This is a genomic window from Pseudomonas sp. SG-MS2 (genome assembly GCF_009933855.1).
Classification (GTDB): domain Bacteria; phylum Pseudomonadota; class Gammaproteobacteria; order Pseudomonadales; family Pseudomonadaceae; genus Aquipseudomonas; species Aquipseudomonas putida_E.
In genome coordinates this window covers 1-44,227 of record NZ_MOMO01000068.1, presented here as the reverse complement: position 1 = coordinate 44,227, position 44,227 = coordinate 1, and the positions used below count along the sequence as shown (strand labels likewise).

Annotated in this window: 41 protein-coding genes; 15 read left to right on the top strand and 26 right to left on the bottom strand. The window is 61.7% G+C overall.

The genetic code is table 11. The features are described 5' to 3' along the window. The 6 genes from prpD to BLX42_RS05530 form a co-directional block, all read right to left on the bottom strand. The coding region (prpD, locus tag BLX42_RS05555) for a 2-methylcitrate dehydratase (RefSeq protein ID WP_161871309.1) at positions 1 to 1,416 on the bottom strand (1,416 nt) is incomplete at its 3' end. Between the two features lie 138 nt (positions 1,417 to 1,554). Beyond that, positions 1,555 to 2,745: a 2-methylaconitate cis-trans isomerase PrpF gene (gene prpF / locus BLX42_RS05550; RefSeq protein ID WP_161871310.1), complete on the bottom strand. Its 1,191-nt coding sequence runs from the start codon at positions 2,743 to 2,745 to the stop codon at positions 1,555 to 1,557. Between the two features lie 140 nt (positions 2,746 to 2,885). Beyond that, positions 2,886 to 5,474 carry a Fe/S-dependent 2-methylisocitrate dehydratase AcnD gene (gene acnD, locus BLX42_RS05545; RefSeq protein WP_046787310.1) on the bottom strand — a complete coding sequence of 863 codons (2,589 nt, stop codon included), beginning with the start codon at positions 5,472 to 5,474 and terminating at the stop codon, positions 2,886 to 2,888. Positions 5,475 to 5,573: 99 nt separating this feature from the next. Next, on the bottom strand, positions 5,574 to 6,701 hold the full coding sequence (gene prpC / locus BLX42_RS05540; RefSeq protein ID WP_125923215.1) for a 2-methylcitrate synthase: 1,128 nt from the start codon (positions 6,699 to 6,701) through the stop codon (positions 5,574 to 5,576). Positions 6,702 to 6,785: 84 nt separating this feature from the next. Further along, positions 6,786 to 7,676, bottom strand: a complete 891-nt coding sequence (gene prpB / locus BLX42_RS05535) for a methylisocitrate lyase (RefSeq protein WP_012313676.1) — start codon at positions 7,674 to 7,676, stop codon at positions 6,786 to 6,788. Positions 7,677 to 7,684: 8 nt separating this feature from the next. Continuing rightward, complete coding sequence (locus BLX42_RS05530; RefSeq protein ID WP_046787312.1) at positions 7,685 to 8,389, bottom strand: GntR family transcriptional regulator; 705 nt, start codon at positions 8,387 to 8,389, stop codon at positions 7,685 to 7,687. Between the two features lie 294 nt (positions 8,390 to 8,683). On the opposite strand from BLX42_RS05530, the gene BLX42_RS05525 reads away from it, so the two are divergent. The 5 genes from BLX42_RS05525 (at position 8,684) to BLX42_RS05505 (ending at position 14,069) form a co-directional block, all read left to right on the top strand. Next, positions 8,684 to 9,220: an ATP-dependent zinc protease gene (locus BLX42_RS05525; protein WP_046787313.1), complete on the top strand. Its 537-nt coding sequence runs from the start codon at positions 8,684 to 8,686 to the stop codon at positions 9,218 to 9,220. 5 nt (positions 9,221 to 9,225) lie between these two features. Next, a complete protein-coding gene (locus BLX42_RS05520; RefSeq protein WP_012313673.1) occupies positions 9,226 to 10,761 on the top strand; it encodes an inactive transglutaminase family protein in 1,536 nt (511 codons plus the stop codon). Then, positions 10,761 to 11,741, top strand: a complete 981-nt coding sequence (locus BLX42_RS05515; RefSeq protein ID WP_115275358.1) for an alpha-L-glutamate ligase-like protein — start codon at positions 10,761 to 10,763, stop codon at positions 11,739 to 11,741. The genes BLX42_RS05520 and BLX42_RS05515 overlap by 1 nt, the downstream gene beginning before the upstream one ends. 130 nt (positions 11,742 to 11,871) lie before the next feature. Beyond that, a complete protein-coding gene (pabB, locus tag BLX42_RS05510) occupies positions 11,872 to 13,215 on the top strand; it encodes an aminodeoxychorismate synthase component I (protein ID WP_161871308.1) in 1,344 nt (447 codons plus the stop codon). Positions 13,216 to 13,334: 119 nt separating this feature from the next. Beyond that, positions 13,335 to 14,069, top strand: coding sequence for a phosphoadenylyl-sulfate reductase (locus BLX42_RS05505; RefSeq protein WP_046787316.1), 735 nt, complete (start codon positions 13,335 to 13,337; stop codon positions 14,067 to 14,069). Positions 14,070 to 14,169: 100 nt separating this feature from the next. On the opposite strand, the gene cysB is transcribed toward BLX42_RS05505, so the two are convergent. The 3 genes from cysB to BLX42_RS05490 all read right to left on the bottom strand — a co-directional run bounded on the left by cysB (position 14,170) and on the right by BLX42_RS05490 (position 16,823). Then, complete coding sequence (cysB, locus tag BLX42_RS05500; protein WP_046787317.1) at positions 14,170 to 15,144, bottom strand: HTH-type transcriptional regulator CysB; 975 nt, start codon at positions 15,142 to 15,144, stop codon at positions 14,170 to 14,172. A gap of 129 nt (positions 15,145 to 15,273) precedes the next feature. Further along, positions 15,274 to 15,771 (bottom strand): universal stress protein, encoded by a 498-nt coding sequence (locus BLX42_RS05495; protein WP_012313668.1) that lies wholly within the window; start codon positions 15,769 to 15,771, stop codon positions 15,274 to 15,276. A 104-nt stretch (positions 15,772 to 15,875) separates the two neighbouring features. Further along, entirely contained in the window at positions 15,876 to 16,823 is a 948-nt protein-coding gene (locus BLX42_RS05490; protein WP_161871307.1) for a putative 2-dehydropantoate 2-reductase, read from the bottom strand. Positions 16,824 to 17,056: 233 nt separating this feature from the next. On the opposite strand from BLX42_RS05490, the gene BLX42_RS05485 reads away from it, so the two are divergent. Further along, positions 17,057 to 18,133, top strand: coding sequence for a 3-deoxy-7-phosphoheptulonate synthase (locus tag BLX42_RS05485; protein ID WP_046787319.1), 1,077 nt, complete (start codon positions 17,057 to 17,059; stop codon positions 18,131 to 18,133). A 62-nt stretch (positions 18,134 to 18,195) separates the two neighbouring features. Here the strand turns inward: BLX42_RS05485 and BLX42_RS05480 are convergent, their stop codons facing one another. Further along, positions 18,196 to 18,477 carry a GNAT family N-acetyltransferase gene (locus BLX42_RS05480; protein ID WP_046787320.1) on the bottom strand — a complete coding sequence of 94 codons (282 nt, stop codon included), beginning with the start codon at positions 18,475 to 18,477 and terminating at the stop codon, positions 18,196 to 18,198. Positions 18,478 to 18,994: 517 nt separating this feature from the next. Between BLX42_RS05480 and BLX42_RS05475 the strand changes: the two genes are divergently transcribed. Then, positions 18,995 to 19,246, top strand: a complete 252-nt coding sequence (locus BLX42_RS05475) for an Lpp/OprI family alanine-zipper lipoprotein (protein WP_003250288.1) — start codon at positions 18,995 to 18,997, stop codon at positions 19,244 to 19,246. Between the two features lie 139 nt (positions 19,247 to 19,385). Here BLX42_RS05475 and BLX42_RS05470 read toward each other — a convergent pair whose 3' ends face one another. The 3 genes from BLX42_RS05470 to BLX42_RS05460 form a co-directional block, all read right to left on the bottom strand. Further along, the gene (locus tag BLX42_RS05470) at positions 19,386 to 20,363 is read right to left on the bottom strand and encodes a L,D-transpeptidase family protein (protein WP_046787321.1); all 978 of its coding nucleotides are present in this window, start codon (positions 20,361 to 20,363) and stop codon (positions 19,386 to 19,388) included. A 131-nt stretch (positions 20,364 to 20,494) separates the two neighbouring features. Beyond that, positions 20,495 to 20,776, bottom strand: a complete 282-nt coding sequence (locus tag BLX42_RS05465) for a hypothetical protein (RefSeq protein WP_039601335.1) — start codon at positions 20,774 to 20,776, stop codon at positions 20,495 to 20,497. Between the two features lie 58 nt (positions 20,777 to 20,834). Then, on the bottom strand, positions 20,835 to 21,440 hold the full coding sequence (locus BLX42_RS05460; protein WP_046787322.1) for an arylesterase: 606 nt from the start codon (positions 21,438 to 21,440) through the stop codon (positions 20,835 to 20,837). A 10-nt stretch (positions 21,441 to 21,450) separates the two neighbouring features. Here BLX42_RS05460 and BLX42_RS05455 point away from each other — a divergent pair, with 10 nt between their 5' ends. The 4 genes from BLX42_RS05455 (at position 21,451) to greB (ending at position 26,096) form a co-directional block, all read left to right on the top strand. Then, on the top strand, positions 21,451 to 22,134 hold the full coding sequence (locus tag BLX42_RS05455) for an ABC transporter ATP-binding protein (RefSeq protein ID WP_161871306.1): 684 nt from the start codon (positions 21,451 to 21,453) through the stop codon (positions 22,132 to 22,134). After that, positions 22,134 to 24,641 carry an ABC transporter permease gene (locus tag BLX42_RS05450; protein ID WP_161871305.1) on the top strand — a complete coding sequence of 836 codons (2,508 nt, stop codon included), beginning with the start codon at positions 22,134 to 22,136 and terminating at the stop codon, positions 24,639 to 24,641. The genes BLX42_RS05455 and BLX42_RS05450 overlap by 1 nt, the downstream gene beginning before the upstream one ends. A gap of 107 nt (positions 24,642 to 24,748) precedes the next feature. After that, the gene (locus tag BLX42_RS05445; protein WP_161871304.1) at positions 24,749 to 25,477 is read left to right on the top strand and encodes a hypothetical protein; all 729 of its coding nucleotides are present in this window, start codon (positions 24,749 to 24,751) and stop codon (positions 25,475 to 25,477) included. Positions 25,478 to 25,592: 115 nt separating this feature from the next. Beyond that, positions 25,593 to 26,096 (top strand): transcription elongation factor GreB, encoded by a 504-nt coding sequence (greB, locus tag BLX42_RS05440; RefSeq protein WP_039601340.1) that lies wholly within the window; start codon positions 25,593 to 25,595, stop codon positions 26,094 to 26,096. Positions 26,097 to 26,215: 119 nt separating this feature from the next. Here greB and BLX42_RS05435 read toward each other — a convergent pair whose 3' ends face one another. From BLX42_RS05435 to BLX42_RS05425, 3 genes are all read right to left on the bottom strand, one after another. Then, a complete protein-coding gene (locus BLX42_RS05435) occupies positions 26,216 to 26,524 on the bottom strand; it encodes a hypothetical protein (protein ID WP_046787940.1) in 309 nt (102 codons plus the stop codon). Positions 26,525 to 26,738: 214 nt separating this feature from the next. Next, entirely contained in the window at positions 26,739 to 27,173 is a 435-nt protein-coding gene (locus BLX42_RS05430) for a DoxX family protein (protein WP_046787939.1), read from the bottom strand. 114 nt (positions 27,174 to 27,287) lie between these two features. Beyond that, complete coding sequence (locus tag BLX42_RS05425; protein WP_115275364.1) at positions 27,288 to 28,694, bottom strand: transglycosylase SLT domain-containing protein; 1,407 nt, start codon at positions 28,692 to 28,694, stop codon at positions 27,288 to 27,290. Positions 28,695 to 28,852: 158 nt separating this feature from the next. On the opposite strand from BLX42_RS05425, the gene BLX42_RS05420 reads away from it, so the two are divergent. The 3 genes from BLX42_RS05420 to BLX42_RS05410 all read left to right on the top strand — a co-directional run bounded on the left by BLX42_RS05420 (position 28,853) and on the right by BLX42_RS05410 (position 31,688). Further along, positions 28,853 to 29,650, top strand: a complete 798-nt coding sequence (locus tag BLX42_RS05420) for a TatD family hydrolase (protein WP_161871303.1) — start codon at positions 28,853 to 28,855, stop codon at positions 29,648 to 29,650. A 115-nt stretch (positions 29,651 to 29,765) separates the two neighbouring features. Then, entirely contained in the window at positions 29,766 to 31,244 is a 1,479-nt protein-coding gene (locus BLX42_RS05415) for a methyl-accepting chemotaxis protein (RefSeq protein ID WP_161871302.1), read from the top strand. A gap of 75 nt (positions 31,245 to 31,319) precedes the next feature. Next, a complete protein-coding gene (locus tag BLX42_RS05410) occupies positions 31,320 to 31,688 on the top strand; it encodes an Mpo1-like protein (RefSeq protein ID WP_161871301.1) in 369 nt (122 codons plus the stop codon). Between the two features lie 3 nt (positions 31,689 to 31,691). On the opposite strand, the gene BLX42_RS05405 is transcribed toward BLX42_RS05410, so the two are convergent. From BLX42_RS05405 to BLX42_RS05395, 3 genes are all read right to left on the bottom strand, one after another. Further along, complete coding sequence (locus tag BLX42_RS05405; protein ID WP_161871300.1) at positions 31,692 to 32,489, bottom strand: acyl-CoA thioesterase II; 798 nt, start codon at positions 32,487 to 32,489, stop codon at positions 31,692 to 31,694. A 76-nt stretch (positions 32,490 to 32,565) separates the two neighbouring features. Then, on the bottom strand, positions 32,566 to 33,345 hold the full coding sequence (locus BLX42_RS05400; RefSeq protein WP_046787933.1) for a CHAD domain-containing protein: 780 nt from the start codon (positions 33,343 to 33,345) through the stop codon (positions 32,566 to 32,568). A 14-nt stretch (positions 33,346 to 33,359) separates the two neighbouring features. Then, positions 33,360 to 33,638 (bottom strand): hypothetical protein, encoded by a 279-nt coding sequence (locus BLX42_RS05395; RefSeq protein ID WP_012313650.1) that lies wholly within the window; start codon positions 33,636 to 33,638, stop codon positions 33,360 to 33,362. A 153-nt stretch (positions 33,639 to 33,791) separates the two neighbouring features. Between BLX42_RS05395 and BLX42_RS05390 the strand changes: the two genes are divergently transcribed. Beyond that, complete coding sequence (locus BLX42_RS05390; protein WP_046787954.1) at positions 33,792 to 34,832, top strand: patatin-like phospholipase family protein; 1,041 nt, start codon at positions 33,792 to 33,794, stop codon at positions 34,830 to 34,832. A gap of 80 nt (positions 34,833 to 34,912) precedes the next feature. Here BLX42_RS05390 and BLX42_RS05385 read toward each other — a convergent pair whose 3' ends face one another. The 7 genes from BLX42_RS05385 to BLX42_RS05355 all read right to left on the bottom strand — a co-directional run bounded on the left by BLX42_RS05385 (position 34,913) and on the right by BLX42_RS05355 (position 43,930). Continuing rightward, a complete protein-coding gene (locus BLX42_RS05385; RefSeq protein WP_125923208.1) occupies positions 34,913 to 36,784 on the bottom strand; it encodes a SurA N-terminal domain-containing protein in 1,872 nt (623 codons plus the stop codon). A gap of 183 nt (positions 36,785 to 36,967) precedes the next feature. Next, complete coding sequence (locus tag BLX42_RS05380) at positions 36,968 to 37,240, bottom strand: HU family DNA-binding protein (protein ID WP_012313647.1); 273 nt, start codon at positions 37,238 to 37,240, stop codon at positions 36,968 to 36,970. Between the two features lie 152 nt (positions 37,241 to 37,392). After that, entirely contained in the window at positions 37,393 to 39,789 is a 2,397-nt protein-coding gene (gene lon, locus BLX42_RS05375; protein ID WP_046787930.1) for an endopeptidase La, read from the bottom strand. Positions 39,790 to 39,945: 156 nt separating this feature from the next. Further along, entirely contained in the window at positions 39,946 to 41,229 is a 1,284-nt protein-coding gene (gene clpX, locus BLX42_RS05370) for an ATP-dependent Clp protease ATP-binding subunit ClpX (protein ID WP_012313645.1), read from the bottom strand. A gap of 108 nt (positions 41,230 to 41,337) precedes the next feature. Then, the gene (gene clpP, locus BLX42_RS05365; protein ID WP_009683825.1) at positions 41,338 to 41,979 is read right to left on the bottom strand and encodes an ATP-dependent Clp endopeptidase proteolytic subunit ClpP; all 642 of its coding nucleotides are present in this window, start codon (positions 41,977 to 41,979) and stop codon (positions 41,338 to 41,340) included. 91 nt (positions 41,980 to 42,070) lie between these two features. Further along, positions 42,071 to 43,384 (bottom strand): trigger factor, encoded by a 1,314-nt coding sequence (gene tig / locus BLX42_RS05360; protein WP_046787929.1) that lies wholly within the window; start codon positions 43,382 to 43,384, stop codon positions 42,071 to 42,073. A gap of 246 nt (positions 43,385 to 43,630) precedes the next feature. After that, complete coding sequence (locus BLX42_RS05355) at positions 43,631 to 43,930, bottom strand: DUF6388 family protein (protein WP_046787928.1); 300 nt, start codon at positions 43,928 to 43,930, stop codon at positions 43,631 to 43,633. Positions 43,931 to 44,227: the final 297 nt, after the last annotated feature.

Sequence of the window (44,227 nt, the reverse complement as noted above, 5' to 3'; positions counted from 1 at the left end):
CTCGAAAATCTCCAGGCAACGCTGAGGCGCAAACCGCGTCGCCAGGTTGTCCCTGAACTTGGCCTCCAGCAAAGGGATGCCCTCGCCGCGCCGGCGCCGGTGCCCGACCGGGTACTCCACCACCACCTGCTCGGTACTGCTGCCATCCTTGAAGAACACCTGCAAGCCATTGGCGATCGAGCGTTTGTCCGGCTCCAGGTATTCACGGCTGAAACGAGGGTCCTCGACCACCTCCATCTTTTCGCGCAGACGGTCGATGCTCGGGTGGGCGGCGTGGAAGGCATCTTCGTAATGCTCGGCCACCAGATGGCCGAATATAAGCGGCACCGCCACCATGTACTGCAGGCAGTGGTCGCGGTCAGCAGCATTGGCCAGCGGGCCGACCTTGGAGATGATGCGAATGGCCGATTCCTGGGTGGTGATGACGATACGGTCGACTTCGTGCAGGCGGTTGCGCACTTGCGGGTGCAGGCTGACCGCGGCTTCGCAGGCGGTCTGGGCGTGGAACTCGGCCGGGAAACTGACCTTGAACAACACGTTCTCCATCACGTAGCTGGCCAACGCCTGCGGTACCCGCAGCGTCTGCTGGGCAGACGGCTTGAGCGCCAGGTCCTTGTTGGTATGGCTGAACGACACGTCATAAAAGCCCCACTGCGGCGCGGTCAGCACCCCGGGTACCCCCATCTCGCCACGCAGCGCGATATCGGCCAGGCGCACACCACGGCTCGAAGCATCGCCGGCGGCCCACGACTTGCGCGAGCCAGCGTTGGGTGCATGGCGGTAGGTGCGTAAAGCCTGGCCATCGACAAAGGCATGGGACAAGGCCGAGAGCAATTGTTCACGGTTGGCCCCCATCAGCTTGGCGCACACGGCCGTGGAGGCCACCTTGACCAACAGCACGTGGTCGAGGCCGACACGATTGAAGGCGTTTTCCAGCGCCAGCACACCCTGGATCTCATGGGCCATGACCATCGCCTCGAGCACTTCACGCATGAGCAGAGGGCCTTCACCTTTGGCTACCTGCTTTTGCGACAGGTGATCGGCCACCGCGAGGATCCCCCCAAGGTTATCGGAAGGGTGGGCCCACTCGGCGGCAAGCCAGGTGTCGTTGTAATCCAGCCAACGCACGGTGCAGCCGATATCCCAGGCGGCCTTGACCGGGTCCAGCCGGTAGCTGGTGCCGGGCACCCGGGCGCCATTGGGCACCACTGTACCCTCCACCAGCGGGCCGAGGTGCTTGGTGCACTCTGGAAAGCGCAGGGCCAACAGGCCGCAGCCCAAGGTGTCCATCAGGCAATTGCGCGCGGTGTCCAGCGCCTCGGGGGATTCGACGCGGTAGGTGAGAACGTAATCGGCAAGGGTTTGCAGCACCCCGTCGTAGTCAGGACGCTCGTTCAGGTCCACGTTGGCGCTCATTTGCAGCTCCTTTGATTGGGGCTGCTAAGCAGCCCATCGCCGGCAAGCCGGCTCCCACACGGTCAATGCAGGAACCGGATTGCCAGCGACGGGCCGCACAGCGGCCCTGCTGGTTCAAAGCCAAGCGCCAATGGTGCGTCAGAAGCTGTCGCCAGGCACCCTTACCCAGCCTTCCATCAACACCCGGGCACTACGACTCATGATTGCCTTGGTGACCGTCCACTCACCATCCACCTGGCTGGCCTGAGCCCCGACCCGCAAGGTGCCGGAGGGATGGCCGAAGCGCACGGCACTGCGCTCGCCCCCGCCAGCAGCGAGGTTGACCAACGTACCTGGAATGGCAGCAGCGGTACCGATGGCCACCGCAGCAGTACCCATCATCGCGTGGTGCAACTTGCCCATGGAAAGTGCACGCACCAGCAGGTCGATGTCAGCCGCCTCGACAGCCTTGCCACTGGACGCAGTGTAGGTGCTTGGCGGCGCAACGAAAGCCACCTTCGGCGTGTGCTGACGCCCGGCCGCCTGGTCGACATGCTCGATCAGCCCCATGCGCACGGCGCCATGGGCACGGATCGCCTCGAAACGCGTCAGCGCCTGGGCATCGCCGTTGATCGCATCCTGCAGCTCGGTACCGGCATAGCCGACATCGTCGGCATTGACGAAAATGGTCGGGATCCCCGCGTTGATCAAAGTGGCTTTGAAGGTACCGACACCGGGCACCTCCAGGTCATCCACCAGATTGCCGGTAGGGAACATCGCCCCGCCGCCTTCGCCCTCATCGGCCGCCGGCTCAAGGAACTCCAACTGCACCTCAGCCGCCGGGAACGTCACACCGTCGAGTTCGAAGTCGCCGGTTTCCTGCACTTCGCCCTCGGTGATCGGCACATGAGCGATGATGGTCTTGCCGATATTGACCTGCCAGATACGCACGGTGGCAACGCCATTGCGCGGGATGCGCGACGGCTCGACCAAGCCACTGCTGATGGCGAACGAGCCGACAGCAGCAGACAGGTTGCCGCAGTTGCCGCTCCAGTCGACGAAGGCCTTGTCGATGGCTACCTGGCCGAACAGGTAGTCGACGTCGTGCTCGGGCTTGGCGCTTTGCGACAGGATCACGGTTTTGCTGGTGCTTGAGGTGGCGCCGCCCATGCCGTCGATCTGCTTGGCGTAGGGGTCGGGGCTACCGATGACCCGCAGGAGCAGTGCGTCACGGGCCGGCCCTGGGACCTGGGCTCGTTCAGGGAGGTCTTGCAGGCGGAAGAACACGCCTTTGCTGGTGCCGCCGCGGATGTAGGTGGCGGGGATCTTGATTTGTGGTGCGTGTGCCATGGTTGTGCTGTCCTGATAGTCCGGCGAAATACCCTTGGGGCTGCTTTGCAGCCCTTCGCGACGCAAGGCCGCTCCTACAGCCCCCGGTAGGAGCGGCCTTGCGTCGCGAAAGGGCCGCAACGCGGCCCCGCTTTTCAAGCTCAGGCGGTGGCTTCGAGGAAATCCTGGGCAAAGCGCTGCAATACCCCGCCCGCCTCGTAGATCGACACCTCTTCGGCGGTATCGAGCCGGCAGGTCACCGGTACCTCGACCCGTTCGCCATTGCTGCGCGTGACCACCAGCGTCAGGGTTGCACGCGGCTTGCGCTCACCTGCCACGTCATAGGTCTCGCTGCCATCCAGGCCCAGGGTCTTGCGGTCGGTGCCCGGCAGGAATTCGAGCGGCAACACGCCCATGCCCACCAGGTTGGTGCGGTGAATGCGCTCGAAGCCTTCGGCCACGATCGCCTCGACGCCCGCCAGCCGCACGCCCTTGGCCGCCCAGTCGCGGGACGAGCCTTGCCCATAGTCGGCACCGGCAACGATGATCAGCGGCTGCTTGCGCTGCATGTAGGTTTCGATGGCTTCCCACATCCGGGTCACCTTGCCCTCCGGCTCCAGGCGCGCCAGCGAACCCTGCTGCACGCTGCCATCGGGTTTGCGCACCATCTCGTTGAACAGCTTGGGGTTGGCGAAGGTGGCACGCTGCGCCGTCAGGTGGTCGCCGCGGTGCGTGGCGTAGGAGTTGAAGTCCTCCTCCGGCAGGCCCATCTTGGCCAGGTATTCACCCGCCGCGCTGTCGAGCAGGATGGCATTGGAAGGTGACAGGTGGTCGGTGGTGATGTTGTCGGGCAGCACCGCCAACGGACGCATGCCGCGCAACGTGCGCTCACCGGCCAGGGCGCCTTCCCAGTAGGGCGGGCGGCGGATATAGGTACTCATCGGGCGCCACTCGTAAAGCGGCGCCACTTTCGGCCCACGGTCTTGCTCGATAGCGAACATCGGGATGTAGACCTTGCGGAACTGCTCCGGCTTGACCGCAGCGCGCACCACCGCGTCGATCTCTTCGTCGCTTGGCCAGATGTCCTTGAGGCGGATTTCCTGACCATCGACTACGCCCAGTACATCCTTCTCGATGTCGAAGCGGATAGTACCGGCAATGGCATAGGCCACCACCAGCGGCGGCGAAGCGAGAAATGCCTGCTTGGCGTACGGGTGGATGCGCCCATCGAAGTTGCGGTTGCCCGAGAGCACCGCCGTCGCGTAGAGGTCACGGTCGATGATTTCCTGCTGGATCACCGGGTCCAAAGCACCGGACATGCCGTTGCAGGTGGTGCAGGCGAAGGCGACGATACCGAAGCCCAGTTGCTCCAGCTCCTTCTCCAGCCCCGCTTCCTCCAGGTACAGCTGCACGGCCTTGGAGCCGGGCGCGAGCGACGACTTGACCCACGGCTTGCGCGCCAGGCCGAGCTTGTTGGCATTGCGCGCCAGCAGGCCAGCGGCGATCACGTTGCGCGGGTTGCTGGTGTTGGTGCAACTGGTAATCGCAGCGATGATCACTGCGCCGTCAGGCATCTGCCCCGGCACCTCATCCCAGGCGCCGGCGATGCCCTTGGCTGCCAACTCACTGGTGGCAACCCGGGCATGCGGGTTGGACGGTCCGGCCATGTTGCGCACCACGCTCGACAGGTCGAAGTTCAGCACGCGTTCGTATTCGGCCGTGGCCAACGCGTCAGCCCACAAGCCCGTGGCCTTGGCGTAGGTTTCCACCAGCTTAACCTGCTGATCTTCACGGCCGGTCAGCTTCAGGTAGTCGATGGTCTGCTGGTCGATCGCGAACATCGCAGCGGTTGCACCATATTCCGGCGCCATGTTGGAGATGGTCGCACGGTCACCGAGCGTCAGGGCGCGTGCACCTTCGCCGTAGAACTCGAGGTAGGCGCCAACGACTTTCTGCTTGCGCAGGAACTCGGTCAAGGCCAGCACCAGGTCGGTGGCGGTGATGTTGGGCGCCAGCTTGCCGCGCAGCTCCACGCCGACGATTTCCGGCAGGCGCATCCACGAGGCACGGCCCAGCATGACATTTTCAGCTTCCAGGCCGCCGACGCCGATGGCGATCACGCCCAGCGCGTCGACATGTGGAGTATGGCTGTCGGTGCCCACGCAGGTGTCCGGGTAGGCCACACCGCGATCGCTGTGGATCACCGGCGACATTTTCTCCAGATTGATCTGGTGCATGATGCCGTTACCGGGCTGGATCACATCGACGTTCTTGAACGCCTTCTTGGTCCAGTTGATGAAATGGAAGCGGTCTTCGTTGCGACGGTCTTCAATGGCGCGGTTCTTGTCAAAGGCCTGCGGGTCGAAGCCACCGCACTCGACGGCCAGCGAGTGATCGACGATCAGTTGCACCGGCACGACCGGGTTGACTGCCGCCGGGTCGCCACCTTTCTCGGCGATGGCGTCACGCAGGCCGGCGAGGTCGACCAGCGCGGTCTGGCCGAGGATGTCGTGGCACACCACGCGCGCCGGGAACCACGGGAAGTCGAGGTCGCGCTTGCGTTCGATCAGCTGGCCGAGCGAGGCGTTCAGGGTTGCAGGGTCGCAGCGGCGCACCAGGTTTTCGGCGAGCACGCGCGAGGTGTAAGGCAGGTTGTCGTAGGCACCGGGCTTGATGGCCTCGACCGCGGCACGGGCATCGAAATAGTCCAGGTCAGTGCCTGGCAGGGCTTTGCGGTATGCAGTGTTCATAGAATATCGGCTCGGTCACGGTACGGTCGTGGATGAACGCACAGGCCCTGCAATCACTGTGGGAGCAGCTCCCACAGGGTCGCTATAGGGCCTGTTGTTTCAGCGCTGCTCGATTGGCACGAACTGGCGCTGCTCGACGCCGACATACTCGGCGCTCGGGCGGATGATGCGGTTGTTGGCGCGCTGTTCGAACACGTGCGCTGCCCAGCCGGTCAGGCGCGAGCAGACAAAGATCGGGGTGAACAGCTTGGTCGGGATGCCCATGAAGTGATACGCCGAGGCATGGTAGAAATCGGCGTTGGGGAACAGACGCTTCTGCTCCCACATGGTCTTGTCGATGGCTTCTGAGACCGGGAACAGCACCTTGTCACCGACTGCGTCGGCCAGCTGCTTCGACCAACCCTTGATCACCTCGTTGCGCGGATCGGACTCTTTGTAGATGGCATGGCCAAAGCCCATGATCTTGTCCTTGCGCTCAAGCATGCGCAGCAACTCTGCGGTGGCTTCCTGCGGGTTCTGGAAGCGCTCGATCAGCTCCATCGCCGCCTCGTTGGCACCGCCGTGCAGTGGGCCGCGCAGCGAGCCGATGGCCGCGGTGATGCAGGAGTACAGGTCCGATAGCGTCGAGGCGCAGACCCGGGCGGTGAAGGTCGATGCGTTGAACTCGTGCTCTGCATACAGGATCAGCGAAACGTTCATTACCTTGACATGCAACTCGCTCGGCTTCTTGCCGTGCAGCAGGTGCAGGAAATGCCCGCCCAGGGTGTCTTCATCGCTGGTGCAGTCGATACGTACGCCATGGTGGGTGAAGCGGTACCAATAGCACATCACCGCCGGGAACAGCGCCAGCAGGCGGTCGGTCTTGTCGTGCTGGGCGTCGAAGGTCAACTCCGGCTCCAGCGTACCCAGCACCGAGCAGCCGGTGCGCATGACGTCCATCGGGTGCGCGTCGCGCGGGATGCGCTCGAGCACTTCTTTCAGCGCCTGCGGCAGGTCGCGCAGGCCCTTGAGCTTGTGTTTGTAATCGGCAAGTTCTGCCTTGCTGGGCAACTCGCCGTATAGCAGCAGGTAGGCCACTTCTTCGAATTCGGCGCCTGCTGCCAGGTCGCGCACATCATAACCCCGGTAAGTCAGGCCGGCGCCGGCCTGGCCGACGGTCGACAGAGCGGTCTGGCCGGCCACCTGGCCACGCAGGCCTGCGCCACTGAGTACTTTTGCTTCGGCCATGGTGTTTCTCCTTTCTTGAATTTGTTATGGATATCGTTCTGGCTAAATCAGGGTGCCTGTACCGGCCCTATCGCCGGCATTGGCTCAACCTTTTTTCTGCGCAAACAAGGCATCGAGGCTCTGCTCGAATGCGTGGTAGCCAATGGCATCGTAGAGCTCCATGCGGGTCTGCATGGTGTCGATCACATTCTTCTGCGTGCCGTCGCGACGCAGCGCGGTGTAGACATTCTCGGCCGCCTTGTTCATGGCGCGGAACGCCGACAGCGGGTAAAGCACCAACGACACGTCCACGCCAGCCAGCTCTTGGGTGGTGAACAGCGGCGTGGCACCGAACTCGGTGATGTTGGCCAGGATCGGCGCCTTCACCCGGTCGGCGAAGGTCTTGTACATCTGCAGTTCGGTAATGGCCTCAGGGAAAATCATGTCGGCGCCGGCCTCGATGCAGGCGGCGGCGCGGTCCAGCGCTGCGTTCAGGCCTTCCACAGCCAGGGCATCGGTACGTGCCATGATCACGAAGCTGTCATCGGTACGGGCATCGACCGCAGCCTTGATGCGGTCGACCATCTCCTGCTGGGAGACGATTTCCTTGTTCGGCCGGTGGCCGCAGCGCTTGGCGCCTACCTGGTCTTCGATATGGATGGCGGCGGCACCGAACTTGCTCATCGAACGCACCGTGCGCGCAACGTTGAAGGCCGAAGCACCGAAGCCGGTGTCGACATCTACCAGCAATGGCAGGTCGCAGACGTCGGTGATGCGCCGCACATCGGTCAGCACGTCATCAAGACCGGTTATGCCCAGGTCCGGCAAGCCCAGCGAACCGGCGGCGACACCGCCACCGGACAGGTAGATGGCCTTGAAGCCGGCGCGCTTGGCCAGCAGCGCATGGTTGGCGTTGATGGCGCCGACCACCTGCAGTGGATGTTCGGCGGCAACGGCATCGCGAAAACGCTGACCAGGGGTGCTCTTCACAGTCATTTCTCACCTCAAAGGCTATTGTTGTTGGCGTCCAGGTAGTGGCGCTCGATATTGCGTTTGGACGCGCCGATGTGGCGGCGCATCAGGAGTTCGGCCAGCTCGCCGTCACGATCGGCGATGGCATCGAGGATGCGGTGGTGTTCGGCGAAGGCCTGGCGCGGGCGGTTGGGCGTGGCGGAAAACTGGATGCGGTACATGCGCACCAGCTGGTACAGCTCGCCGCAGAGCATCTTGACCAGGGTCTGGTTGCCGCTGCCCTGGATGATCCGGTAATGGAAGTCGTAATCGCCTTCCTGCTGGTAGTAACCCACCCCCGCCTGGAACGCCGCGTCGCGTTCGTGGGTGTCCAGCACCCGGCGCAACTCGTCGATATCGCCTTGGCTCATGCGCTCGGCCGCCAGGCGGCAAGCCATGCCCTCCAGCGACTCACGGATTTCGTACAGCTCGATCAGCTCGGCATGGTTGAGCGACACCACGCGCGCACCTACATGTGGCACCCGCACCAGCAGGCGCTGGCCCTCCAGACGATGGATGGCCTCACGCAGCGGGCCACGGCTGATGCCATAGGTGCGCGCCAGCTCCGGCTCGGAGATTTTGCTGCCCGGGGCTATTTCCCCCTTGACGATCGCGGCCTGGATGCGCCGGAAGACATGCTCGGACAAGGTTTCCGTTTCATCCGGCGCTGAAGGGCTGGGGGTAATGAGGTCCAGCATATTGTTGACACCTTGATAAGCCATTGAGGAGAAACTAGCGAAACAAGCCCATTCAGTCAAAGAAAAAATGAACATTGTCGACAATTGTCTGAGCGCGAACTTAGTGAGTGATGGCGTTGTCAGATCGCGACGCGCTGGCGCCAAGGCATCGGCGTGATAGAATGCCGCGCCTCCAACGGAGTATGGATAGCGTTTCTGTCATCCATTCATGTTGTTGACAGACGAACCGAGGAAGCTTGCGCAGTACCTGCCAGTCGCCTTGCCCCGAACCTTGCACAGCACCGCGCCAGGACTATGAGACTTACACCCGTTTTATTGCTGTCATGCCTCACCCTGCTGCCGGCCCTTGGCCAGGCGGCGGGCAAGACCGTGTACGGTCTTAACGAATACGCCCGCCTCGGGGACCTCGACCTGGAAGTGGCCGCCAAACTCGACACCGGCGCCAAGACCGCATCCCTGAGTGCCCGCGACATCAAGCGCTTCAAGCGCGACGGCGAGAGCTGGGTGCGTTTCTACCTGGCGATAGATGCCGCCCATTCGCACCCCATCGAACGCCCGTTGGCGCGGGTCAGCAAGATCAAGCGCCGCGCAGGCGACTATGATGCCGAATCGGGCAAGGCCTATACCGCCCGCCCGGTCATCGAACTCGAAATCTGCATGGGCCAGGCCCTGCGCACCATCGAAGTCAACCTCACCGACCGCAGCGCGTTCCAGTTCCCGCTGCTGATCGGTTCCGAGGCGCTCAAGCACTTCGACGCGCTGGTCGACCCAAGCCTTAAATACGCGGCCGGCAAACCTGCCTGTGCCACCGACGCTCCCAAAGCAGAGTAATCCCGATGCGCTCTCTTACCCTCCATCTGAAAGTCCTGATCACCGTACTGGTGCTGTTGGGCGTGGCGGTCACGGCCTATCAGATCTTCTTCCTCGGCATCCCGGTGACCGAAGACGAAACCGACGACCTTTGGAACATCGACGCCAAGGTCGAGTTCGTCGCCAGCAGCAAGGACCCGGTCAAGGTACAAATGTTCGTACCGCCGCTGAACCGCGACTATGTCAGCCTCAACGAGAGCTTCATCTCCAACAACTACGGGGTCAGCGTCAACCGCGCCGATGGCAACCGCAAGGTAACCTGGTCGGCACGCCGCGCCAGCGGCAACCAGACCCTCTATTACCGCCTGGTGCTGACCAAGCGCTACAGCAGCGAAAAGGCCGCCATCAAAGGCCCGACCTTCCGTGACAGCCTTGCCGTAGAAGGCCCCGAGAAGATCGCCGCCGAAGCCCTGATGGCGCCGATCCGCCAGCACTCGGCGGACGTCGAGACCTTCGTCAGCGAAACCATCAAGCGGGTGAACAACCTCAACGACGACAACGTCAAGCTGCTGCTGGCCGGCGATACCTCGCCCATGAAGAAGGCCCAGGTCATCGACCTGCTGCTGTCGATCGCGCATGTACCGATGGAAAAGGTCCATACCATCCGCCTGGTGGCCGATACGCCGCAGTCCCCCGAGCTCTGGCTGCGCAGCTTCAACGGCAGCGACTGGCTGTACTTCAACCCGGACACCGGTGAGCAGGGCCTGCCCAGCGACCGCCTGCTGTGGTGGACCGGTGATGACAACCTGGTCACCGTCGATGGCGGCAAGAAAGCCAACGTCACTTTCAGCATGAACAACAGCGAGATGAACGCCATCCGCCTGGCCAAGCTGACCGACGAGAACACCGACGCCGACTTCCTCGAGTACTCGCTGTACGGCCTGCCGCTGCAGACCCAGCAGACCTTCATGATCATGGTGATGATCCCGATCGGCGTGCTGGTGATCCTGGTCCTGCGCAACCTGATCGGCATCCAGACCCTGGGCACGTTCACACCGGTACTGATCGCCCTGGCGTTCCGCGAGACCCAGCTGGGCTTCGGCATCGTGCTGTTCACCGTGATCACCGCATTGGGCCTGTCGCTGCGCTCCTACCTGGAGCACCTCAAGCTGCAGATGCTGCCGCGCCTCTCGGTGGTACTGACCTTCGTCGTGGTATTGATTGCCGCCATCAGCCTGTTCAGCCACAAGCTGGGGCTGGAACGCGGCCTGTCGGTAGCGCTGTTCCCGATGGTGATCCTGACCATGACCATCGAGCGCCTGTCGATCACCTGGGAAGAACGCGGCGGCGGTCATGCCATGAAAGTGGCGATCGGCACCCTGTTCGCAGCGTCGCTTGCCCACCTGCTGATGATGGTGCCGGAGCTGGTGTACTTCGTCTTCACCTTCCCGGCGGTACTGCTGATCCTGGTGGGCTTCATGCTGGCGATGGGTCGCTACCGCGGCTACCGCCTGACCGAGCTGGTGCGCTTCAAGGCATTCCTGAAGAAGGCTGACGCCTGATGTTTGGCCTGATCAAGACGTGGAAAGCCCTGGAGGCCCGGGGCATCATGGGTATCAACCGGCGCAATGCCGACTATGTGCTCAAGTACAACAAGCGCAACCTGTACCCGATCGTCGACGACAAGATCATCACCAAGGAGCGTGCGCTGGCAGCGGGCATTCACGTGCCTGAAATGTACGGCATCATCGAGACCGAGAAGCAGATCGACAAGCTTCACGAGATCATCGGCGGGCGCAACGACTTCGTCATCAAGCCGGCCCAGGGGGCCGGCGGTGACGGCATCCTGGTGATTGCCGACCGCTTCGAGGACCGCTACCGCACCGTTTCCGGCAAGATCATCAGCCATGAAGAGATCGAGCATCAGGTCTCCAGCATCCTGACCGGCCTGTACTCGCTCGGCGGGCACCGCGACCGCGCGCTGATCGAGTACCGGGTAACCCCCGACCAGATCTTCAAGAGCATCAGTTACGAAGGTGTGCCGGACATCCGCATCATCGTGCTGATGGGCTACCCGGTAATGGCCATGCTGCGCCTGCCGACCCGCCAGTCCGGCGGCAAGGCCAACCTGCACCAGGGCGCCATCGGCGTAGGTGTGGACCTGGCCACCGGAGTGACCCTGCGCGGTACCTGGCTGAACAACATCATCAGCAAGCACCCGGATACCACCAATGCGGTGGATGGCGTACAGCTGCCGAACTGGGACGGCTTCATGAAGCTGGCAGCCGGCTGCTATGAGCTGTGCGGCCTGGGCTACATCGGTGTGGACATGGTGCTGGACCAGGACAAGGGGCCGTTGATTCTCGAACTCAATGCCCGCCCTGGCCTGAACATCCAGATCGCCAACGACACCGGGCTGACCCAACGCACCCATGCCATCGAGGCGCACATCGAGGCGCTGGCCAAGGACGGTGTGACCGAGGATGCCGAACAGCGTGTCCGGGTCGCGCAAAGCCTGTTCGGGCACGTGCATCCGGGCTGATAGCTCTGCCCCATCGCCGGCAAGCCGGCGATGGCTTCAACCCACTGCCTGAAAGTCACACTGGCGCTAGGCGCATTTCCTGCGCAGGTCTACAATCGCCCTCCTCGCTTTTACATCGCCGTCCACACTGATGCCGACCTGTACGCTCTACCCCCTGCCCTATCAGCCCGACCCCGCCGCATACTTCGCCCGCCTGCGCCAGGCGCCCGGGGCGATCCTGCTCGACAGCGCCCGCCCAGGCGCCGAGCGCGGCCGCTTCGACCTGCTCAGCGCCTGGCCGCTGCAACACTTGCAGGTGCTGCCCGACGAAGATGGCCGGGCCTTCCTGCAACGGCTTCGCGCCAGCCTGAAACAACTGGGCCCTGCGCAGTTGCCAGGTGGTGTCGAGCTGCCATTTGCCGGCGGCCTGATCGGCTACCTCAGCTACGACTTCGGCCGACGCCTGGAGCACCTGCCCTGCCTCGCCACGGATGACCTCGGCCTGCCCGACGCCCAGCTTGGGTTGTATGGCTGGGCGCTGGTGACCGACCACCAGCATGGCACCAGCCAACTGGTGTTCCACCCCCAGCTGGCTGATGACGAGCGCGAGCGCCTCATCGCCTTGTTTGAAGACACCGACAACGCTGCAAGCGGCGATTTCCGCCTGCTCGCCGCCATGACGGGTGATTTGCAGCCAGGGCAATACGAGGCAGCATTCGATCAGGTACAGCGCTACATTCAGGCCGGCGATTGCTACCAGATCAACCTGACCCAACGCTTCCGCGCACCTTGCCAGGGCGACCCCTGGCGCGCCTACCAGGCCTTGCGCAAGGCCTGCCCGACGCCGTTCTCTGGCTACCAGCAACTGGCCGACGGCAGCGCACTGCTGAGCTTTTCTCCAGAACGCTTCATCCGCGTCAGCCAGGGGCAAGTGGAGACCCGCCCGATCAAGGGCACCCGCCCGCGCTCTGCCGACCCGGCAGAAGACGCCCGCAATGCCGAGGCGCTGCGCCAGAGCCCCAAGGACCGCTCGGAAAACCTGATGATCGTGGACCTGCTGCGTAACGACCTGGGCCGCACTTGCCAGATCGGTTCGGTGAAGGTGCCAGAGCTGTTCAGCCTGGAAAGCTACCCCAACGTGCACCATCTGGTCAGCAGCGTCACCGGGCAACTGGCCACCGACAAGGACGCCCTGGACCTGATCGGCGACAGCTTCCCAGGCGGTTCGATCACCGGCGCCCCCAAGATTCGCGCCATGCAGATCATCGACGAGCTGGAGCCCAGCCGCCGCGCGCTGTATTGCGGGTCCTTGCTGTACGTGGATGTGCGCGGTGAAATGGACAGTTCCATCGCCATTCGCAGCCTGCTGGTCAAGGATGGGCAGGTCAGCTGCTGGGGCGGCGGCGCGGTGGTGGCGGACTCCGACTGGCAATCGGAATACGAAGAATCGATCGCCAAGGTACGGGTATTGATGGAGACCTTGCAGAGCCTGTGACCCAGTGTTTGCCTGCGCCGGCCCAGGGCCGGTGCAGGCACAGCGTCTAGCCTGCCATTTTTTGTTACCATCACCTCATTACGAGCGCACAGCGCCACAGCCAAGATGGAAACCGCCTGATGAGCCAACCCTTCGACGTCGCCGCCCTGGCCGCGACCTACGCCAGCAAATCCCCGCAGGACATTCTCAAGCTCGCCTTCGAGCACTTTGGCGACGACCTGTGGATTTCTTTCAGCGGTGCCGAGGACGTGGTGCTGGTCGACATGGCCTGGAAGCTGAACAAGCAGGTCAAGGTGTTCAGCCTCGACACCGGCCGCCTGCACCCTGAGACTTACCGGTTCATCGACCAGGTGCGTGAGCAGTACAGCCTGCCGATCGAGATCCTCAGCCCGGACCGCGCCAAACTCGACCCGTTCGTTCAGGAAAAGGGCCTGTTCAGTTTCTACAAGGACGGCCATGGCGAGTGCTGTGGCATCCGCAAGATCGAGCCACTGCGGCGCAAGCTCGCCACTGTCAGCGCCTGGGCCACCGGCCAGCGCCGCGACCAGAGCCCAGGCACCCGCAGCCAGGTGGCAGCACTGGAAATCGACAGCGCGTTCTCCACAGCGGAACGCACCCTGTACAAATTCAACCCGCTGGCGCAGATGACCAGCGCGGAAGTCTGGGGCTACATCCGAATGCTCGAGCTACCGTACAACAGCCTCCACGAGCGCGGCTTCATCAGCATTGGTTGCGAGCCCTGCACCCGCCCGGTACTGCCGAACCAGCACGAACGTGAAGGCCGCTGGTGGTGGGAAGAGTCGACCCAGAAGGAATGCGGGCTGCACGCCGGCAACCTGATCAGCAAGGCCTGAAGGCAGCTGCAAGCCTCAAGCTATAAGCTGCAAGCCCCAAGAAGAAAGAGCAGCCCACATGGGCTGCTCTTTCTCGAAGCTTGCAGCTTGAAGCTGCTTTTCAGTGCACCGGCAACTCGACACCGGCAAACAGCTCTTCGAGTTCCTGCTTGTTGTGGCACTGGATCGCCTTGGCCATCACTTCACGCGTCAGGTGCGGCGCAAATTTCTCAATGAAATCGCACATGAAGCCGCGCAGGAAGGTGCCGCGGCGGAAACCGATCTTGGTGATGCTGGCCTCGAACAGCTCACTGGCATCAAGCGCCACCAGGTCGCTGTCCAGCTTGCTGTCCACCGCCATCTTGGCCACGATGCCCACGCCCAGCCCCAAGCGCACGTAAGTCTTGATCACGTCGGCGTCAGCAGCAGTGAACACCACCTTCGGCGTCAGGCCGCGGTGATTGAAGGCCTCATCCAGCTTGGAGCGGCCAGTGAACCCGAATACATAGGTGACGATCGGGTATTCGGCTACAGCTTCCAGCGTCAGCTTCGGCAATTTGGCCAGCGGGTGACCCTGCGGCACCACCACGCAGCGGTTCCACTTGTAGCACGGCATCATGATCAGGTCGCCGAACAGCTCCAGCGCCTCGGTGGCAATGGCAAAGTCGACGGTACCGTCCGCAGCCATCTCGGCAATCTGCATGGGTGAACCCTGATGCATATGCAGGGCGACTTCCGGGTACTGCTTGATGAAGCTGCTGATGACCGGCGGCAGCGCATAGCGAGCCTGGGTATGGGTGGTAGCGATGGACAGCGTACCCTTCTTCTCGTTGGAGAATTCCTGGGCGATCTGCTTGATGCTTTCGACCTTGCGCAGGATTTCACCAGCGGTGTTGATGATGCGCTCACCTGCCGGAGTGACACGGGTCAGATGCTTGCCGCTGCGGGCAAAGACTTCAACACCCAGTTCATCCTCGAGCAGGCGGATTTGTTTGCTGATCCCCGGCTGAGAGGTGTACAGACTCTGCGCCGTCGCGGAGACGTTGAGGTCGTGGTGCGCCACTTCCCAGATGTAGCGCAGTTGTTGAAGCTTCATAGGTTTCCCTCGAATCAGCGGTAAGTCAGCGGCAGCAGGCAGCGACGGGATATAACTATATTAGTGGTTCTCGAAATAAAACTAGAACTATTTTGTTACATGCCGCTCCGAAACTGCCCACCATCAGCTTCACGTTTTCCTACGGCCGAGATGCTGCGAAAGCGGCACCATGTACACCGGCACCGCAGACAACTGCAGCAAGCGCACAGCCGTTCGGCCAATCGGCACATCTACCCCAGCACCGGCGCTGTGGCTGCCGAAAATCAGCAAGTCCACGCTCAAACGTTGCGCCTGTTCCAGGATGACCTGCGCCGGATCACCCTGGCGCACCCGGACCGCCTTGATCACCGCCAGGTCCGCGTCCTCGCCCAGCTCCTCGCGAAAGTTCTCCAGCACACGCTGCTCGATGTTGGCCATCACCGTATTGACGCCCTCGCTATGCAACGCATCGAGCGTCTGCTCATCGAGGTAGCTTTGCAGGAGGGATTCGGCGAACTGCCCCATGGGTTCTACGGCATGAATCACATACAGTTCCGCGCCGAACGTGCGGGCCAGGGCCAAGGCATGCTGCATGACAAAAGGGGCGTAGACACCGAGGTCGGTGGCGTACAGCATGGAGCGGATCATTCGACCTCCTCGACTGCCGTGGCGGCAGAGCAAGCTTCAGCTTAGCAGCGCGCCGGGCGCTCGCTCGGCCGCCCGGCGCACTGCCAATGCGGGCTGTAGAGGTTTCAGCCGGCGCGATTGGCGCGATCGACGAAGGCCAGTGCCTGGTAGAGCATCTGCATGCGCGGCAGGCTGCACCCCGCAGCGCGCGCCCGGGCCAGAGGCTCGGCATAGATAGCCTGAAGCTCCAGCGGTCGCTGCTGGACGTGATCGTGGTACATGCTCGGCCAGTAGTCGGGCATCTGCTCGGTGACCCGGAACAAGTGCTCGGCATAACCGGCAGGCAGCTCGTGACCACAGGCGGCGGCCGCCTGGACCACCTCAGCCATCAACGCCCGAACCAGCTCACGGCTGTCGGCATCTGCCATCAGCGGTAAGGTACTGGCACCAAGCAACACCGAAAGGCCGTTGTAGGGGACATTCCACACCAGCTTCTGCCAGCGGGCCTGACCGAGGTCGTCCATGGCCTGGGAGTCGATACCCGCGGCGCGGAACAGCCTGGCGCCCTCCTCTACGATGCTCAGCCCCCCGTCGCTGGCGGGCCCGCTGTGATAGCCCAGGTTGACCGCACCCAGCGCCTGATGGCGTATCACACCAGGGCTCACGCGGTTGACACAGATAAAGCACAAGCCACCGAGCAGGTGCAGATTGCCGGGCAACGCTGGCCGCAACTGCTCCTCGACACCCAACCCGTTCTGCAGCAGCACCACCTTGGCATCGGGTGCCGATGCCTGCGCAATCAGCGGCGCCAATTCGCCATTGCTGGTCGCCTTTGCACCCACCAGCAACCAATCGCACGGCGGCATGTCGGCAGCGCTGGCATAAGCCTGCACCGGCATGCGCCAGTCGCCGTGCACGGCGCTTTCCAGCCTCAGGCCATGCCCCCGAACCTGCGCAAATTCACTGCGCAGCAAAAAATGCACGTCAAACCCGGCCCGCGCCAGCATCAGGCCATAAAAGCCGCCGATGGCACCACTGCCAATAATGCCAATGCGTGGTTTGCGAGGGTCCATGCTGATCTCCTGATAAATGTCGGTGTGCTTTTCTACACCTGTTGAGGCATTTTGCGCACCCAAATAGCAGGACAAGCCTGTTGCACCAGGGAAAAACCCTGCACAGGCGCGTTGTAGCCCATTGTCGCGCCCCCAGTAACGCGCTAAGGTTCGGCTCCCCGCTGCGAACATTCTTGCTGCTGGGCCGCACGGGGATTGCTGGCGGCCGGCACCGTGACCTGACGAGTAACACGATGGCTGATTTACCGATCGACGACCTTAACGTTGCCTCCAACGAGACCTTGATCACTCCCGATCAGCTCAAGAAGGAAATCCCCCTCAGCGCCAAAGCCTTGCAGACCGTTACTGCCGGCCGCGAAGTGGTGCGCAATATCCTCGACGGGAAAGACCATCGCCTGTTCGTAGTGGTTGGCCCGTGCTCGATCCACGACATCAAGGCCGCTCACGAATACGCTGAGCGCCTCAAGGTGCTGGCTGAGGAAGTTTCCGACACGCTGTATCTGGTAATGCGTGTTTACTTCGAGAAGCCGCGCACCACGGTCGGCTGGAAAGGCCTGATCAACGACCCTTATCTGGATGACTCGTTCAAGATCCAGGACGGCCTGCACATCGGCCGCCAACTGCTGCTGGACCTGGCCGAAATGGGCTTGCCAACCGCCACCGAAGCGCTCGACCCGATCTCGCCGCAGTACCTGCAAGACCTGATCAGTTGGTCGGCCATTGGCGCGCGCACCACCGAATCCCAGACCCACCGTGAAATGGCCTCGGGCCTGTCCTCGGCGGTCGGCTTCAAGAACGGCACCGATGGCGGCCTGACCGTGGCCATCAACGCCCTTCAGTCGGTATCCAAGCCGCACCGTTTCCTGGGCATCAACCAGGAAGGCGGCGTATCCATCGTCACTACCAAGGGCAACCCCTACGGCCACGTAGTGCTGCGTGGCGGCAACGGCAAGCCGAACTACGATTCGGTAAGTGTCGCCCTGTGCGAACAGGACCTGGCCAAGGCAAAGATCAAGGCCAACATCATGGTCGACTGCAGCCACGCCAACTCCAACAAGGACCCGGCCTTGCAGCCGCTGGTCATGGAGAACGTCGCCAACCAGATCCTCGAAGGCAACCAGTCGATCATTGGCTTGATGGTCGAAAGCCACCTGAACTGGGGCGCCCAGTCGATCCCGAAGAACCTGGAAGATCTGCAGTACGGCGTATCGGTCACCGACGCCTGCATCGACTGGTCTGCCACAGAGAACACCCTGCGCAGCATGCACGCCAAGCTCAAGGATGTACTGCCCAAGCGCAAGCGCGGCTGAGCTTGGCCACAAAATGAAACGCCGGGCTTAGCCCGGCGTTTTCGCATGTGCAGTCAGCAGGTTCAGGCTTTACTCGAATGACGCTGCTTGCGCTCCATGTAGCGTTCGACGTACGAGCAGGAAGGAATCACCGTGTAGCCCATCTGGTCCGCGTACTCCAAGGCCCTTTCGGTCAGTGCTGCAGCGATGCCGCGGCCGCGCAGGGCGTTGGGGACGAAAGTGCGATAGATATCCAGCGTCTGCTTGCCCAGATCCATGTACGTCAGGTAGGCACGATGACCGTCCACGTTGGTCTCGAACTGATGACCGGCCTGGTCATGGTGGATGGTCAGCGCTTCACTCATCACTACTCCTCGCAGGCCTTTTGGGCAGACCTTTACCTTAATCGATGGTGATGTATCCGGCAGAGGAACCAATGCGTGCAGCGCCTATGCCACCTCTTGCCCCTTGGACCGCAGGCCGATTGCAATGGTTCTGCCGGACCGGGCCATCAAATAGTAGGCGCGACACCCCGGATTGCTCAAGGTGGCATCGGTTAAAAGTCACGGCAATGAGCTCGAACCCCTGCACGAACTGACCTGCAAACTCAGCCGGACACTCTTGGGCTTTAGACGTACAACGACCCTTAAAGTCACCGTTAGTTCAACAAAAAAGTTCCCACACAACAATCGCTTGCGCCGCCTGCACAGCGTGCTCACAAAAAGCCTGAAAATCTCGTCAAGCACCCTTGGGCAACATTTTTTTTACCGTTCTTGCGCTGAGTCAGTTTACTTACTACAAGTAATGGGTACTATGTACGCCGGCCAGTTTCTCTTTCCTGAGAGATGGCTATTTAATAGAAAGTCCTTGAAGGGGAACACGATGAACAACGTTCTGAAATTCTCTGCTCTGGCTCTGGCCGCAGTTCTGGCTACCGGTTGCAGCAGCGTATCCAAAGAAACCGAAGCTCGTCTGACTGCGACTGAAGACGCAGCAGCTCGCGCTCAGGCCCGTGCTGACGAAGCCTACCGTAAGGCTGACGATGCAATGGCAGCCGCTCAGAAGGCTCAGCAGACCGCTGACGAAGCCAATGAGCGCGCTCTGCGTATGCTGGACAAAGCCAGCCGCAAGTAATAGTCCTCACGGATTGTTAAGAAGCCGACCCACTTGTGGGGTCGGCTTTTTTATTGCCGCTACAAAAGCAAACAGCACAAATGAAAAAGCCTGCCCAGGCGTTTGACCTGGGCAGGCTTCAGCCCTATCGCTCAAGGGCTTACTGCAGTTCTGGAGGAATACTCGACACCATGGGAGCTGCACCCTGGTTATCGACGGGCACGGCAATTTCCACCGGCATGCCATCTTCGGCAGCGACCACGTCGCGGACCATGTCCCAGTTCATGCGCACATTGTTGGCCAGGTCTTCGCGCTTGAGCAGCGCGTTGATGACAGCAGTGTGCTTATCGACCACCGAAGGGTCGCCGTGATCGTCCAGCGGTGTGTGCGCCTCGAGGTATACCTTGCCACCACTGATTCCGAACTTGTACGGCTCGTTGATGATGCGCACCGGCGTACCGACCGGGACCATCTTCGACAGCTCCAGCACATTATTGTTGAACATGCGGAAGCAACCATGGCTGGTGCGCATGCCAATGCCGAACTTCTTGTTCGAACCGTGAATCAGATAACCCGGCACGCCCAGGGTGAACTTGTAAGGCCCCAGCGGGTTGTCTGGCCCGGCCGGCACCACGGTTGGCAGGATGTCACCATCGGCGGCGTGCTCAGCACGGATCGAAGCCGGTGGCGTCCAGGTCGGGTTTGGGGTTTTGGCAATGATCTTGGTGTTGGCGATGGGGGAACCCCAGCCTTCACGACCGATCCCCAGCGGGAAGGTGTATACCACGCTCTGCCCTTTCGGGAAGTAGTACAACCGGTATTCAGCAAGGTTGATGACAACGCCCTCGCGGGGGCCCGGCGGAAGCACGTAGCGGGTCGGCAGGATGATCTCGGTACCGGCGCCCGGCAGCCATGGGTCGACACCCGGGTTGGCGGCGATCATCTCCAGGTAGCCGAGGTCGTTGGCAGTGCCGATGTCGGCAAAGGTGTCCTCATACTTGGCCTTGATCACCTGTACCTGGCCAACGACGTCTTCTCCCGGAGGCGGCAGCGGCAGCTCCAGTGCAACGGCGGGGCCTGCTGCCAGCAGGCCGGCCAGGGTCAGGCAGCGGGTGACGGCGGGAAAGCGCGGCAACATCCGGTAAATCCTTCGAAAGGTGGGTCAAGAGAATCGATTGTACACCCGCACCGTGCCAAGCGGGAGCCACTGGCGGTTTCCATGCGTTTCAGATGATGAAAGGCGCTCGGAGTTTCAGGCCCAGGGCCGTGTCAAAGCTGTGGCCATACCGGACGCATGCCGCGGCGCTGGGCGTCGAGAATCGCCCGGCAGAGGTCGCACAGGCGGCCGTCACGATAGATCGAACGCGGCACGCCGGACCACCGTGGTTGCGCAGGCAGCAAGCCCCCACAAAGGGTACGGTCGACCGGCACACCCAGTTCGAGCTGGCGGGCGACAAGGTGGACGCGGATTTCCTGGCAGGCGAACAGATCGAGCTGCTCATCGGGCTCGATCAGTTGGTAGGCATACAAGGACCAGGCAGGGCGCGGCATTGGGGGCTCTCGAAACGGGGGGCGCAACATTAGCCGAAAGCCGGCCCCGTTTAAAGCGTCACAGCAAGGGTTTTATCGCCGGCCAGGCATTTTCCAGCAACCGCTGCTGAGCACCTTGCGCCGGATGGATGCCATCGGCCTGCATCATCTCCGGCACACCCCCTACGCCCTCGAGGAAAAAAGGCACCAGTGCCACCTGTTTCTGCGCTGCCAACTGCTCATAAACCTTGGCGAACGCTGTGGTGTAGCGCACCCCGTAATTGGGCGGCAGGCGCATGCCCAGCAGCACCACCTTGGCCCCGGACTCGCGTGACCGCTCGATCATCGAGGCAAGATTTTGTTGCAATTGCTCTGGAGGCTGCCCGCGCAGCCCGTCGTTGCCGCCCAATTCCAGCACCACCAGGCTGGGCTTGTGCGCTGCAAGCAGCGCAGGCAGCCGCGCCTGGCCCCCTGCACTGGTGTCGCCGCTGATCGACGCATTGACCACCCGATCATCGAAACCTTCGTCCCTGAGCCGGGTCTGCAACAAAGAGACCCACCCCTGGCGGGTATCCAGGCCAAAACCGGCGCTGATACTATCGCCGACAACCAGCAACGTTCCCGCCGCCGCGCTCTGGGCCAGGCAATACAGGGCCAGACCGGCACTCAACCACCACACTCGCATTGGATTCTCCATGGGCCCCAGCATTCTCGTTGCGCAGAACCTTAGCAAAGTGGTCCCCAGTGCGGAAGGTGATCTGACCATCCTGCACGCACTGTCCCTGGACCTCGCCCAAGGCGACAGCCTGGCCATCGTCGGCGCCTCGGGCTCGGGCAAATCCACCCTGCTCGGGCTGCTGGCCGGCCTGGACCACCCCAGCGCCGGCAAGGTGATACTCGCCGGACACGACCTGGGCCCACTGGACGAAGACCAACGCGCCAGGGTGCGCGCCGAACATGTCGGCTTTGTGTTCCAGTCGTTTCAGCTGCTCGACAGCCTCAATGCACTGGAAAACGTCATGCTGCCACTGGAACTGGACGGCCGTCGCGATGCTCGCGAACAAGCCCGCACCCTGCTTGAACGGGTCGGCCTGGGCAAGCGCCTGACCCACACGCCACGCCAGTTGTCTGGTGGCGAGCAGCAACGGGTGGCAATCGCCCGCGCCTTCGCCGCCCAACCGGCGGTGCTGTTCGCTGACGAACCTACCGGCAACCTCGACAGCCATACCGGCGAGCGCATCAGCGACCTGCTGTTCGACCTGAACAAGGAGCGCGGCACCACCCTGGTTCTGGTCACCCATGACGAGCGCCTGGCCAGCCGCTGCAGGCGCCTGATACGACTGGAAGCAGGCCGCCTGGTGGCGCCGGTGGAGGCCTGATGAAGCACATGCCGCTTTCCCGCCTGTGCGGCCTGGCGCTGCGCCAGTTGTTGCGCGACATCCGCGCCAGCGAAGTGCGCGTGCTGTTCTTCGCCCTGCTGGTGGCTGTTGCCGCCAGCACCGCCATCGGCTATTTCGGTGCCCGCCTCAATGGCGCCATGCAGTTGCGCGCCAGCGAGTTCCTTGGCGCCGACCTGGTATTGCAAGGCAGTGCGCCGGCGCGTCAGGAACAGGTAGACGCCGGCACCGCCCTGGGCCTGCGCCACGCCCGGGTGGTGGAGTTCACCAGCGTGGTCGGTGGTGATGCCGGCATCCAGCTGTCGAGCATCAAGGCCGCCGATGACGCCTACCCCCTGCGTGGCCAGGTACGCAGTGCACCGGCGCCGTATGCCATGGAAACACCCGGTGGCGGCCCGCCGCCGGGCGAGGTCTGGGTCGAACCGCGCCTGCTGGCTGCACTTGGCCTGAGCATCGGCGACAGCATCGACGTCGGCATGAAGACCCTGCGCATGAGCCGCGTACTGACCTACGAACCGGACCGTGCCAACAACTTCTATAGCCTCACCCCGCGGGTGATGATGAACCTCGCCGACCTGGAGGCCACAGGGGTCATTCAGCCCGGCAGCCGGGTCAGCTACCGTGAGCTGTGGCGCGGCGATGCACAGGCCCTGGCGCAGTACCGCCAGGGGCTGGAGAAGAACCTGGCGGCGAACCAGCGCCTGCTCGACACCCGCGATGGCAACCGGCAGATCGGGGGTGCCCTGGGCAAGGCCGAACGCTACCTGAACATGGCCAGCCTGGTAGCGGTGCTGCTGGCAGGCGTCGCCGTGGCACTGTCGGCCAGCCGCTATGCGGCGCGGCGCCTGGACGCCAGCGCACTGTTGCGCTGCCTGGGGCTGTCCCGCCACCAAGCGCTGGGCCTGTACTGCCTGCAACTGGCCATGCTCGGCCTGCTGGCCGCGCTGGTCGGTGCCTTGCTCGGCTGGCTGGCGCAACTGGGCCTGTTCCGCCTGTTGCACGGCCTGCTGCCGAGCGTGGTGCCGCCTGGCGGCATCCTCCCGGCATTGGCCGGCATCGCCACCGGGCTGGTCGCACTGGCCGGTTTCGCCCTGCCCCCGCTCGCCGCTCTGGGCAAGGTGCCGCCACTGCGTGTACTGCGCCGCGACCTGCTGCCCGTGCCACCCAGCAGCTGGCTGGTCTACGGCGCCGCCCTGTTCGCCCTGGGCCTGATCATGTGGCGCCTGAGCCTCGACCTGCTGCTGACCTTCGCCCTGCTAGGCGGCGGGTTGCTTGCCGCGCTGGCACTGGGCGGCCTGCTGCTGCTTGGGCTACGTAGCCTGCGGCAACTGCTGGCAGGCGCCCCGCTGCCCTGGCGCCTGGGCTTGGGCCAGTTGCTGCGCCACCCCATGGCTGCCGCGGGCCAGGCACTGGCGTTTGGCCTGATCCTGCTGGCCATGGCCCTGGTCGCCTTGCTGCGCGCCGAGCTGCTCGACACCTGGCAGGCACAACTGCCCAAGGACGCACCCAACCATTTCGCCCTGAACATCCTGCCCGACGACCGTGAGCCTTTTGCCCAGCGCCTGCACGAGGTGAACGCAGCCTCCGCACCGCTGTACCCGGTGACGCCTGGCCGGCTGATCCAGATCAACGAGCAACCCGTGCAACAGATCGTCAGCAAGGATTCCGCCGGCGAGCGCGCCGTTCAGCGCGACCTCAGCTTGACCTGGGCCGCCGACCTGCCCGCAGGCAATGCCTTGACCGCCGGCAACTGGTGGCGGGCGCTACCGGCTGGCGATGAAATCCCCGGCGTTTCGGTCGAGGCGGAACTTGCCGCCAGCCTGAAGGTACAGCTGGGCGACCTGCTGACCTTCGACATTGGCGGCGAACAACGCCAGGCACGGGTCAGCAGCCTGCGCAGCGTGCACTGGGACAGCTTCCAGCCGAACTTCTACATGATTTTCCAGCCCGGCACCCTGCAGGGGCTGCCGACCACCTACCTGACCAGCTTCTACCTCGCGCCGGGTCATGACCTGGATGTGGTGGCCCTGTCGCGGGCGTTCCCGGCGGTGACCATCCTGCAAGTCGATGCCTTGCTGGAGCAGCTGCGCAGCATCCTCGCCCAGGTTACCCTGGCGGTGGAATATGTATTGCTGTTCGTCCTGGCAGCGGGGTTGGCCGTGCTGTTCGCAGGTTTGCAGGCAACGCTGGATGAACGCATTCGCCAAGGCGCATTGCTGCGCGCGCTTGGCGCTGCTCGACCGTTGCTGGTGAAAGCGCGGCGTATCGAGTTCGGGCTGCTGGGTGCGGCCAGTGGCGCCCTGGCAGCGCTAGGCTGTGAGTTGATTACCCTGGTGCTTTACCGCTATGCGTTCGACCTGCAGTGGGGCCCGCATCCGTGGCTGCTGATACTGCCGCTAGCGGGCGCGCTACTGGTAGGAGGGGCTGGTGTGTTGGGGACTCGGCGGGCGCTTAATGCTAGCCCGTTGGCGGTGCTTCGGGAGGGGTAGTACCTCAGGAGCTAGCTGCAACCAACGGCTTTATCGACGATGCTGGCGTTTTTCATTGAGAGTGGAGACATAAAAGATCGGCAACGCATCAAGGATAGAGAACAACGATGATAAACGCGACCAACATTAAAAAGGTGAGCTGGGTTCTACTTGGCGTTTTTGTATTTTTTCTCGCCTTGGGACCTTCAAAGCTAAAATTCTTCTGGCCTGCTTTTTTCATAATCTCCGTCGCTGCACTCGGGTGGACGCTACACTTGGTTTACGCTTGTGAAAAATTTACGACATATACCCTGTCACTCGTGCTGACCACGACCGGGATATTCTCATTGTTATCCTGTAATTTGGCCTATCATGCTGCCGCAAGGCTCTGGAGTGGGGCCGATATTGCTGCCTTCCCGATTGGACTGGCCCCTATGGCGATCACCGCATTGACATACCTGGTCTTGGTTAACGGAAAACCGTCATTTCACCCCTTCGAGCATGACGGAATCAAAGTCCAGCCTCGCCGACAAATAAAGCAGAAATCGTCGACCGCATACAACCCTCTACTGGTGGCTGGGGTGACCACCTTGGCGGCAAGTGTTTTTACCAAAAAAATCGGGATTCTTACTTCCGAGCTGGTTGCCTCATTCGGCCTGCTGGCTTGTTCCATGACCTTACTATTTTATACACGCCACATCATCAGAGGGCTACGCAGCCTTCGCAATCAAGAGAAAATCATGCCCGCCCCGTACACATTCATGCACATTGACGAAATTCGCAAAGCCCGAAGTCATTGGTGGATGAGCAGGTTGTTTAAGTGGATTGCTTCCTGGCGCGCATCGCCAGGTGCCTGATTTCTGATGATTACTGCGAGCTGGCAACTCCAGGCTGATACAGAAAAACGTTGACTTCGGATAAATTACCCACCCTGGACCAGGCACCGGACACTGACTAGATAACAGGCAAAATATGGCGACTAATCTTATCACCGAAGCTGGCTATCAATCCTTGAAAGATGAACTGGATTGGCTTTGGCGCGAAGAGCGACCCGAGATTACTCGAAAAGTAACCTGGGCAGCATCTTTAGGCGACCGAAGTGAAAACGCGGATTATCAGTACAACAAAAAAAGACTGCGGGAAATAGATCGAAGAGTACGCTACCTCCGAAAACGGATCGAAGTTCTTCGTGTCGTTCCTTACTCACCTGCTCAAGAAGGCAAGATATTTTTCGGGGCTTGGATAACCATTATCAACGAAGATGACGAGACCAAAAAATTTCGCATCGTGGGCGGCGATGAAATTTATGACAGAAAGGATTTTATCTCCATCGATTCACCGATGGCACGAGCATGCATTGGCAAGTGTGTAGGGGACGAGATTTTGGTACACACCCCAACGGGCGATGCGTATTGGGAAGTTACCGACATTGAGTACAAAGAGATGGAGGCCACTCCCCGGTTCATCAAGCCCTGACGACGCCTGCAAAATCAGCCAACACTGCGTCAAGAACCAGACTGCAGTGGTGGCTGTTACAGTAGAAGGACCCGCTATCAAGTACGGCGGTTCAAAGGCTGAGTGCAATAGCGCGCCCCTCAGCGTCGGGTAATCAGGCCCTGGCGTGCGATGCGGGTGAGGTGGCCGATCACTTCGGCAGCATCCTGCGCGGCAGGTGCCTGGATCACCGCCAGATCGAAGCGGTCGTTGCCAAACTGCTCCAGCCGGCACGCGGTTTCGGCAAACTGGATGAGGAAGGCGCGGGCCTGGCCTTTGCGACGGGACAAGCCTTCGAGATGACGCAAAAGAGTAGGCTGATGCTGGCCACCGAGCAGAATGCGCGGTGTGCGGGTGGCCTGGCTGGCAGGCAGTGGGCTCAAGCAGACACTGGTACGTGGGCAACTCATGGAGTGTTTCTCCGCCTCGCAAATCCCGCTGGGCAGCGGTGGGAGGCGTCACCGAACCAGCGCTTTAGCGGTATTTCGGATGACCCGGGGCTGGGTTTTCCTGCGCCCCGCAAGTAGCTGTTTAAATCGGCGCAGGCGGTATGCTAGAGCTACACGCGGCAAGCTGCAAGCCCCAAGCTGAAAGTCATCAACTTGAGGCCTGCAGCATGAGCTGTCAGCGGGCGATCAATCGGTCTACGGAGAAGCGACCAGCGCCTTCGATCAGTACCGCGACGGTACCCGCCAGCAACGCCAGGGCGAACTCATAGCCATTGTTGGACATGAACAGGCCGTTACCGATGTGTACCGAGAAAATTGCCACCACCAGGGTTACGCTCAGTGCCAGCGCCGCCGGGCGAGCCAGCAGGCCGATCACCAGGGCCAGGCCGCCGAAGAACTCGGCGCTGCCGGACAGCAGGGCCATCAGGTAGCCGGGGGCCAGGCCGATGCTCTCCATCCACTGGCCGGTGCCCTCCAACCCGTAGCCGCCGAACAGGCCGAAGAGTTTCTGCGCACCGTGCGCCATGAAGATGATGCCGACCAGGATGCGAACCACGCTCAGGCCCAGGCCGGCGTGGGTGGAGAGCAGTTTGATGATTGCGTTGTTCATTGGGTGACTTCCTTGAAAGCTGGGATGTTGTGTTGGGATGGGCGCCATAATAATCGACATGAGAGATATATAAATCGCAAAAAACCCAGCATACCAATCAAATAAATCGATTTATCAGCGATTCCCCCTCCGCTCCAGCACCGCACGCTCACGGTTGAACGCCAGGAAGTACTTGTTCACGCTGTTGACGAAGTTCACCGGCCCCATGCCCACCTGCTCCATCGCGACCCGTTCAGTCTGAAAGAACCATTGATTGCCATTGAGGCCACGCTTGCGAGCCTCGACACGCATGGCCTGGACCCGCTCGGGCCCAAGGTTGTAGGCGGCCAGCACAAAGGCCATGCGCTCACGCTCGTTGATCTTCGGGCTGGCAAAGAACTTGCGGCGGATCAACGCCAGGTAACGGGCGCTGGCCTGGACATTGCCATCCACCGTTGCGGTATTGCTGACCCCGACCCGTTGGGCAGCTGCAGGAGTGATCTGCATCAGGCCATGCGCCCCGCCACTGCCGCGCGCCGCCGGGTTGAGGGTCGACTCCTTGAAGGCCAACGCAGCAAGGTTCAGCCAGTCGATCTGTTGCGCCTGGCCATGTTTCTGCAGCACCGCGCGCACAGAAGCCAGGCGCTGACGGTCCTTGCGCGCAAGCGGGTTGTGCACGCGGTACTGGCGCCGGTAGATGCGCTCGAAGGCAGCGTCCTGGTTCTCGGGCGCGCGGTAGCCCTGCAGAAAACGATCGACCGTGGCCTGCAGCAGCGTCGCATCTCGGCGCACATACCAGCGCATGGCTTGCGGCGGGCCCAGTTGCAGTCGGCTATCCAGGCGCAGGCGTGGCATTACCCGGGCCCAGCGCAGCGCGATCGGCCGCTCCACCACGGTCAGGTGATAGATGCCGGCCTGGACCATCTCCAGCACGTCCTCCACCGCCAGGGTCGAATCGACCCACTCGATCTTGACGGGCGGGCGCTTGCGCAGCGCCAGGTGCTGGTTGATCTGCTGGATCAGCGCGCCGGCGGCACTGGCACTGGTCAACGCCACGGTGCGCCCGGACAACTGCTCGACGCGGGTGAAACTGCGCTCGCCCTTGCGCCCGACCAGCCACAACGGCACCTGGTCCAGGACCGGAGCACTGCTGTTCACGCCACCGACCAGGCTCGGGTCGAGCAATTCGCCCGGGGCGGCAAGGTCGCCCTCACCGCGCTGCAGGGCCCCGAGTAGTTGCTCTTTGGCTCTGGGGATGAGTTTGAGCCGCACCTGTTGCCCGTCGCCGGCCCGGGCGTTGAGGTAATGCTCAAGCGCACGCAAGCGGTAGTACTCGATGCCGACGGGCTCGCCCTTGACCTCACCGGAACTGTTGCGACTTTGGTTGACCAGTACCCGCAGCACCTTGCTGCTGCGGATCTGTTCAAGGTCACGGGCCTTGCTCACCGGCACGTTCTGCTGTGGCCCCGGCAGGCGCGCGTAGGCGGGACCGACGCTCATCAGGCCGAGCGCCAGCAGCAGGGCGAGCAGGTATCGCAGCATGCGAAGACGTATCCGAGGTCGGTGGGCAGCATCCATGTGTGCGAGCAACTCGTGATAAATGACGGCAAAAGACCATCGCAAAAGCCTGAAGTTCTTGGCTTTTTCCCGGAAATCGCGCTTTTTGCTATGCTGGCCGTCCCGCGGCACGAGGTAGCACCATGCAACTGATCGATATCGGCGTCAACCTGACCAATAGCAGTTTCCACGACCAGCAGGCCGCCATCGTCGAGCGCGCCATCGAAACCGGCGTAGTGCAGATGATCCTTACCGGCACCAGCCTCGCGGTCAGCGAGCAGGCGCTAGAGCTGTGCCAGCAGCTGGACCCCGCCAGCGAGCACCTGTTCGCCACAGCCGGCGTACACCCGCACGACGCCAAAGCGTGGGACGCCAACAGCGACCAACGACTGCGCCAGTTGCTGAATGAAGCGCGTGTGCGCGCCGTAGGCGAATGCGGGCTGGACTTCAACCGCGACTTCTCCCCTCGCCCACTCCAGGAAAAAGCCTTGGAAGCTCAGTTGGCGCTGGCCGCCGAGTTGCGCCTGCCCGTGTTCTTGCATGAGCGTGATGCCAGCGAGCGCTTGCTGGCGATTGTGAAGGACTACCGCGACCACCTGCCGGCCGCCGTGGTGCATTGCTTCACCGGCGAGCGCGACGCACTGTTCGCCTACCTGGACATGGACCTGCACATCGGCATCACCGGGTGGATTTGTGACGAACGCCGCGGCACGCACCTGCATCCGCTGGTGGGCAATATCCCACAAGGGCGCCTGATGCTGGAGAGTGATGCCCCGTATCTGCTGCCGCGCAGTCTGCGACCGAAACCGAAGAGCGGGCGCAACGAGCCGGCGTTTCTGCCAGAGGTGCTGCGGGAGGTAGCGTTGCACCGAGGTGAACGTGTTGAAGATACCGCGGCGCACACCACTGCAACGGCTCGGGCATTTTTCCAGCTGACCTGAGCTTGATCGGGCATAAACGGTTTGTTGATACACGTCAAAACCTCCCAGGCGTGAGCGGGCACAATGATGGCACCTTGCCAATAATGTTTCCGCTCAACTCAGAGAAGACCTACCCATGGGTGCCTGGCTTAGCAATATTTCCCTGAAGTACAAGTTCTGGGCCGTCAACGCAGTGGCCTTTGTCACCACCTTGATGCTGGTGCTTTATGCCGTGCACCTAGAGCAGCGAACCCGCGCCGAGGCTGTGCAGATCCAGGCGCAATCCCAGGCACAGCTGCTGGCCGCCTGGCCGCAAGAGCTTGCCCTGCCCCGCCAGGCCAACGTGATCACCTGGCAACCCGGCCAAACCCCGACCTTTGCCGGCCAAAGCCTGGATGCACTGCGTAATGCACAAGGCTGGGTAGCACTCCCGGCCGCCTGGCTCTTCGGTAACAACCCGCTGCGGGGTGCTCAGGTACTGCGCCATGGCGACGAGCAGGTGGCGGTACTGGCCCAGGCACCGAGCGTGCGCCAGGTGTTCTTCGAGCGTTTTGCCAACTACGCGGTTTGTGTGCTGATCCTGATGCTGGCCATGCTCTGCGCCTCGCAACTTTTGATCCGCTTCCTGCTGAGCCAACTCAATACCCTCAAGGACGTCATGCTGCACGTGGAAAAAACCGGTGACCTGTCGGCCCGCGTGCCTCTGGCTTGCGGAGACGAAGTGGGCCAGATGGCAGGCGCCTTCAACGCCATGCAGTCGACCTACCACCGCGTGGTCAGCACCGTGGCACGCACAGCCGCGCAACTCGATTCGGGCGCCGCGCGCCTGGCCACGAGCATGAACGAAGTTCGCCACGGCATGCTCGGCCAGCAAAGCGAGACCGACCAGGCAGCTACGGCGATCAACGAGATGTCCGCCACCGTGCACCATATCGCCCAGCATGCCGGTGCCACCCGCGACCTGTCGCAGACCGCCGACACCCTCGCTGGCAGCGGCAAGAATGTGGTCAACCGGGTGCAGGATTCGATTGCCGGGCTATCCAGCGGTGTGCAGCAGACCGCCGAAATGATCCGCCAACTGGCCGAGGACAGCCAGAAGATCAATGGCGTGGTCAACGTCATCCACAGTATTGCCGAACAGACCAACCTGCTGGCGCTCAATGCCGCCATCGAAGCAGCGCGCGCCGGCGAAATGGGCCGTGGCTTTGCGGTGGTCGCCGATGAAGTGCGCAGCCTGGCCAAACGCGTGCAAACCTCCACCGACGAGATCACCGGCATGGTAGCCGACCTGCAGGCCGGTACCCGCGATGCGGTGGAGTTCATGCAGGAAAGCTCTTACAAAGCTGACGACTGCGTGCGCCAGGCCAAGGAAGCCGGCGCAGCGCTCGCCGAAATTACCGGCGCCGTGGCGCAGATGCGCGAGAGCAACACCCAGATAGCCGTCGCCGCCGAGCAGCAGAGCCAGGTGGCGGAAGAAATGAACCGGGCAGTAGTCAGCATCCGTGACGTCACGGAGGAAACCGTGCAGCAGACTGTCGATTCGGCCACCACCAGCAGCGAACTGGCGACCCTGGCCGGCGAGCTGAACAAGGCCATCGGCCAGCTCAAACTATAGTCACCATAGCCAGCCTCGATTGGCTGCGACCACAGGGCCGCACTAAGCTTTGGGCATGACCGCGAGGAACTGCCCATGAGCAAACGACTGCCCAACTTGCCCGCCTGGCAATGGCGCGGCTATCACCACAACCACCGCCACCCGACCAACCTGGTGCTGCACCTGATTGCCGTGCCGCTGTTCATCCTTGGCGCTCTGCTGGTGCTGTCAGGCTTGTTCGCCCTGGACCTTGGCCAGATTGCTGTCGGCATCATTTCCCTGATCGCCGGCCTGGGCCTGCAGCGTCAGGGCCACCGCCTGGAGGCCGAGCAGCCAGAACCGTTCGCCAACCGCAAGGCCGCCGTGCAGCGCCTGCTGACCGAGCAATTCATCACCTTCCCGCGTTTTGTGCTCAGTGGTGCCTGGTGGCGCGCCTGGCGCGGACGGCACAAACATCGGCGTTGAATCTCAAGCGAACACTGTGACCGTCTGCCGGCTCAATGCCAGCAACTCACCTTCAGCCGTCCACAGAGCAGCTGCGGCATGCCCGTAACCATCGCGGGCGTGTTCCGTCTCGACGCAGTAGCGGCACCAGTCCAACGTCGACAGCCTGGCAACCGGCTGGATGAATTCGATGGTCCAGGTCAGCGTACTGCCTGCTGCGGGCTGCTTCAGGTAAGGCATGAGGCTGGGTGGCCAGGCATCGACCAGCGCTAAAAGGTGGGCCTCGTTGACCTGCTCCTGGGCAACATCCCGCAAGCGCACCCAGCCGCCCATGTGCCGTGACTGATTGCCACTGAACGGCAACCCACCAACCGCCCAGCGCAGGGCAACATGGCGCATGAACTCAGGTGTGACGCCTTTGATGTAAGGAAGCTCAGGGGCGGCATCCTCAGGCGCCTTCATCTCCATGGCCGGCACTGCAGGAACATTCACCACCGATGCCCGCCCGGCGCCGAAATTGCCCTGCACCAAAGTCACCACTTGGCCATCCTGAATCGCTCGACCAAGCAGGGTGCTGACGGCTTTGCCCTCGCGCAGCACTTCGACTTCAAAACGGGTTGGCACGTCGGGAGCGGCGGGGGCGACGAAACTGATGGCCAGGGAACGCACCGGGCGGCTATCGGCGAGCTTCAGGCGCATGGCCTCATACACCATGGCGGCCATCAGGCCACCGAATGCGGCACGCCCTTGGGCCCAGTTGGGCGGAACACTGACGCCGTCGGGGTGTGCTCGCACGGCGTCGAGCAGTTGGTTGAAGTTCATGGGCCGGCTCCTGCAGCAGCGAAAGGTGTCAGCCAATACTAGCGAGCAACCTTGCGTCGAACAGCCCGCATATCGGTCATTTGCCGGGCTTGCGCCGCTGCAGCGCTGCCTGCAAGGCATCCAGTGTCACGTCGGACTGGCGTTCGGCGTCATCCAGCTCCTGCTCCCAATCGACCTTGCAGGGCGCGAGATCCGCATGCGATTGAGCCTGCAACAGCCATTGCAAGCGATCATGCCAGTTACCCAAATCGCTCTGGGCTTGTTTTAGCATGCGCTGCAGCGGCTTGCCGGCATGATCGAGTTGCGGATAGGCCTGGTCGCCATAGCGCACACGTTTGATCAACAGGCGCAGGCGGTGGCGGTCGTGGGCCGGGTCCTGCAAGGCTTCCTGCAGCTTGCGCCATTGCTTGACCAGGCGTTTGTCGACACGCTTGCGCAGTGACTTGGCCAACCCTTCACGGCCCGCTGCGCGCAGGAACAGCGGGAAGGCATCGAGGATGGCAAGTACACGGCTCAGCTGCGCGCTGGTGGCCACGCCGGCAAAGGTGGCAGCCCGCCCTTGCAGACGCCGCTGCCCCGCCTGGGCAACGCCGCGCTTGATCAACTCGGCCGCCAGTACCTCACGGTCACGTAGCGGCGTGGTCAAGGTACCAAGGGCTTTCGCAGCGTCCTCCAACTGCTCGACCCCCGGCAAGCCCCTCAGCGGCCGTAACAGGCTGCGCAAGCGCCTCAGGCCTATGCGCAGATCGTGCAAGGCCTCGCTGTCGGTATCGGCAGCAAGGCGCTCGCGACAGGCCAGCAGGTGCACCTGCAAGGCCACTACCTGGGCAACCACATGGTCGAGCATGCTGGACATACAGCGCTCCTCGGTCAGCGCCCGGCGCGCGACTCACGAATGTAGAAACGCGCCTTTTCGGCTTTATTGGTGCAACCTTCGAAGCCTTCGAACTGCTGCTGGGTCTTGGCCCCGGTCAAAAGCGACAAAGCCTTGGAATAGCTGACAGTACCGGCAAAGCCTTCAGCCTTGGCCAGGTCAAGCTCCTTCCAGGCGGCATCGAGCTGCGACGCGCAGCTGTCACGGTAAGCCGTCTTGCCCGCACAGCCGGCAAGGGCCAGGGCAATCAGAGGAAGGCAGATCCAGGCTTTCATCGGTAATACCTCAGAGGTTCAAATAGAATGGCTGTTCGACGCGTGGGCACCTGAAAAGTGCCGCGCCCGGCACGTTTTGCCTAGAGTCTACATTGAAGCACAGGCAACGCTCGGTGCATTGTAGGACCATGGATGCAGAAGCCGGGGATGATCATGAGCAAACGTGTAGCACTGGTATTGGGATCGGGGGGCGCTCGGGGCTATGCCCATATCGGCGTGATCGAGGAAATCGAACGGCGCGGCTACGAGATCGCCTGCATTGCCGGTTGCTCGATGGGCGCGGTGGTCGGGGGCATATACGCGGCGGGCAAACTCGATGAATACCGCAACTGGATCGAAAGCCTGGATTACCTGGACGTACTGCGTCTGGTCGATGTCAGCTTCCGCCTTGGTGCCATTCGCGGCGACAAGGTGTTTGGGCAAATCCGCAAGATCGTTGGCGAAATCAATATCGAGCAATTGCGCATCCCCTACACGGCAGTGGCCACCGACCTGACCCACCAGCAGGAGATCTGGTTCCAGGAAGGCTGCCTGCACCAGGCAATGCGCGCTTCGGCGGCAATTCCAAGCCTGTTCACGCCAGTAATGCAAGGCAACCGCATGCTGGTCGACGGCGGCATCCTCAACCCGCTACCGATCGTGCCGGTGGTGTCCAGCCACTGCGACATGATCATTGCGGTGAACCTCAACTCCACCAACCAGAAGCAATACCAGTTGCCTGTCATCGAGCGGCCGGCAGCATTCAGGATGCGCTTTGACGCGCTGATCAATTCGCTGGGGTCGCGCATGCCGTTTCGGCGCAAGCCCGTCGAGGAACTGATGCGCATCGAGCAGGAGATCACCGGCGAGGGCCTGATTCCACCCAACCCCTGGCTGACCGATGCGGCCGACCCCGAAGCGCAGCAACCGGCGGCGGCACCGCAGAGCGAGGGCGCGCCAAAATCAGCCACAGGGTCGATCATCGTCGACAACGTGGGGCCAGCTTCGCTGCTGGACCTGATCAACCAGAGTTTCGAGGTGATGCAGACGTCGTTGGCGCAATACAAGATCGCGGGGTATCCACCGGACGTGCTGATCAACGTGCCCAAGCGGGTATGCCGCTTCTTCGAGTTCTACAAGGCGCCGGAGCTGATTGCCTTGGGCCGGGAGATTGCGCGGGATACGCTGGATAACTATGAGGGGGAAAAGCGCTGAGGCGAACCCGGCGCTTACGCCCGTGCCACAGAAACGAAACAGGCCGCATCATGCGGCCTGTTTCATTACCAGACAGTCACTCAGTAGCGAGTGATGTCCGCACTGCCTTCGAGCTGCTTACGGTATGCCGCAAAGTCCTGCTGGCCCGCACGCGAAGCGAGATAGCGGCGGATCTGCTGCTTCTCTTCAGCGCTGGCGGCGGCACCTTCGTTGACACCTTTGAGCTGCAGCACGACCAGGCTGCCATCGGCCAGAACCACGCTGCCATATACCGGCTTGCCCTTGGCTTGCGGTTTGGCCAGGCGGAACAGTGCCTGCAACTCGGCCGGGTCGATACCGTCCTGGCTGCGGGTGACTGCTTCGTAGGCCTTCCAGCTCTGGCCTTCCTGGGCAGTATCGGTAGCGACCGAGCCGTCACGCAGGCCGGCGATCAGCTTGTCCGCCTTGGCCTTGAGCTCGGCGGTTGCCTTCTCCTTGGCCAGGTGTTCGCTGATTTTCTTGGCCACGGCTTCGAGCGGCATCTGCTCCGGCTTGCGGTGCTCCTTGACGCGCAATACCACCGTGGTTTCCGGGTCCAGCTCGATGGCGGTGCTGTTGGCAGCCTCCTCCAGCACTTCCTCGGAAAACGCAGCCTGGACCACGGCACGGTTGGCCGTGATGCCTTCACCGCCCTCACGGCCGAATGGCGCCGACGTATGCACCTTGAGGTTCAGGTCCTGGGCGGGCTGGGCCAGGTCGGCAGCCTCGTAGGCAGCATCCTGCAACTGCTTGCTGGCATCGACATAGCGCTGCTCGACCAGCGGAGTCTTCAGGTCTCGCGTGAGCTTGTCCTTCAGGCTGGCAAAACTCGGGACTTCCGGCGCCTGCTTGCCCAGCAGCTTGATCAGGTGATAACCGAACTGGGTACGCACCGGTGCAGACACCTGGCCATCGTCGAGCTTGTACAGCGCGTCCTCGAAGACCGGGTCATACACACCCGGGCCGGCGAAGCCAAGGTCGCCACCACTGTTGGCCGAACCCGGGTCCTGGGAGAACTCCTTGGCCAGTTTGGCGAAGTCTTCACCTTTGGCCAGGCGTTGCTCGACCTCTTCGATGCGGGCCTTGGCCTGGGCATCGGTGACCTTGTCATTGACCTCGACAAGGATGTGCGCAGCGTGGCGCTGTTCGGCCAGGTTGGCGATTTCCTTCTCGTACTGGGCCTTGAGCTCGTCGTCGGTAACCTTCACCTGATCGAAGAATGCCGACTTCTTCAGCTCGACATAGTCGATGACCACTTGATCCGGCGTCATGAACTCCTTGGCGTGCTGTTCATAATGGGCCTTGACCTCGTCATCGCTGACCTTGACCGCAGCCGGGTTGGCCTTGAAGGTCAACGAAGCGAAGTCGCGGGTCTGGTTTTCCAGGCGAGCGAAGGCGTCGACCTGCTGGTCGGTCACGAAGCTGCTGCCGGCAATACCCGTGCGTACCTGGCCGATCAGCATTTCTTCGGCGAGCATCTGGCGGAACTGCAAGCGGCCATAGCCCATCTGGCGGATGACCTGGTCGAAACGGTCGGCGTTGAACTTGCCATCAACCTGGAATTCCGGCGTCTGCAGGATCACTTGATCCAGCGCGGCCTCACTGAAGGCGAACTTGGCATCTTCGGCACCCTGCAGTAGCAGCTTGCGTTCGATAAGCCCTTTGAGCGCGGCATCGCGCAGCAATTTCTCGTCCAGCAGTGCCGGGTCGAAATCCTTGCCCAGCTGTTGCATCAGCTGGCGGCGCTGCATGTCGGCCGCCTGGCTCAGCTCGTTCTGGCTGATGGTCTGGCCGTTCACCTTGGCGGCGTCCTGGCTATGGCTGGCGGCCTGGAAAATGGCCTCGAAGCCCGTCAACGCCATCAGCACGACGATGAGGCCGATGATGGTCTTGGCAATCCAACCTTGTGAATTGTCCCTGATATTTTGCAGCATGCGTCCCCCAGAAACGGCTGTACCACTGCGTCGACAACCGCGGAGCGTGGGTAGAATCCTGATAAAAGAAAGGCGCATCCGAGGATGCGCCTTTTCTTAGCAAACGTGTCAGGCGGGAACGTTTGCGACCCGCCTTCAGCGTGCTCGGACCTGGCCAGGCCGGGTCCGGCTGAAAGAGACGACTTAGTTGACGGCGTCTTTCAGGCCTTTGCCAGCCTTGAAGCCTGGAACCTTGGCAGCAGCGATCTTGATGGTCTTGCCAGTTTGCGGGTTACGGCCATCGCGCTCTGCGCGCTCTTTGACCGAGAAGGTACCGAAGCCAACCAGAACGACGTCGTCGCCTGCTTTCAGGGCACCAGTCACGGAGTCAATTACTGCATCCAGCGCGCGGCCGGCTACAGCTTTCGGGATGTCAGCAGATGCGGCGATAGCGTCAATCAGTTCCGACTTGTTCACTCTAAGTCCCCTTATTTCTCTATTGAGTTTGTTTCTAAGTATGTAATGAAAAGCTTATGAAACGTGCGCTGGGTGGCCTGGTGACAATAGCGTGCCGCTTTATAGCAAGGCCCCGAAAATACTGTCAAGGAAAGCCCCCCAGCCAAAAACTACTAATGCGTGCTAATTCGTTCCTTAGCATCGCCGTCGCGCTTTTCATCTTTCGCGACAATCTCAGGAGCCACATCTGGCAAGGGCTCCGGGGCGTATTGCAGCGCAATTTGCAGGACTTCGTCAATCCATTTGACCGGTTTGATCTGCAGATCCTGTTTGATATTTTCCGGAATCTCCTTCAGATCGCGAACATTCTCCTCTGGAATGATCACCGTCTTGATCCCGCCACGGTGTGCCGCCAGCAGTTTTTCCTTCAACCCGCCAATGGCCAATACCTGCCCACGCAAGGTGATTTCACCGGTCATGGCAACATCTGCACGCACTGGAATCTGCGTCAGCGCCGACACCAGCGCGGTGCACATGCCGATACCGGCGCTCGGGCCATCCTTGGGCGTAGCACCCTCGGGCATGTGGATGTGCACGTCGTGCTTCTCATGGAAGTCGGCGGCAATCCCCAGGCTGCGGGCGCGGCTGCGGACTACGGTTTGCGCGGCGGTGATCGACTCGACCATGACGTCGCCGAGCGAACCGGTCTTGATCAGCTGGCCCTTGCCAGGGATGACCACCGACTCGATGGTCAGCAATTCGCCACCCACCTGGGTCCAGGCAAGGCCGGTCACCTGGCCGATCTGGTCCTGCTGCTCGGCCAGGCCGTAGCGGAACTTGCGCACACCCAACAGGTGCTCGAGCTGCTCACTGGTGACCTTGACCTTGACCTGCTTCTGGCCGGTATGTTCCTTGACGACCTTGCGGCAAACCTTGGCAATTTGCCGCTCAAGGCCACGTACACCGGCTTCGCGGGTGTAGTAACGGATGATGTCGCGGATCGCCGAGGTGTCGATCTCGAGCTCTTCCTTCTTCAAACCGTTGGCCTTGACCTGCTTGGGCGTCAGGTATTTGACCGCGATGTTGATCTTCTCGTCCTCGGTGTAACCCGGCAAGCGAATGACTTCCATGCGGTCAAGCAGCGCCGGCGGGATGTTCATCGAGTTCGAGGTGCACAGGAACATCACGTCAGAGAGGTCGTAATCGACCTCCAGATAGTGGTCGTTGAAGTTGTGGTTCTGCTCAGGGTCGAGCACTTCCAGCAGCGCCGAGGCCGGGTCGCCACGCATGTCGCTGCCCATCTTGTCGATCTCGTCGAGCAGGAACAGCGGGTTGCGCACACCCACCTTGGTCATCTTCTGGATCAAGCGGCCTGGCATCGAACCGATGTATGTCCGACGGTGGCCGCGAATCTCGGCCTCGTCACGCACGCCACCCAAGGCCATGCGCACGAACTTGCGGTTGGTCGCAGCGGCGATCGACTCGGCCAGCGAGGTCTTGCCCACGCCTGGCGGGCCAACCAGGCACAGCACCGGGCCGCGAATTTTCTTCACGCGCTTCTGCACGGCGAGGTATTCGAGGATGCGTTCCTTGACCTCTTCAAGGCCATAATGGTCCGCATCGAGAATTTCCTCAGCCTTGGACAAGTCCAGTCGAACCTTGCTCTGGGCCTTCCACGGCACCTGCACGAGCCAGTCGAGGTAAGTCCGCACCACGGTGGCCTCAGCCGACATCGGCGACATCTGCTTGAGTTTGTTCAGCTCCGCCTGAGCCTTGGCCAGGGCATCTTTCGGCAGGCCAGCGGCTTCAATGCGCTTTTTCAGCTCTTCGACTTCGTTGTGGCCTTCGTCGCCATCGCCGAGCTCTTTCTGAATGGCCTTCATCTGCTCATTCAGGTAGTACTCGCGCTGGCTGCGTTCCATCTGTTTCTTGACCCGGCCACGGATACGCTTCTCGACCTGCAGCAGGTCGATTTCAGCATCCAGCATCGCAAGCACATGCTCGACACGGGTGGACAGATCGACGATCTCGAGAATTTCCTGCTTCTGCTCGATCTTCAGGGCCATGTGTGCGGCCATGGTATCGACCAGGCGCCCAGGCTCCTCGATGCTGTTCAGCGACGACAGCACTTCGGCAGGGACTTTCTTGCCCAACTGCACGTACTGCTCGAACTGCGACAGCAGCGTGCGCACAAAGACTTCCGACTCGCGCTCGGCGGCGTCGGTTTCGTCGATCAGGGAAACTTCGGCACGGATGTGCCCTTCAACTTCGGTAAAGCGCTCGACTGCACCCCGCTGCTCGCCCTCGACCAGCACCTTGACGGTGCCATCAGGCAGCTTCAGCAGTTGCAGCACGGTAGCGACGGTACCGACGCGATACAGGGCGTCTTCGCCCGGATCATCGTCGGCGGGGTTCTTCTGGGCCAGCAGAAGGATCTGCTTCTCGCCAGTCATCGCAGCCTCAAGGGCCTCGATGGACTTCTCACGCCCCACGAACAGTGGGATGACCATGTGCGGATAAACAACGACATCGCGCAATGGCAAAAGAGGCAAGTCGAGGGTGGTCTTCATGATTTCGCCTCTACAGCGGCCTTATGGCCGGAAACCGGTGGAAATGATGCTTGGACCTAATGTGGGGGCACGCCTGGGAAATTACAAGCGCTTGCACAGGAAAAGCAGAAAGGGGCCCGCATGGGCCCCTTTCTTGCTTGCTGCCACCTGACCGACTCAGGCGTCGGGTGCGGCCTTGGCTTGCGGCTCGCTGTTCTCGTAGATCAGCAACGGCTGCGAAGTGCCTTCGATGACGCTCTCGTCGATCACCACTTTGCTGACTTCCTTCTGCGAAGGAATTTCATACATGGTGTCGAGCAGAACGCCCTCGAGGATCGAACGCAGGCCGCGGGCGCCAGTCTTGCGCTCCAGGGCCTTGCGTGCGACGGCCTTGAGCGCATCACTGCGGAACTCAAGGTCAACGCTTTCCATCTCGAACAGCCTGGCGTACTGCTTGGTCAGGGCGTTCTTCGGCTCAGTGAGGATCTGCATCAGCGCAGCCTCGTCCAGCTCGTCGAGGGTTGCCAGAACCGGCAGACGGCCGACGAACTCGGGGATCAGGCCAAACTTGACCAGGTCATCCGGCTCGACTTCACGCAGCGACTCGCCAACCTTCTTGCCCTCTTCCTTGCTGCGTACTTCAGCGCCAAAACCGATGCCACCCTTGGTGGAGCGGTTCTGGATGACCTTTTCCAGGCCTGAGAAGGCGCCACCGCAAATGAACAGGATGTTGCGGGTATCCACCTGCAGGAATTCCTGTTGCGGGTGCTTGCGCCCCCCTTGCGGCGGAACGGAGGCAACGGTGCCTTCGATCAGCTTGAGCAGTGCCTGCTGCACGCCTTCACCCGAAACGTCACGGGTGATCGACGGGTTGTCCGACTTGCGCGAAATCTTGTCGATCTCGTCGATGTAAACAATGCCCATCTGGGCCTTTTCCACATCGTAGTCGCACTTCTGCAGCAGTTTCTGAATGATGTTCTCGACGTCCTCACCCACGTAACCGGCTTCGGTCAGGGTGGTGGCGTCAGCAATGGTGAACGGCACGTTCAACAGGCGAGCCAGGGTTTCGGCGAGCAGGGTCTTGCCCGAGCCTGTAGGCCCGATGAGCAGGATGTTGCTCTTGCCGAGTTCAACCTCGTCACCTTTCTTGTCACGCTGGTTCAGGCGCTTGTAGTGGTTGTACACCGCTACCGAAAGCACCTTCTTGGCGCGCTCCTGACCAATCACATACTGGTCCAGGATGCCGCTGATTTCTTTCGGCGAAGGCAATTTGTGCGCGCTGCTTTCGGCCTGGGCTTCCTGCACCTCCTCTCGGATGATGTCGTTGCACAGGTCGACGCACTCGTCGCAGATAAATACCGAGGGCCCGGCAATCAGTTTGCGCACTTCGTGCTGGCTTTTGCCGCAGAAGGAGCAATAAAGCAATTTGCCGCTGTCCTCGCCGTTACGGGTGTCAGTCATTCGATCGATCCAATCCGGTAGGCTTGCAACACAAGATGAAGGCAATTGCGGGCTTTTTCAAGTCCGCAGGTAGGCGCTTTGGGCGCCTGCCTGCTCTGGCACCTGGGTTCAGGAGGCCAGTTGCCGCTTGTCGTATACCGAGTCGATCAGGCCGTACTCGGCCGCGCGCGAGGCGCTCATGAAATTGTCACGTTCGGTGTCGCGCTTGATGGTCTCCAGATCCTGGCCGGTGTGGTAGGCCAGCAGCTCGTTCAGACGCGCTTTGATGTTGAGGATTTCCTGGGCATGGATCTCGATATCGGTCGCCTGGCCCTGGAAGCCGCCGAGCGGCTGGTGAATCATCACCCGCGAGTTAGGCAGGCAGTGACGCTTGCCCTTGGCACCGGCGGCCAACAGGAAGGCACCCATGCTGCAGGCTTGGCCGATGCAGATGGTCGAGACGTCCGGCTTGATGAATTGCATGGTGTCGTAGATCGACATGCCAGCCGTTACCGAGCCGCCTGGGGAGTTGATGTAAAGATGGATATCCTTGTCCGGGTTTTCCGCCTCAAGGAACAGCATCTGCGCCACTACCAGGTTGGCCATGTAGTCCTCTACCGGGCCGACCAGGAAGATCACTCGCTCCTTCAACAGGCGCGAGTAGATGTCATAGGCACGTTCGCCACGGGCGGACTGCTCGATAACCATCGGGACCAGGCCGCCTGCGGCCTGGATGTCAGAGCTCTGCTGAATATAAGAATTGCGGGACATGTCCTGCGCTCACTCCCAAATAGTCATGGCTTGAATACGCACAAGCCAGCGCGAAGGCTGGCTTGTGGGGGTTTCCTACGAGAGGGCCGCCTTACTCAGCTTCGGCAGGAGCCTGTGCTGGTTTTACGGCTTCTTCGTACGAGACCGATTTGTCGGTCACAGTCGCTTTCTGCAGAACAGTATCTACAACTTGTTCTTCCAGTACAACCGAACGTACCTCGTTCATCTGCTGGTCGTTTTTGTAGTACCAAGCGATGACCTGCTCAGGCTCCTGGTAAGCCGAAGCCATTTCTTCGATCATTTCGCGAACCTTGCCTTCGTCCGGCTTCAGTTCGAACTGCTTGACCACTTCGGCGACGATCAGGCCCAGCACCACACGGCGCTTGGCTTGCTCTTCGAACAGCTCGGCCGGCAGCTGCTCAGGCTTGATGTTGCCACCGAACTGCTGAACAGCCTGGACGCGCAGGCGGTTGACTTCATTTTCCAGCAGAGCCTTCGGCACTTCGATCGGGTTGGCGGCCAGCAGACCGTCCATGACCTGGTTCTTCACCTTGGTCTTGATCGCCTGACGCAGTTCACGCTCCATGTTCTTGCGAACTTCGGCGCGGAAGCCTTCCAGGGTCGATTCCTTGATGCCGAACTGGGCGAAGAACTCTTCGTTCAGTTCTGGCAGCTGAGGTGCCGAAACGCTGTTGACGGTGATGGTGAACTCGGCAGCTTTGCCAGCCAGGTCCAGGTTCTGGTAATCCTCAGGGAAGGTCACGTTGACAACGCGCTCTTCGCCAGCCTTGGCGCCAACCAGGCCGTCTTCGAAGCCTGGGATCATGCGGCCGGAGCCCAGCACCAGCTGGGTACCCTTGGCCGAACCACCGGCGAAGGCTTCACCGTCGATCTTGCCGACGAAGTCGATGTTGACCTGGTCGTCTTTCTCGGCAGCGCGCTCGACGGCCTCGAAGCGCACGTTCTGCTTGCGCAGCACTTCCAGCATGTTGTCCAGGTCGGCATCAGCCACTTCGGCGCTCAGGCGCTCGACGCTGATCGACTCCAGGCCGGCAACGGCGAACTCTGGGAACACTTCGAAGATGGCGACGAACTCCAGGTCCTTGCCCTTTTCAAAGGACTTCGGCTCTACAGCAGGCGCGCCAGCCGGGTTCAGCTTCTGCTCGACGATGGCTTCGTAGAAGGAAGCCTGGACCAGGTCACCGAAAGCCTCTTGACGGGCATCGGCTTCGAAACGCTGGCGAATCACGCTCATCGGCACTTTGCCTGGGCGGAAGCCCGCGACCTTGGCGCGCTTGGCAGTCTGCTGCAGACGCTTGTTGACTTCGTTCTCGACGCGCTCGGCCGGAACGGCGATGGTCATGCGGCGCTCGAGAGCGGAAGTGTTTTCAACAGAAACTTGCATGGATATTCCTCGTTGCACAGACGTTAGCCGGCGTTAGCCCGACTCCAGAATCAAGGGCAAGCATTCTAGTGAGTCACGCACCAGAAGTCACCCCACCCGGGACGACGGGAAACCACGCCGGTCGATTAGCTTGCAAGGCCCGCACGGCGTATCGCCGGGCCTCTATATATATGCAGGCTGCGCAACGCCGTCGGCGGCACGCAACCGTAATACTTTGTCAAACAACTACAGCCCGCAAAAACGCCCTTATTCAGGGTCGATTTCATTGAACTGGCAGTACTCTTCCCAAGCCATACCCAGCGCTTGGGCCACTTCGCGATGGGTCTCCAGGCGCATGGCCTGCAGTTGCTCGGGGCTTTCGGCGATCAACTGCAGCGCCAGCTCCCAAGGCTGGATGCCCTGCTGGTCGGCGGCATCCTCGAACGCCCATTCGATCTGCTGGGCCTGTTCGCGCGCATCCAGCCCACGGATTTCCTCGAGCAGTTGCGGATTGGCCTCGGCGAAGCGCTGAAGCGCCAGCGCTTGACGGGCTTCTTTTGCAATCATTGGATTAATCCTTTGCTGGCCTAATCCAGCCGGTATTTCAACCGACTGAAATCTATCAGCTTTTATTGGGGTGTCGCCAGAGGATTGCAAGGGCTGGCAGAGCTATTGCGCAGGCCTCAAGAACTGCGCGCCCCTGCAGGAGCCGGCTTGCCGGCGAGGCTGCATAGTTACGCGCTCGTACGCATAACGCAGAAACAACAAAGGCGCCTGATCATACAATCAAGGCGCCTTCGAAAATATGGGGTGGACGATGGGAATCGAACCCACGACAACCGGAATCACAATCCGGCGCTCTAC

Bases quoted from the DNA above. Each gene is read 5' to 3' on its own strand.
- prpB (WP_012313676.1), bottom strand. From the start codon at position 7,676: ATGACTGTGAAGAGCACCCCTGGTCAGCGTTTTCGCGATGCCGTTGCC.
- BLX42_RS05435 (WP_046787940.1), bottom strand. From the start codon at position 26,524: ATGAGTTGCCCACGTACCAGTGTCTGCTTGAGCCCACTGCCTGCCAGC.
- BLX42_RS05430 (WP_046787939.1), bottom strand. From the start codon at position 27,173: ATGAACAACGCAATCATCAAACTGCTCTCCACCCACGCCGGCCTGGGC.
- BLX42_RS05415 (WP_161871302.1), top strand. From the start codon at position 29,766: ATGGGTGCCTGGCTTAGCAATATTTCCCTGAAGTACAAGTTCTGGGCC.
- BLX42_RS05490 (WP_161871307.1), bottom strand. From the start codon at position 16,823: ATGGACCCTCGCAAACCACGCATTGGCATTATTGGCAGTGGTGCCATC.
- BLX42_RS05525 (WP_046787313.1), top strand. From the start codon at position 8,684: ATGAGACTTACACCCGTTTTATTGCTGTCATGCCTCACCCTGCTGCCG.
- BLX42_RS05485 (WP_046787319.1), top strand. From the start codon at position 17,057: ATGGCTGATTTACCGATCGACGACCTTAACGTTGCCTCCAACGAGACC.
- BLX42_RS05495 (WP_012313668.1), bottom strand. From the start codon at position 15,771: ATGATCCGCTCCATGCTGTACGCCACCGACCTCGGTGTCTACGCCCCT.
- clpX (WP_012313645.1), bottom strand. From the start codon at position 41,229: ATGACTGACACCCGTAACGGCGAGGACAGCGGCAAATTGCTTTATTGC.
- BLX42_RS05515 (WP_115275358.1), top strand. From the start codon at position 10,761: ATGTTTGGCCTGATCAAGACGTGGAAAGCCCTGGAGGCCCGGGGCATC.
- BLX42_RS05390 (WP_046787954.1), top strand. From the start codon at position 33,792: ATGAGCAAACGTGTAGCACTGGTATTGGGATCGGGGGGCGCTCGGGGC.
- BLX42_RS05410 (WP_161871301.1), top strand. From the start codon at position 31,320: ATGAGCAAACGACTGCCCAACTTGCCCGCCTGGCAATGGCGCGGCTAT.
- BLX42_RS05470 (WP_046787321.1), bottom strand. From the start codon at position 20,363: ATGTTGCCGCGCTTTCCCGCCGTCACCCGCTGCCTGACCCTGGCCGGC.
- greB (WP_039601340.1), top strand. From the start codon at position 25,593: ATGGCGACTAATCTTATCACCGAAGCTGGCTATCAATCCTTGAAAGAT.
- BLX42_RS05505 (WP_046787316.1), top strand. From the start codon at position 13,335: ATGAGCCAACCCTTCGACGTCGCCGCCCTGGCCGCGACCTACGCCAGC.
- BLX42_RS05455 (WP_161871306.1), top strand. From the start codon at position 21,451: ATGGGCCCCAGCATTCTCGTTGCGCAGAACCTTAGCAAAGTGGTCCCC.
- prpF (WP_161871310.1), bottom strand. From the start codon at position 2,745: ATGGCACACGCACCACAAATCAAGATCCCCGCCACCTACATCCGCGGC.
- prpC (WP_125923215.1), bottom strand. From the start codon at position 6,701: ATGGCCGAAGCAAAAGTACTCAGTGGCGCAGGCCTGCGTGGCCAGGTG.
- BLX42_RS05425 (WP_115275364.1), bottom strand. From the start codon at position 28,694: ATGCTGCGATACCTGCTCGCCCTGCTGCTGGCGCTCGGCCTGATGAGC.
- BLX42_RS05355 (WP_046787928.1), bottom strand. From the start codon at position 43,930: ATGATTGCAAAAGAAGCCCGTCAAGCGCTGGCGCTTCAGCGCTTCGCC.
- acnD (WP_046787310.1), bottom strand. From the start codon at position 5,474: ATGAACACTGCATACCGCAAAGCCCTGCCAGGCACTGACCTGGACTAT.
- BLX42_RS05480 (WP_046787320.1), bottom strand. From the start codon at position 18,477: ATGAGTGAAGCGCTGACCATCCACCATGACCAGGCCGGTCATCAGTTC.
- BLX42_RS05405 (WP_161871300.1), bottom strand. From the start codon at position 32,489: ATGAACTTCAACCAACTGCTCGACGCCGTGCGAGCACACCCCGACGGC.
- clpP (WP_009683825.1), bottom strand. From the start codon at position 41,979: ATGTCCCGCAATTCTTATATTCAGCAGAGCTCTGACATCCAGGCCGCA.
- BLX42_RS05475 (WP_003250288.1), top strand. From the start codon at position 18,995: ATGAACAACGTTCTGAAATTCTCTGCTCTGGCTCTGGCCGCAGTTCTG.
- BLX42_RS05465 (WP_039601335.1), bottom strand. From the start codon at position 20,776: ATGCCGCGCCCTGCCTGGTCCTTGTATGCCTACCAACTGATCGAGCCC.
- lon (WP_046787930.1), bottom strand. From the start codon at position 39,789: ATGAAGACCACCCTCGACTTGCCTCTTTTGCCATTGCGCGATGTCGTT.
- BLX42_RS05400 (WP_046787933.1), bottom strand. From the start codon at position 33,345: ATGTCCAGCATGCTCGACCATGTGGTTGCCCAGGTAGTGGCCTTGCAG.
- pabB (WP_161871308.1), top strand. From the start codon at position 11,872: ATGCCGACCTGTACGCTCTACCCCCTGCCCTATCAGCCCGACCCCGCC.
- BLX42_RS05530 (WP_046787312.1), bottom strand. From the start codon at position 8,389: ATGCTGGACCTCATTACCCCCAGCCCTTCAGCGCCGGATGAAACGGAA.
- BLX42_RS05385 (WP_125923208.1), bottom strand. From the start codon at position 36,784: ATGCTGCAAAATATCAGGGACAATTCACAAGGTTGGATTGCCAAGACC.
- BLX42_RS05445 (WP_161871304.1), top strand. From the start codon at position 24,749: ATGATAAACGCGACCAACATTAAAAAGGTGAGCTGGGTTCTACTTGGC.
- tig (WP_046787929.1), bottom strand. From the start codon at position 43,384: ATGCAAGTTTCTGTTGAAAACACTTCCGCTCTCGAGCGCCGCATGACC.
- BLX42_RS05395 (WP_012313650.1), bottom strand. From the start codon at position 33,638: ATGAAAGCCTGGATCTGCCTTCCTCTGATTGCCCTGGCCCTTGCCGGC.
- BLX42_RS05460 (WP_046787322.1), bottom strand. From the start codon at position 21,440: ATGCGAGTGTGGTGGTTGAGTGCCGGTCTGGCCCTGTATTGCCTGGCC.
- BLX42_RS05520 (WP_012313673.1), top strand. From the start codon at position 9,226: ATGCGCTCTCTTACCCTCCATCTGAAAGTCCTGATCACCGTACTGGTG.
- BLX42_RS05450 (WP_161871305.1), top strand. From the start codon at position 22,134: ATGAAGCACATGCCGCTTTCCCGCCTGTGCGGCCTGGCGCTGCGCCAG.
- cysB (WP_046787317.1), bottom strand. From the start codon at position 15,144: ATGAAGCTTCAACAACTGCGCTACATCTGGGAAGTGGCGCACCACGAC.
- BLX42_RS05420 (WP_161871303.1), top strand. From the start codon at position 28,853: ATGCAACTGATCGATATCGGCGTCAACCTGACCAATAGCAGTTTCCAC.